This window comes from Candidatus Palauibacter scopulicola, from assembly GCF_947581915.1.
GTDB lineage: Bacteria > Gemmatimonadota > Gemmatimonadetes > Palauibacterales > Palauibacteraceae > Palauibacter > Palauibacter scopulicola.
The window spans coordinates 1-56,885 of the sequence record NZ_CANPWG010000014.1 but is presented as its reverse complement, the minus strand read 5'-3'; the positions used below and the strand labels follow the sequence as shown (position 1 = coordinate 56,885).

At 69.7% G+C, this 56,885-nt stretch carries 55 protein-coding genes and 1 tRNA gene (1 of these 56 running past the window's edge); 35 read left to right on the top strand and 21 right to left on the bottom strand.

The annotated features are described in order from the left end of the window. A protein-coding gene (locus RN743_RS03160) for a tryptophan 2,3-dioxygenase family protein (protein WP_310776184.1) crosses the window boundary here: on the top strand, positions 1 to 621 show its 3' portion. Its footprint begins 183 nt before the window's first position; only the last 621 of its 804 coding nucleotides appear in the window; its start codon lies off the left edge, out of view; the stop codon is at positions 619 to 621. Between the two features lie 10 nt (positions 622 to 631). Further along, on the top strand, positions 632 to 1,843 hold the full coding sequence (locus tag RN743_RS03155; RefSeq protein ID WP_310776182.1) for a hypothetical protein: 1,212 nt from the start codon (positions 632 to 634) through the stop codon (positions 1,841 to 1,843). Here RN743_RS03155 and RN743_RS03150 read toward each other — a convergent pair. From RN743_RS03150 to RN743_RS03140, 3 genes are read right to left on the bottom strand one after another with little or no spacing between them, the layout of a single operon-like run. Continuing rightward, positions 1,840 to 2,565, bottom strand: a complete 726-nt coding sequence (locus tag RN743_RS03150; protein ID WP_310776180.1) for a molybdenum cofactor guanylyltransferase — start codon at positions 2,563 to 2,565, stop codon at positions 1,840 to 1,842. The genes RN743_RS03155 and RN743_RS03150 overlap by 4 nt on opposite strands. Continuing rightward, positions 2,562 to 3,002: an arsenate reductase ArsC gene (locus RN743_RS03145; protein ID WP_310776178.1), complete on the bottom strand. Its 441-nt coding sequence runs from the start codon at positions 3,000 to 3,002 to the stop codon at positions 2,562 to 2,564. Before RN743_RS03145 ends, RN743_RS03150 begins: the two co-directional genes overlap by 4 nt. 40 nt (positions 3,003 to 3,042) lie before the next feature. After that, the gene (locus RN743_RS03140; RefSeq protein ID WP_310776176.1) at positions 3,043 to 5,355 is read right to left on the bottom strand and encodes a DUF5916 domain-containing protein; all 2,313 of its coding nucleotides are present in this window, start codon (positions 5,353 to 5,355) and stop codon (positions 3,043 to 3,045) included. A gap of 173 nt (positions 5,356 to 5,528) precedes the next feature. Here RN743_RS03140 and RN743_RS03135 point away from each other — a divergent pair, with 173 nt between their 5' ends. After that, positions 5,529 to 6,158, top strand: a complete 630-nt coding sequence (locus RN743_RS03135) for a hypothetical protein (RefSeq protein WP_310776174.1) — start codon at positions 5,529 to 5,531, stop codon at positions 6,156 to 6,158. A 144-nt stretch (positions 6,159 to 6,302) separates the two neighbouring features. After that, positions 6,303 to 8,471 (top strand): dehydrogenase E1 component subunit alpha/beta, encoded by a 2,169-nt coding sequence (locus tag RN743_RS03130; protein ID WP_310776172.1) that lies wholly within the window; start codon positions 6,303 to 6,305, stop codon positions 8,469 to 8,471. Positions 8,472 to 8,507: 36 nt separating this feature from the next. On the opposite strand, the gene RN743_RS03125 is transcribed toward RN743_RS03130, so the two are convergent. The 3 genes from RN743_RS03125 to RN743_RS03115 are packed head-to-tail and all read right to left on the bottom strand — an operon-like array spanning position 8,508 to position 10,898. Next, positions 8,508 to 9,449 (bottom strand): DNA-formamidopyrimidine glycosylase family protein, encoded by a 942-nt coding sequence (locus RN743_RS03125; protein ID WP_310776170.1) that lies wholly within the window; start codon positions 9,447 to 9,449, stop codon positions 8,508 to 8,510. 5 nt (positions 9,450 to 9,454) lie between these two features. Beyond that, positions 9,455 to 10,612, bottom strand: coding sequence for a hypothetical protein (locus RN743_RS03120; RefSeq protein WP_310776168.1), 1,158 nt, complete (start codon positions 10,610 to 10,612; stop codon positions 9,455 to 9,457). Positions 10,613 to 10,649: 37 nt separating this feature from the next. After that, complete coding sequence (locus tag RN743_RS03115) at positions 10,650 to 10,898, bottom strand: ferredoxin family protein (protein WP_310776166.1); 249 nt, start codon at positions 10,896 to 10,898, stop codon at positions 10,650 to 10,652. Between the two features lie 195 nt (positions 10,899 to 11,093). Between RN743_RS03115 and lipA the strand changes: the two genes are divergently transcribed. From lipA to RN743_RS03080, 7 genes are all read left to right on the top strand, one after another. Beyond that, the gene (gene lipA, locus RN743_RS03110; protein WP_310776164.1) at positions 11,094 to 12,023 is read left to right on the top strand and encodes a lipoyl synthase; all 930 of its coding nucleotides are present in this window, start codon (positions 11,094 to 11,096) and stop codon (positions 12,021 to 12,023) included. Next, positions 12,020 to 13,141, top strand: a complete 1,122-nt coding sequence (gene pdhA, locus RN743_RS03105; protein ID WP_310776162.1) for a pyruvate dehydrogenase (acetyl-transferring) E1 component subunit alpha — start codon at positions 12,020 to 12,022, stop codon at positions 13,139 to 13,141. The genes lipA and pdhA overlap by 4 nt, the downstream gene beginning before the upstream one ends. Continuing rightward, positions 13,141 to 14,124 carry a pyruvate dehydrogenase complex E1 component subunit beta gene (locus tag RN743_RS03100; RefSeq protein ID WP_310776160.1) on the top strand — a complete coding sequence of 328 codons (984 nt, stop codon included), beginning with the start codon at positions 13,141 to 13,143 and terminating at the stop codon, positions 14,122 to 14,124. Before pdhA ends, RN743_RS03100 begins: the two co-directional genes overlap by 1 nt. 38 nt (positions 14,125 to 14,162) lie before the next feature. Next, entirely contained in the window at positions 14,163 to 15,512 is a 1,350-nt protein-coding gene (locus RN743_RS03095) for a dihydrolipoamide acetyltransferase family protein (RefSeq protein WP_310776158.1), read from the top strand. Positions 15,513 to 15,563: 51 nt separating this feature from the next. Further along, the gene (lpdA, locus tag RN743_RS03090; RefSeq protein WP_310776156.1) at positions 15,564 to 16,976 is read left to right on the top strand and encodes a dihydrolipoyl dehydrogenase; all 1,413 of its coding nucleotides are present in this window, start codon (positions 15,564 to 15,566) and stop codon (positions 16,974 to 16,976) included. Continuing rightward, complete coding sequence (locus tag RN743_RS03085; protein ID WP_310776154.1) at positions 16,973 to 17,752, top strand: lipoyl(octanoyl) transferase; 780 nt, start codon at positions 16,973 to 16,975, stop codon at positions 17,750 to 17,752. Before lpdA ends, RN743_RS03085 begins: the two co-directional genes overlap by 4 nt. A 140-nt stretch (positions 17,753 to 17,892) precedes the next feature. After that, entirely contained in the window at positions 17,893 to 18,057 is a 165-nt protein-coding gene (locus RN743_RS03080; protein WP_310776152.1) for a hypothetical protein, read from the top strand. A gap of 48 nt (positions 18,058 to 18,105) precedes the next feature. Here RN743_RS03080 and RN743_RS03075 read toward each other — a convergent pair whose 3' ends face one another. Beyond that, a complete protein-coding gene (locus tag RN743_RS03075; protein ID WP_310776150.1) occupies positions 18,106 to 18,570 on the bottom strand; it encodes a hypothetical protein in 465 nt (154 codons plus the stop codon). A 49-nt stretch (positions 18,571 to 18,619) separates the two neighbouring features. On the opposite strand from RN743_RS03075, the gene RN743_RS03070 reads away from it, so the two are divergent. Continuing rightward, a tRNA-Glu gene (locus RN743_RS03070) sits at positions 18,620 to 18,692 on the top strand. A 79-nt stretch (positions 18,693 to 18,771) separates the two neighbouring features. On the opposite strand, the gene RN743_RS03065 is transcribed toward RN743_RS03070, so the two are convergent. From RN743_RS03065 to RN743_RS03050, 4 genes are read right to left on the bottom strand one after another with little or no spacing between them, the layout of a single operon-like run. Continuing rightward, positions 18,772 to 19,614, bottom strand: a complete 843-nt coding sequence (locus RN743_RS03065; RefSeq protein WP_310776148.1) for a DUF547 domain-containing protein — start codon at positions 19,612 to 19,614, stop codon at positions 18,772 to 18,774. After that, positions 19,611 to 20,366 carry a glycosyltransferase family 2 protein gene (locus RN743_RS03060; RefSeq protein WP_310776146.1) on the bottom strand — a complete coding sequence of 252 codons (756 nt, stop codon included), beginning with the start codon at positions 20,364 to 20,366 and terminating at the stop codon, positions 19,611 to 19,613. The genes RN743_RS03065 and RN743_RS03060 overlap by 4 nt, the downstream gene beginning before the upstream one ends. A 31-nt stretch (positions 20,367 to 20,397) precedes the next feature. After that, a complete protein-coding gene (locus RN743_RS03055; RefSeq protein ID WP_310776144.1) occupies positions 20,398 to 21,462 on the bottom strand; it encodes a porin in 1,065 nt (354 codons plus the stop codon). A 34-nt stretch (positions 21,463 to 21,496) separates the two neighbouring features. Further along, positions 21,497 to 22,213: a CPBP family intramembrane glutamic endopeptidase gene (locus RN743_RS03050; RefSeq protein WP_310776142.1), complete on the bottom strand. Its 717-nt coding sequence runs from the start codon at positions 22,211 to 22,213 to the stop codon at positions 21,497 to 21,499. Positions 22,214 to 22,369: 156 nt separating this feature from the next. Here RN743_RS03050 and RN743_RS03045 point away from each other — a divergent pair, with 156 nt between their 5' ends. Both RN743_RS03045 and RN743_RS03040 read left to right on the top strand, forming a co-directional pair. Beyond that, on the top strand, positions 22,370 to 23,263 hold the full coding sequence (locus RN743_RS03045) for a nitrilase-related carbon-nitrogen hydrolase (protein WP_310776139.1): 894 nt from the start codon (positions 22,370 to 22,372) through the stop codon (positions 23,261 to 23,263). Positions 23,264 to 23,270: 7 nt separating this feature from the next. Beyond that, positions 23,271 to 24,149, top strand: coding sequence for an NAD+ synthase (locus RN743_RS03040; RefSeq protein ID WP_310776137.1), 879 nt, complete (start codon positions 23,271 to 23,273; stop codon positions 24,147 to 24,149). Between the two features lie 34 nt (positions 24,150 to 24,183). Here the strand turns inward: RN743_RS03040 and RN743_RS03035 are convergent, their stop codons facing one another. From RN743_RS03035 to RN743_RS03025, 3 genes are read right to left on the bottom strand one after another with little or no spacing between them, the layout of a single operon-like run. Beyond that, positions 24,184 to 24,699, bottom strand: coding sequence for a hypothetical protein (locus RN743_RS03035; protein ID WP_310776135.1), 516 nt, complete (start codon positions 24,697 to 24,699; stop codon positions 24,184 to 24,186). Between the two features lie 38 nt (positions 24,700 to 24,737). Next, positions 24,738 to 26,042: a hypothetical protein gene (locus RN743_RS03030; RefSeq protein WP_310776133.1), complete on the bottom strand. Its 1,305-nt coding sequence runs from the start codon at positions 26,040 to 26,042 to the stop codon at positions 24,738 to 24,740. A gap of 18 nt (positions 26,043 to 26,060) precedes the next feature. Beyond that, positions 26,061 to 28,901, bottom strand: coding sequence for a TonB-dependent receptor (locus RN743_RS03025; RefSeq protein ID WP_310776131.1), 2,841 nt, complete (start codon positions 28,899 to 28,901; stop codon positions 26,061 to 26,063). A 280-nt stretch (positions 28,902 to 29,181) separates the two neighbouring features. On the opposite strand from RN743_RS03025, the gene RN743_RS03020 reads away from it, so the two are divergent. From RN743_RS03020 to phoU, 7 genes are read left to right on the top strand one after another with little or no spacing between them, the layout of a single operon-like run. Continuing rightward, positions 29,182 to 29,877 carry a response regulator transcription factor gene (locus RN743_RS03020; protein WP_310776129.1) on the top strand — a complete coding sequence of 232 codons (696 nt, stop codon included), beginning with the start codon at positions 29,182 to 29,184 and terminating at the stop codon, positions 29,875 to 29,877. A 39-nt stretch (positions 29,878 to 29,916) separates the two neighbouring features. Beyond that, positions 29,917 to 31,275, top strand: coding sequence for an ATP-binding protein (locus RN743_RS03015; protein WP_310776127.1), 1,359 nt, complete (start codon positions 29,917 to 29,919; stop codon positions 31,273 to 31,275). After that, the gene (locus RN743_RS03010; protein WP_310776126.1) at positions 31,262 to 32,209 is read left to right on the top strand and encodes a PstS family phosphate ABC transporter substrate-binding protein; all 948 of its coding nucleotides are present in this window, start codon (positions 31,262 to 31,264) and stop codon (positions 32,207 to 32,209) included. The genes RN743_RS03015 and RN743_RS03010 overlap by 14 nt, the downstream gene beginning before the upstream one ends. A 9-nt stretch (positions 32,210 to 32,218) precedes the next feature. Continuing rightward, entirely contained in the window at positions 32,219 to 33,106 is an 888-nt protein-coding gene (pstC, locus tag RN743_RS03005; RefSeq protein WP_310776124.1) for a phosphate ABC transporter permease subunit PstC, read from the top strand. Beyond that, a complete protein-coding gene (gene pstA / locus RN743_RS03000) occupies positions 33,103 to 33,987 on the top strand; it encodes a phosphate ABC transporter permease PstA (RefSeq protein WP_310776122.1) in 885 nt (294 codons plus the stop codon). The genes pstC and pstA overlap by 4 nt, the downstream gene beginning before the upstream one ends. Positions 33,988 to 33,989: 2 nt before the next feature. After that, entirely contained in the window at positions 33,990 to 34,745 is a 756-nt protein-coding gene (gene pstB, locus RN743_RS02995) for a phosphate ABC transporter ATP-binding protein PstB (protein WP_310776120.1), read from the top strand. A gap of 13 nt (positions 34,746 to 34,758) precedes the next feature. Beyond that, entirely contained in the window at positions 34,759 to 35,427 is a 669-nt protein-coding gene (gene phoU / locus RN743_RS02990; protein WP_310776118.1) for a phosphate signaling complex protein PhoU, read from the top strand. Between the two features lie 65 nt (positions 35,428 to 35,492). Here phoU and ppk1 read toward each other — a convergent pair whose 3' ends face one another. Beyond that, positions 35,493 to 37,814 (bottom strand): polyphosphate kinase 1, encoded by a 2,322-nt coding sequence (gene ppk1 / locus RN743_RS02985; protein ID WP_310776116.1) that lies wholly within the window; start codon positions 37,812 to 37,814, stop codon positions 35,493 to 35,495. Between the two features lie 285 nt (positions 37,815 to 38,099). Then, complete coding sequence (locus RN743_RS02980) at positions 38,100 to 39,683, bottom strand: Ppx/GppA phosphatase family protein (protein ID WP_310776114.1); 1,584 nt, start codon at positions 39,681 to 39,683, stop codon at positions 38,100 to 38,102. 98 nt (positions 39,684 to 39,781) lie between these two features. On the opposite strand from RN743_RS02980, the gene RN743_RS02975 reads away from it, so the two are divergent. Then, positions 39,782 to 41,098 carry an amidohydrolase family protein gene (locus tag RN743_RS02975; RefSeq protein WP_310776112.1) on the top strand — a complete coding sequence of 439 codons (1,317 nt, stop codon included), beginning with the start codon at positions 39,782 to 39,784 and terminating at the stop codon, positions 41,096 to 41,098. Further along, entirely contained in the window at positions 41,095 to 42,528 is a 1,434-nt protein-coding gene (locus RN743_RS02970; RefSeq protein WP_310776110.1) for a glycosyltransferase, read from the top strand. Before RN743_RS02975 ends, RN743_RS02970 begins: the two co-directional genes overlap by 4 nt. Here RN743_RS02970 and RN743_RS02965 read toward each other — a convergent pair. From RN743_RS02965 to RN743_RS02950, 4 genes are all read right to left on the bottom strand, one after another. Continuing rightward, a complete protein-coding gene (locus tag RN743_RS02965; RefSeq protein WP_310776108.1) occupies positions 42,427 to 43,713 on the bottom strand; it encodes a glycosyltransferase 87 family protein in 1,287 nt (428 codons plus the stop codon). The two genes, RN743_RS02970 and RN743_RS02965, sit on opposite strands and share 102 nt — an antisense overlap. A 59-nt stretch (positions 43,714 to 43,772) precedes the next feature. Next, positions 43,773 to 44,084, bottom strand: a complete 312-nt coding sequence (locus RN743_RS02960; RefSeq protein ID WP_310776106.1) for a hypothetical protein — start codon at positions 44,082 to 44,084, stop codon at positions 43,773 to 43,775. Between the two features lie 23 nt (positions 44,085 to 44,107). Next, positions 44,108 to 44,479, bottom strand: coding sequence for a hypothetical protein (locus tag RN743_RS02955; protein ID WP_310776104.1), 372 nt, complete (start codon positions 44,477 to 44,479; stop codon positions 44,108 to 44,110). Between the two features lie 165 nt (positions 44,480 to 44,644). Then, the gene (locus RN743_RS02950) at positions 44,645 to 44,827 is read right to left on the bottom strand and encodes a hypothetical protein (protein ID WP_310776102.1); all 183 of its coding nucleotides are present in this window, start codon (positions 44,825 to 44,827) and stop codon (positions 44,645 to 44,647) included. A gap of 626 nt (positions 44,828 to 45,453) precedes the next feature. Between RN743_RS02950 and RN743_RS02945 the strand changes: the two genes are divergently transcribed. Both RN743_RS02945 and RN743_RS02940 read left to right on the top strand, forming a co-directional pair. Next, positions 45,454 to 46,257: an SDR family oxidoreductase gene (locus tag RN743_RS02945; RefSeq protein WP_310776100.1), complete on the top strand. Its 804-nt coding sequence runs from the start codon at positions 45,454 to 45,456 to the stop codon at positions 46,255 to 46,257. A gap of 4 nt (positions 46,258 to 46,261) precedes the next feature. Then, on the top strand, positions 46,262 to 46,480 hold the full coding sequence (locus RN743_RS02940) for a hypothetical protein (protein ID WP_310776098.1): 219 nt from the start codon (positions 46,262 to 46,264) through the stop codon (positions 46,478 to 46,480). 27 nt (positions 46,481 to 46,507) lie between these two features. Here RN743_RS02940 and RN743_RS02935 read toward each other — a convergent pair whose 3' ends face one another. Further along, entirely contained in the window at positions 46,508 to 48,010 is a 1,503-nt protein-coding gene (locus RN743_RS02935; RefSeq protein ID WP_310776096.1) for an OmpA family protein, read from the bottom strand. Between the two features lie 151 nt (positions 48,011 to 48,161). Here RN743_RS02935 and pruA point away from each other — a divergent pair, with 151 nt between their 5' ends. The 10 genes from pruA to RN743_RS02885 all read left to right on the top strand — a co-directional run. Beyond that, entirely contained in the window at positions 48,162 to 49,817 is a 1,656-nt protein-coding gene (gene pruA, locus RN743_RS02930) for an L-glutamate gamma-semialdehyde dehydrogenase (RefSeq protein ID WP_310776094.1), read from the top strand. Next, complete coding sequence (locus tag RN743_RS02925) at positions 49,814 to 50,794, top strand: META domain-containing protein (protein ID WP_310776092.1); 981 nt, start codon at positions 49,814 to 49,816, stop codon at positions 50,792 to 50,794. The genes pruA and RN743_RS02925 overlap by 4 nt, the downstream gene beginning before the upstream one ends. A 59-nt stretch (positions 50,795 to 50,853) precedes the next feature. Further along, on the top strand, positions 50,854 to 51,792 hold the full coding sequence (locus RN743_RS02920; protein WP_310776090.1) for a Phenylacetic acid catabolic protein: 939 nt from the start codon (positions 50,854 to 50,856) through the stop codon (positions 51,790 to 51,792). After that, positions 51,789 to 52,286 carry a metal-sulfur cluster assembly factor gene (locus RN743_RS02915; protein ID WP_310776088.1) on the top strand — a complete coding sequence of 166 codons (498 nt, stop codon included), beginning with the start codon at positions 51,789 to 51,791 and terminating at the stop codon, positions 52,284 to 52,286. The genes RN743_RS02920 and RN743_RS02915 overlap by 4 nt, the downstream gene beginning before the upstream one ends. Then, on the top strand, positions 52,283 to 52,531 hold the full coding sequence (locus tag RN743_RS02910) for a hypothetical protein (RefSeq protein WP_310776086.1): 249 nt from the start codon (positions 52,283 to 52,285) through the stop codon (positions 52,529 to 52,531). Before RN743_RS02915 ends, RN743_RS02910 begins: the two co-directional genes overlap by 4 nt. Beyond that, a complete protein-coding gene (locus RN743_RS02905) occupies positions 52,528 to 53,352 on the top strand; it encodes a Phenylacetic acid catabolic protein (protein WP_310776084.1) in 825 nt (274 codons plus the stop codon). Before RN743_RS02910 ends, RN743_RS02905 begins: the two co-directional genes overlap by 4 nt. 5 nt (positions 53,353 to 53,357) lie before the next feature. Continuing rightward, on the top strand, positions 53,358 to 53,612 hold the full coding sequence (locus tag RN743_RS02900; protein WP_310776082.1) for a hypothetical protein: 255 nt from the start codon (positions 53,358 to 53,360) through the stop codon (positions 53,610 to 53,612). 178 nt (positions 53,613 to 53,790) lie between these two features. Continuing rightward, entirely contained in the window at positions 53,791 to 54,357 is a 567-nt protein-coding gene (locus RN743_RS02895; RefSeq protein WP_310776080.1) for a class I SAM-dependent methyltransferase, read from the top strand. A gap of 156 nt (positions 54,358 to 54,513) precedes the next feature. After that, positions 54,514 to 54,720: a hypothetical protein gene (locus tag RN743_RS02890; protein WP_310776078.1), complete on the top strand. Its 207-nt coding sequence runs from the start codon at positions 54,514 to 54,516 to the stop codon at positions 54,718 to 54,720. A gap of 80 nt (positions 54,721 to 54,800) precedes the next feature. After that, on the top strand, positions 54,801 to 56,885 hold a 2,085-nt coding region (locus tag RN743_RS02885), incomplete at its 3' end, for a glutamine--tRNA ligase/YqeY domain fusion protein (RefSeq protein WP_310776076.1).

Genomic DNA, 56,885 nt, shown 5'->3' with positions numbered 1-56,885 from the left:
GACCGGATGGGTGCCGACGACATGCCGCGGCTCCTGCACACGATGCAGCGCATCCTCACGATCCTGAAGGTGCAGGTCGCCCAGCTGGACATCCTGGAGACGATGCGACCGCTGGAGTTCCTCGCCTTTCGGCAACGGCTGGAGGAGGCGAGCGGCCTGCAGTCGTACCAGTTCCGCGAGCTCGAATTCATCCTCGGCCACAAGCGGACGAACGTCTTCGATCGATATCCGGAAGGAAGCGACGCGCGCCGGCGGCTCGACGCCCGCTACGCGGAACCGTCGCTGTGGGCCGCCTTCCTCCGGTTCCTCCACGCGCACGGGTACGCGATCCCGGCGGAGGACCTGGAGCGGGACGTCACGGCACCGACCGAGCCGTCCGCGGGCGTGCGGGACGCGCTCATCCGGCTGTACCGGGAGGATCCGCAACTCGTCCAGCTGTGCGAGCGGTTCGTGGATCTCGACGAGGGCCTCCAGGAATGGCGCTACCGGCATGTGAAGATGGTGGAGCGCACGATCGGAGCGCGGCCCGGGACCGGCCAGACGGGGGGCGCCGCCTACCTCAGGAAGTCGCTGAACCGCCCCGTGTTTCCCGACCTGTGGGCGATCCGCACCGACCTGTGACGAGCTTCCCGTGACGCGTTTCGCGCCGGAGGACCTGTACCGGGAGCCGAACGCGCTCGCCCCGTACTACTCCCGCTTCCGGGTCGCGGAGCGGCTGCTTCTCACGGGCCATTCGCACCAGGCGTGGCCCGACTGCGGCTTCGCGGGACAGCTCCGGGCATGGGAAGACGCCGCCCGCCTGGTGGACGGGAAGTGGGAGGAGGCGTTCGCCCGCGGGAACCGGGTCCGCGCCGGGTACGCCGAACTCCTCGGACGCCCGGGGCGCCCCGACGAAGGGGACGTCGCGCTGGGCTCCAACACGCACGAACTCGTGGTGCGCTTTCTCTCCGCCCTCGACCTGCGCGCGCGGCCCCGGATCGTGACGACGGCGGGGGAGTTCCACTCCATCCGGCGCCAGCTCGACCGCCTGGAGGAGGAGGGGCTGGCCATCGTCCGCGTGCCCGTGGACCCGATCGACTCGCTCTCCGAGCGACTCGGTCTCGCCACGGACGACGAGACGGCGGGCGTGCTCGTTTCCGCCGTCCTCTTCCGTGACGCCCGTATCGTCGGCGGGCTGGACCGCGTTGCGGACCGCTGCGAACAGGTGGGGTGCCACCTGCTCGTGGACGCCTATCACGCGCTGAACGCGATCCCCTTCGATCTCTCGAAGCTGGGGCTCGAAGGCGCGTTCGTGGTGGGGGGCGGGTACAAGTACTGCCAGCTCGGCGAGGGGAACTGCTTCCTGCGCGTACCTCCGGACTGCCGGCTGCGCCCCGCCGTCACGGGTTGGTTCGCCGAGTTCTCGGCGCTGCACGGGGCGGAGGACGCCGCGCGGGTGCCGTACGGAGCGGGAGCGGAACGGTTCGCGGGCAGCACGTACGATCCGACGAGCCACTACCGCGCCGCCGAGGTGTTCGACTTCTTCCGGGAGCGGGGACTCGCGCCGGAGTTCCTGCGTGCGGTGAGCCGGCACCAGATGGACCGTCTCACGCGAGGGTTCGACGGGCTCGACGCGGACCCGGCACTCGTGGACCGCGACCGGGAGACGCCGCCCGATGCGGTGGGCGGCTTCCTCGCGCTCCGGACGCCGCGGGCACGCGACTTCCACGAGGCGCTCGCGGCTCGCGGCGTGGCGACGGACTACCGCGACGACCTGCTGCGGCTGGGCCCGGCCCCCTACCTCAGCGACCGGCAACTGGACGACGCGGTCGCCGCCCTCGGAGAGGTGGCGGCCGGGTTCTAGCGTCGTGTCCCGGCCTGGTCGGATCGGGCGGCGCGCCGCACGGCCCACTCGAGGTCGGCCCGGCTGTCCACGCCGCGCACCATCGTCTCGAGATCGCCGATGCCGGCGGTCTGTTCGGCCGTGACGGTTCGCACTCGCAACCGCTCGAGGAAGCCCATCATCGAGGGGGACGGGGCGCCGGACGCGGCGGCGCGCGCCACGAGCCGGGCGGCCAGCCGGCCGACCTCCCGCCGATAGGCGGCGCACAGGGGCTGAGCCCGGCCGCGCGCGTTCGGCACGACGGCGTCCGCCTCCGCATCGCTCGCGAGTTCGCCGCTCAGGCGGTCGACGAGATCCGGCGTGACGAAGGGGAGGTCGCCCGCCAGCACAACGCAGATCGCGCCCCGTGCCGCGTCCAGCCCCGAGGCGAAGCCGGCGAGGGGACCCAGGTCGGGTACCGGGTCGGGCACAACAAGGAGACCGCGGCCCTCCGGGCTGCGGAACGTGGCCGAGCCGGGCGGGCCCGCGGTTTCGGCGACGGACTCCCAGCCTTCCCCGGCGAGCGCGCGCCGGAAGGGCGGAACTTCGCGCACCGCCAGGACGGTGTCCTTGAACTGCGACGTGGCTTCCAGGATCCGTGACAGCACGGTACGGCCGCCGATCTCGACCAGCGGCTTGTCGCGGCCGAGTCGGCGAGAACGCCCGCCGGCCACGATCACGAGCGACCGGTGCGGCCCGCTCACGCCGCGGGAGGCCGTCCGGGCCCCACCGCCGTCGCCCCGGGTGCCACGCCGAGATCCGCCAGCAATGCGGCCACGCGCCGGCGAATGTCATCCCGGACCGCGCGGAACTCCTCCGGGGGCAGGTCCTTCGGGTCCTTCACCTCCCAGTCCTCCCGCCGCCGCGCGGACACATGCGGACACGCGTCGCCGCACCCCATGGTGACGACCGCATCGAACGGCCCGGGCGGCACGTCGTCCAACCCCTCCGACCGGTGGCCGCCGAGATCGTAGCCCACCTCCGCCATGGATTCGATCGCCCGCGGGTTCACGACGCCCGAAGGCCGGGAGCCCCCGCTCGACGCCTGTACACCGTCACCCGCCAGCATGCGGGCGAAGGCCTCCGCCATCTGGCTCCGGCAGGAGTTCTCCACGCAGACGAAGAGGAGCCGCGGGCCCACGGGTTCTCCGCCGGCCCGGCCCGGATTCGGCGCCGTGGCCCTAGCCCCCGAGGACGTTGAACTGCCGGCTGAACTTGACGATCAGCGAGCGGCCCTGCGGCCCGTGCAGATCCTGGATCCCCTGGATGTCGTTGTAGACGATGAACAGGCCGGTCCCCGCCGTGTTGAGCCATCCGAACCGCACGTTGGCGGAGAAGGTGTCGAGCTGGGTCGAGTACTGAACGAGCGACTGCAGGTAGATCCGCGGCGTGAAGAAGTAGCCGAGGTTCACCCCGGCCAGCGTGGCGACGAAATCCCCTTCCTCCAACGTCACATTGTTGTAGTCGAGCCGCAGCGACGTACTGAACGAGGAGCCCGGCCGCACGGTCAACGTCCCGTTCAGGCTGCGGCGCGAACCCGACAGGAACTGGCCGATGTTCGCCCCGCTGCGGAAGGAGACCTTCGCCGATTCGTTCGTCCAGAAACGGAGCTGCGTCTCCCACCCGTCGTAGGTCCCCGCGGGCACGATGATGTCCGTTCCGGGCATCGGGAACGGCTCGTACAGCCCCTCCCGGTTCCAGTTCATGCCGGTGTGGGCCTCCATCCCGTCGTTGAACTCCCAGTGGTTGTCGATGTGGAGCCGGGCCGACTCCTCGAACCCCCGCGTCACCCCCGTCTTGTCGCTCCGGAAGGTGAAGTAGGAGATGTGCGGGCGGATCTCGCGGAAGGTCTCCTCCGGATGGATGTTGTACATGAGGAAGAGCTGGTAGTACTTGTGGCCCGTCCGCCGCAGGAAGCCCACTTCGGGGTTGAAGTTCTCGCCGAAGTGCTGATACTGGAGGTTCCCCCGCCACTTGCGGGTCGTGAGACCGAAGGTCGCGTCGAACGCCCCGTCCGCGTCCGTCAGGCCGGGAGTCGCCGTCCTCGCCCCCCACGCCGTCAACGTCCACGCCTCCCCCAGTCCCAGCTGTCCATCCACCGCGTAGGTCCGGTTGTAGTCGCCGGACGCGCTCCCGTCGCGGTTGATGAAGGCCCCGCCGATCCGCGACCGGTTCGGCAGTTCACGGGCCACGCGGGCGACCGAGTACGCGTTCGCCCCCTGGACGCCCTCGATCCCGTCCGTCCCGATGTGGAGCATCCCGACGTTGAACCCGGCCGCGCGCCCGGAGACGCGGGCGCCGCCGGTGATCGGGACCTGCCGTCCGTTGGCGATGCCGATTCGGCGGCTGAAGAAGAGATCCGCCCCGCCACCGCCGACTGCGAAGAAACCCGCGTTCTCGAGGAAGAAGGGGCGTTTTTCCGGGAATAGCAGGCTGAAGCGCGTCAGGTTGACCTGCTGGTCGTCGACCTCCACCTGCGCGAAGTCCGTGTTGTACGTCGCGTCGAGCGTCATTCCACGCGTAAGCTGGAGCTTGGCCTCGCCGCCGAAATCGTAGTCCTGGTCGAACGCCGTCTGCCCGCCCGCGTAGTCCCGCGCCGTCGCACCGAGCATGTACGGCGTGACCGAGCCGAGACGCCGGAATGGAAGCTCGAGCCCCGTCAGGTTCCCCGCGTAGTTGAGCCGGTAGAGGTTGAACTCGCGGGGGACCGCGGACCAGAAGGATTCCTCGTTCCGGCGCCGGATCTGACGGGCGACGTTGAAGCCCCAGGTCGGATCGGTCCCGTAACGGAGCGTGTTGAAGGGAATCCGGAACTCGGCGTACCAGCCCTCGCCGTCGCGGCTCGTCGCGACGTTCCAGGAGCCGTCCCAGTTCTTGTTGAAGCCTCCGCCGGCGCCCGACTGCATCCGCCGCTGGGTGTTGAAGCCGCCCCCCAGGAAGAAGCCGCCGCCGCGGCCTTCGTTGGCGACCTGTCCATCGTACTCGATGCCCGCCGGCGTCGTCCCGAACACGAACGCGTTCTGGAAGTCGTGGTAGGTATCGAACGCGAGCAGCACGTGGTCGGCCTCGGAGACCTCGGCGTCCCGGATCCGGTCCCCGGGGATGATCGCCGCCGGGTCCCCGTCGAGAGCCCAGACCCCGACGTAGATCGCCTCGTCGTCGAACACCATGCGCACTTCGGTGCGTTCGGACGCCGGCTGCCCGTCAAACGGTTCGCGCTGGATGAAGTCCGTCATCACCGGGGCCCCGTTCCAGGCCGCATCGTCCAGGACTCCGTCGATGGCCGGCGCCTCCGCCGTACGGACCGCAAGACCCTCGATCGGAAGGGGCGGCGCCTCTTCCGATCCGCCCTGCGCCGGACCGTCCTGCGCGCGCAACTCCGCCGCCGGCAGGAAGAGGGCGATGAGACAGGCGACCCCGAAGCTCAGCACCCCGCGCCCAAATCCAGCGTCGGCGCGGAAAGCGGTGAGACCGTGGTTTCTTCGGAAGCTCATATGACGGACACCTTTGAGGAACACCGTGAAGGATGGACCTGCGCGCGCCAAGTCGAGGAAGGTAACACGTACCGGCTCCGCGCGGTTGCAACGTGGAACCGTCAATCCTAATGTTCAGATATATGGACACCGTTCAATCGAGACTGCGATTCTTCCGTAAAGATCTTCAGGGCTTGTCGCTACGCGACTTCCGCGGCCGCGTGAACGCGGAGTTGCCCGAGCACGCCCGCGTGAGCCTCGGCACGCTCTCGAACTACGAGCGGGAGGCCGGTGGGTCCTCGAGGGCGGGGCCGCGGGCCGAATTCCTGGCGGCGCTGAAGCGCGCCTTCCCTCCCCTTCGCCTCGAATGGCTGATCCTGGGCGACGGAGAGCCGACGACCATCGCCGAGCGACTTGCCGCGCCCGAGGGCCTTGAGACCAAGGCGGGAGCCTCGACGGGCGAAGAACCCTCGTTCGCGGCGCGGGTGCTGGCGCGCTACCCCGACCTCGAGCTCCTCTCGCCGGAGGCGTCGGCCCTCTTCATGGGCGCGCTGACGCGGCTGGCCATGGGCGAACCGAAGCTGGCGCTGGATGAAGGGGACCTGACCCAGCTGGCGGGCGACCTGCGCTGGCTCCTCCTGCTTCCGCCGGGGGCGTGGGGGTTTCGCCACGCGCCGCCCTACCGGGCATTCTCCGACTACGCCGTCGCGATGCTGCACGCGCTGAGCCTGCTCATGCCCGAGAGTGGGGAGGGAGACCCGATCGCGGACCACGCCGCTTCGATCCTCCCCCGGCTGCGCCGCTTTCGGAAGGTCGGTTTCTAGACCGGGGAGGGACGATTAGATTCCCCGCCGGGTCTTCGTCGCGGTTCGGGCGGGGCGGTTGCGGAAGGCGAAGGCGGAGTCGTGGCGAGTCTCCGGAGCCCGGAGACCCGGCACTCGAATCTCTTCCTGATCAGCTGGACATACATGGCAACCCCTATCGACCAGACCGACGATCTGGAGCGCGCGCTCAGCGCCCTGGCCCGCCCCGAATGGCGGGATCTCCAGGCCGAGGACCTCCTCGCGATGTATCGCACGATGTACACGTCGAGGACGATCGACGACCGCGAAATCGCGATGAAGCGGCAGAACCGCATCTTCTTCCAGATCTCCGGCGCCGGGCACGAAGCGCTCCTCGTCGCGGCGGGACGCGCCCTCAGAGCAGGCCACGACTGGTTCTTCACCTACTACCGCGACCGCGCGCTCTGTCTCGAACTCGGCATGACTCCGTACGAGATGTTCCTCGGCGCGGTCGGCGCGGAGGAGGATCCATCGACCGGCGGACGGCAGATGCCGGCGCACTTCGGTTCTCCTGACCTGCACCTCGTCACGCCTTCGAGCCCGACGGGCACGCAGTTCAACCAGGCAGTGGGGTGCGCGGAGGGCATCGCCCGCGCCCGGGCCGCCGGCCTCGACGGACTCGATGCGGTCGCCCCCAACGTGGAAGCGGATGAGATCGTGCTCGTGTGCACGGGGGACGGCACGACCTCGGAAGGAGAGTTCTGGGAGGCGCTCAACACCGCCTCCAACCTGCAGCTTCCCATCCTCTTCCTCGTGGAGGACAACGGCTACGCGATCTCCGTGCCCGTCGAGGTCAACACGGCGGGGGGCAGCATCTCGAGTCTCGTGCGGAACTACCCGAACCTCCACATCGAGGAGGTCGACGGGACGGACCCGCTCGAGAGCTACGTCGTCATGCGGCGCGCCGCGCGATACGTGCGGTCCGGCCACGGTCCGGCGCTCGTTCACGCACATGTCACCCGGCCCTACAGCCACTCGATGTCCGACGATGAGCGGCTCTACAAGTCCGAAAGCGAACGGGAAGTCGAATCCGAGCGCGACCCGCTCGCCACCTTCGCCGACTACCTCGTTCGGGAAGGCGTGATCGAGGCCGGCGCACTCGAATCGCTCAAGGCGGAGATCAGGGCCGAAGTCGCCGACGCGGCGGACCGCGCCATGGCCCGCCCGCAACCGGACCCGGCAACCGTCTACACGCACGTGTACTCGCCCGACGTCGACCCCGCGTCGAACGCCTTCGAGACGGAGGCACGGCCCGACCCCGAGGGGAATCCGAAGACGATGGTCGACCTGCTCAACGCCTGCCTCCGCGACGAGATGCGGCGCGATCCGCAGATCGTGGTGTTCGGGCAGGACGTGGCGGACGCGAGCCGCGAGGAGATCCTCGATGAGGTCAAGGGCAAGGGCGGCGTCTTCAAGGTGACGTACGGCCTGCAGCGCGAGTTCGGGTCGCTGCGGGTGTACAACGCGCCCCTCGCCGAGGCGAACATCGTCGGACGCGCCGTGGGTCTCGCCGTGCGCGGGCTGAAGCCGGTCGCCGAGGTCCAGTTCTTCGACTACATCTGGCCAGCCTACCACCAGTTCCGGAACGAGGTCGCGACCTTCCGCTGGCGCTCCGCGGGACGCTGGAAGTGCCCGCTCGTCATTCGGACCACCTACGGGGGCTACATCTCGGGCGGCGCGATGTACCATTCGCAGACGGGCGCCTCGCTCTTCACGCACACGCCCGGCATGCACGTGATCTGCCCCTCGAACGCGGTGGACGCGAACGGGCTCCTGCGGACCGCGATCCGGTGCGACGATCCGGTGCTCTTCCTCGAGCACAAGCACCTGTACCGGCAGACGTACAACAAGGGCGTCTATCCGGGTCCCGAGTACATGATCCCCTTCGGCAAGGCCGCCCTCGTCACGGAGGGCGACGATCTCACGATCGTCACCTACGGCGCAATGGTGGAGCGCACGCGCAAGGCGCTCGCGAAGCTGGACCGCGCCGGAGAGCCGGTGGGCGCGGACCTCATCGACCTGCGGTCGCTGAACCCGGTCGACATGGACGCCATCCGCCGCTCCGTGATGAAGACGAACCGTGTGCTCGTGGCCTACGAGGACGCCAAGTCCTGGGGCTACGGGGCCGAGATCTCGGCCCGTCTGGCCGACGAACTGTTCGAGTGGCTCGACGCGCCGATCCGCCGGGTCACCTCGACGGACACCTTCATCGGCTACGCGCCCTCGCTCGAGAACGCGTCTCTGCCGCAGGTCGACGACATCGCCGAAGCGATCGTGGAACTCGCCACCTGGTAGTCGGCGGGGGCCGGCGTCGCGTGGCGGCGGCCGGCGTCACTCGGCAGTAGACTCGCCTCCTGACCGCAACGCCTCGAGCGCTTCCAGGCTGCGGGGCCAGTCCTTTCCCAGCAGCCGGGAGAGGGCCCGGTCCGCGACCACCTTTCCGCCGGTCTGGCAGGCGGCGCAGTAGTTCGTCTCGTTGTCCGCGTACCGGATCCGCTGCACCGGCGCCGCGCAGTCCGGACACGGCTCTCCGTATTTTCCGTGCACCGCCATCCCGGCGTGGAATGCGGTCACCTTCTCCGGAAACTCCCCCGCCAACTCGTCCCGCAGCCGGCGCGTCCACCGCGCGAGCGTTTGGCGCACGGCGTCCTGGAGCCGGTCGATCTCCTCGTCGCCGAGCCGGCTCGTCCACTTGATCGGCGACAGCTTCGCGCGGTGCAGGATCTCGTCCGAATACGCGTTGCCGATGCCCGAGAAGAGCCGCGGATCCGTGAGCGCGCGCTTGAGCGTGTGGTTGCGGGCCGTGAGCGTCTCGCGGAAGGCGGCCGGGTCCGCGGTGAGGGGATCGATGCCGCCGGGGTCGTGCCGGGCGAGCGCCTCGGCGCCCTTCACGACGTGGAGCGACGCCCGTTTCTTCGTCCCTGCCTCCGTGAGCAGGAGGCTCCCCTCGGCGAAGTCGAAGGCGGCGAGACCGAGTCGCCGCGGAATCTTCACGCCGGGATCCCGCCACCGGAGCCGGCCCGCGATCATGAGGTGGAGGACGAGCCACAGCTCCGGTTCGTCCTCCCGGTCCTCCGGGAGCGCGAGTCCGATCGCGATTCGCTTCCCCAGCCGACGGAGGGCCACGACCCGGCGGCCGTGCGCCTCGGTCAGGGGCGGATCGACGCTCCGGAGCAGGAAGGGACTGCCGAGCCGCACCCGCTCCAGCGTGCGCCCGAGGACGCGCGTCTCCAGCCCTTCCAGGTACACCGTGATGTCGGGCAGTTCGGGCACTGCGATTAGCCGCCGCCTTCCGAGCCGGATGCATGGCCGCGGGCGTGGGCGGACTCGTTCGGTTTCTCGAGGGTGTTGCGAAGATCCTGGACGTAGTCCGGGTGCTCGCGGCTGAACTCCGGCCAGTCCTCGGCCGCCGCGATGATGATGCCGCCGATGGCGCCCATCCCACCGTCCGGCGCCGGGTGACGCAGCGGGTTCGAGTACTGGACGGAGATGCGGTAGACGTGGTCTCTCCGGATCCGCACGCCCCCCCGCCACCAGAGCCGGCTCGTGGGCACGCCGACGGTGCGGCCTTCGCCGTCCACCTCGGGCCCCGTCTCCCAGATCACCCTGCCCGCCGTGACATCCTCGAGCCGAATCCAGTCCCCGTAGTCGTGCAGGTGCCCACCGACGGCGAGGATCCGCCCGTCCACGGCGGGGCTGCCCTCCCAGCTCCTGCCGTGAGTCCCGGGCGGAAGCGGAAACTCCTTCTCGCCGACCGGGCCCATCACGTCGAGATAGAACGGATACACGTCCACGGGCTCGACGAGGCCCGGATCATCGAACGGCGTATACGGAAGCCGGATGTGCAGGAAGGCTTCCTCGTGCGACGCGTCGGGGAGCGGGGCGAACATCGCGCTCACGAGGACCCGGCCGCCCGGCGCGAGGGGAACGCCCAGCACGCCCGGCAGCAACTCGTTCTTCGTCTCGCGGCCCGCGGCGAGAATGCGGCGCGGGACGGCGGAGAAGAGTTCGCGGCTGTCGGGGTCGATGACGTTGACGTGATGGAGAAGGCGGTCGGGGAGCGGGTTGCCCGCGCGGTCCCTCATCCGCCACGAGAAGCCGTGCATCCAGCCGGCGACGGGCAGCTCCGCGAGTTGCACCGGGGGCCGGAGGTGCGGACCGCCGGCCGGCAGCGACACGGGGCCGACGACGATCTCGAACTCGCGCTCGCCCGCGGGCACCCGCACGTCGATGAGCGGGCTCGCGGCAGGCAGGCGCGGCGGGCCCGGGTCGCCGGCGGGCATCGAGGCTCCGTGGGCGTGTTCCTGCGCGGCGGGGGTGTCCGGCGTCTGAACATGCGGCGCGGGCTCGCGCGACGAGAGCGGGTGCGGCAACAGCAGGAGGCCGAGGCTCATGATGCGCGGCGCCGACAGGCCGCGCGGACACCGGTTCCGCATCGCGGCGGATCGCCTCGGCGGTCGGCTCACGCCGGGTTCAGTCGGGCGGGGGAACGTCGAAGTAGGTGTAGTTCTTCGCGGTGAAGGCTTCATACTGCTCCGGCACCTCGTCGTCCGGATAGATGGCCTCCACGGGGCATTCGGGCACGCAGGCGCCGCAGTCGATGCACTCCTCGGGATGGATGTAGTACTGATCCTCTCCCTCGTAGATGCAGTCGACGGGGCACACATCCACGCAGGAGGCATCCTTCTCGCTCATGCATGGTTCGGTGATGATATAGGTCATGCGCGGGAAGATACCCGAGGCCCGAGGGCTGAGCAATTCCGCCATCCCCCCTGTACGGGTGGGGCGCAGCGGGTTGGTCCGTCGTGCAACAGCCGGTATCTTGGAGGGTTCCGGGCGGACGGCACGCGGACGCAGCGGCGCGGTGCGCAGGACACGGAAACGCAGTCCGGGTCACACAGCGAGAAGGCGGCAGTCTTGAAGCCACTCGAGGTCATACAGGGAGGTAGCACGGCCGATGCCTGGCCTTCGCGGAAGCCGCGATGGCTGAAGGTGCGGGCGCCCGGAGGGCCCAACTACATGCGCCTCAAGGAACTGATGCGGGGGCTCGAGCTCAGCTCGGTCTGCGAGGAGGCCCAGTGCCCCAACATCGGCGAGTGCTGGGAGGCGGGCACGGCGACGTTCCTCATCATGGGCGACGTGTGCACGCGCAACTGCCCCTACTGCGCGATCGCGCACGGCCGGCCGGAGGAACTCGACGAAGACGAGCCGCGGCGCGTCGCGGAGGCCATCGAGCGGTTGCAACTCAACCACTGCGTCATCACGTCCGTCGACCGCGACGACCTGCCCGATGGCGGCGCCTGGATCTTCGCCGAGATGATCCGCGAGATCCGGTCGCGCCGTCCCGAGTGTTCGATCGAGGTTCTGACACCGGACTTCCGGGGGAATCCCGAGGCGATCCGCACCGTGATCGCCGCGAGCCCTGAGATCTTCAACCACAACATGGAGACCGTGCGCCGGCTGCACCGGGTCGCCCGGCCGGGCGGCCGCTACGAGCGCTCCCTGAACGTCCTCAACACGGGCCGGCAGCTTGACGACCAGGTCCTCGTCAAGACGGGGATCATGCTCGGGCTCGGAGAGACGTCCGCCGACATCGACGAGTTCATGGGAGACGCGCTCGAAGCCGGCGTACAGATCCTCACGCTGGGGCAGTACCTGAGGCCATCGCCGGACCATCTTCCGATCGACCGCTACGTGTCCCCGGAGGAGTTCATGAACTGGAAGGAGATCGGGGAATCGCGAGGGTTCCTGCACGTCGAGAGCGGGCCGCTGGTTCGGTCCAGCTATCACGCGCGCGAGCAGGTCGTCGAACTGCGCCGGAGGGTCGCGGCGCTGGCGGCCGGATGAGCGCGGCGAACCCCGGCCGGTCCACGGCCACCGTATCCGACGCTCCGGCGGCGGGAGCCCCCGGCGGGGGATCGGGCGAAGACCCCGACGCGTTCCTCGGACTCTCGAAGGAGGAGTGCGTGGCACTCCTGCGGGAGATGATCATCGAGCGCCGGTTCGAGGAGAAAGCGGCGGAGGTCTACCAGGTCGGCAAGATCGGCGGTTTCTGCCATCTCTACATTGGGCAGGAGGCCGTCTCGGCGGGGTCGATTTCGCCGCTGCGGGACGACGACTACGTGATCACCGCGTATCGCGACCACACGCAGGCGATCGCGCGCGGCATGACGCCGAACGCCGTCATGGCCGAACTCTACGGACGCGTGGACGGCTGCTCGAAGGGCTTCGGCGGCTCGATGCACATGTTCGACAAGTCGCTCAACTTCATGGGCGGACACGGCATCGTCGGGAGCCACCTGCCGCTTGCGATCGGGGTCGGCTACGCGATCCGCTACCGGGGCGGAGACCAGGTCTGCCTCTGCTTCTTCGGCGACTCCGTGGTCAACATCGGCGCCTTCCACGAGTCGTTGAACATGGCCGCGCGCTGGAAGCTGCCAGTCATCTTCCTTCTCGAGAACAACCGCTACGGGATGGGGACCGACTACCGGCGGGTGGCGGCCGTGAAGGAACTCAAGGACCGGGGCCGGGCCTACGAGGGCCTCACCTCGCTGGACGTGGACGGCATGGATGTGCTCGCCGTCCGCCAGGCCATGGAGGAGGCGATCGAGCGGGGGCGGAACGAGAAGACGCCCAGCTTCATCGAGGCGCGCTGCTTCCGCTACATGGGCCACTCGATGGCGGACCCGATGCACGGGACGTACCGGACGCGCGAGGAAGTCGAGAAGTGGCGGTCGGATGACCCGATCCTCTCCTTCACCCGGAAGCTCATGGACGCGGGGCGGCTGACGGAGGAGGAGTACCAGGCGATCGACCGCGAGGCGAAGGAGATCGCCGAGGAGTCCGCGGCGTTTGCGGACCGGAGCCCCTTCCCCGATTCGGAAGCGCTCTATCGCTACGTGTATTCGGACGGGTACCCGGACGACATGCGGCGACGCGACGCGTGGCGGAAGGAGCTGCGCTGATGGCCGTCCTCACGTATCGGGAAGCGCTGAACGACGCCCTCCGCGAAGAGATGGAGCGCGACGACTCGACCTTCATCATCGGCGAAGAGGTGGGCGAGTACGACGGCGCCTACAAGGTCACGAAGGGCCTGCTCGACCAGTTCGGGGAGTGGCGCGTGCGGGACGCTCCGATCGCCGAGTTGGGGTTCGCGGGGCTCGGCGTGGGCGCGGCGATGGCGGGGCTGCGGCCGATCGTCGAGTTCATGACGTGGAACTTCGCCCTGCTCGCGATCGACGAGGTCGTGAACGCGGCGGCGAAGATGTTCCAGATGTCGGGCGGACAGTACAACGTCCCCATCGTCTTCCGGGGACCGGGCGGTGCGGCGCTCCAGCTCGCGGCGCAGCACTCGCAGTCGCCGGAGCCCTGGTACAGCTACGTGCCCGGGCTGAAGGTGATCGCGCCCGCCACGGCGAAGGACGCGAAGGGACTCCTCAAGAGCGCGATCCGCGACAACGACCCCGTGGTCTTCATCGAGAGCGAGATCATGTACAACCTCGTCCGGGATGAAGTGCCGGAGGAGGAGTACCTGACGCCGATCGGCAAGGCCGAGGTGAAGCGGGAGGGGTCGGACGTGACCGTCGTGTGCCACTCGAAGATGGTACACCAGGCGCTCGCGGCGGCCCGCACGCTGGAGAAGGAAGAGATCGACGTCGAGGTGCTGGACCTGCGCACGGTGCGTCCGCTGGACGTGGACGCGGTCGTGGCGTCGGTGAAGAAGACGAACCGGGCCGTGGTCGCGGAGGAGGGGTGGCCGATGTGCAACATCGGAGCCCAGGTCGTGGACGACATCCAGCGCGAGGCGTTCGACTCGCTGGACGCCCCGGTGGCGCGCGTGAACGGGCTGGACGTGCCCATGCCCTACGCGAAGAACCTGGAGAAGCTCGTAACCCCCAACGCGGACCACGTGGCGGCGGCGGTGCGCCACGTGTGCTACGCGGACTAGCAGACCGGACGCCGACCGATATGCCAACGAGAGTCGTGATGGCGCAGCTGAGCCCGACGATGGAGGAGGGCAAGCTCATCGAGTGGAAGGTCGCCGAGGGCGATGCCGTGGCGCAGGGCGATGTCGTCGCGGAGATCGAGACCGACAAGGCGAACATGGATGTCGAGGCGCTCGGCGGCGGCGTGCTGCGCAAGATCGTCGTGCAGGAGGGCGCCACGGTGCCGGTGGGCGCGCTCATCGGCGTGATCGCGGAGCCGGACGAGGCGATCGACGAACTGCTCGCCGAGGCGGCGGCGGTCGGCGACGGGGCGGCGGAAGGCCCCGCCGGCGAGCCCGCCGCGCCTGCCGTGGCGGCGGAAGCCGCGGTGGCGGAACCCGTGGCGCCGGAACCCGCGGCGCCCGAAGCCGCAGCGCCGGTCGAGGTCGCGGCGGGTGCGGCGCCCGGAGACCCGGCCGCGGCGGCCGGGGGGCGCATCAAGGCCTCGCCCGTCGCGCGGCGGATGGCCGCGGAGAGCGGGATCGCGCTGGCCGGCCTCGCCGGATCCGGGCCGGGCGGCCGGATCGTCAAGGCCGACATCGAGGCCGCGCTGGCCCGCGGCGCCCCAAGCGTCGCGCCGGTCCCGGGGCCCACGCCCACGGCCCCCGCGCCCACGCCGTCTCCGGCCGCCCCCGGCCAGCCCCCGCCCGCGCCGCTCCCTCCCGGGCTGGAAGACCGCGTCGAGGAGGCGAGCCAGATGCGGAAGGCGATCGCGCGCCGGCTCGGCCAGTCGATCGGGCCCGTCCCCCATTTCTTCCTCACGACCGAGGTCGACATGGGCCGCGCGCTCGAGCTGCGCGCGGACCTCAACGCGCGCTTCGCGGACGGCAAGATCGGGGTGACGGATCTGCTCCTGAAGGCGACGGCGGAGGCGCTGAATCGCCACCCGGCGGTCAACGCGTCGTGGGAGGAGAACGCGATCCGCTACCACGGCGCGGTCCACCTCGGCATCGCCGTGGCGCTCGACGAAGGCTTGATCACGCCGGTGCTGCGCGATGCGGGCCGGAAGGGGCTGCGGCAGATCTCGGCCGAGGCGCGGGACCTCATCGCCCGGGCGCGGGCGCGGAAGCTCGCGCCGGAGGAGTACCAGGGCGGGACGTTCTCCGTCAGCAACCTCGGCATGTTCGAGATCGACGAGTTCACGGCGATCATCAACCCACCGGAAGCCGGCATCCTCGCCATCGGCCAGACGGTCGAGAAGCCCGTCGCGGTGGACGGCCAGGTCGTCGTCCGCAAGCGCATGCGCGTGACCATGTCCTGCGACCACCGCGTCATCGACGGCGCCACGGGCGCGGCGTTCCTCGGCGCCTTCAAGGCGATGCTCGAGAACCCCCTCGAGATGATCCTCTAGCGCGGACCGTCGGACTTCCGGAGAACCGAAAACCAGAGAGTGAAGGGATAGATGTCGGAGACATACGACGTCGTCGTAGTCGGGGCCGGACCGGCCGGCTACGTATGTGCGATCCGGGCCGCGCAACTCGGCCTCCGGACCGCCTGCGTCGAGAGCGGGTCGTACGAGGGCGGCCTCGGCGGCACCTGCCTCAACTGGGGCTGCATCCCCGCCAAGGCGCTGCTCGAGAGCGCCGCGCTCGCGCACAACCTGCAGCACCACGGCGCCCGCATGGGCGTGAAGCCGGTCGAGGTGGAGTACGACTTCTCCGCGGCCGTGAAGCGGAGCCGCATCATCACCCGGAAACTCACGGCCGGCGTGAAATACCTCCTCGGGAAGAACAAGGTCGACATCGTGCAGGGCCGCGGCCGGCTGGCGGGGACGGGTCGCGTCGCGGTCGAAACGGAGGACGGCGACACGCGCGAGATCGCGACCCGGAACGTCGTGTTCGCAACGGGTTCCGTGATGAACACCTTCCCCGGCTTCGAACTCGACGGCGAGAAGGTGATCGGCAGCCGGGAAGCGCTCGGTCTCCAGGAACTCCCGGCGACGATGGCGATCGTCGGAGCCGGATTCGTGGGGGTCGAGTTCGCCGATGTCTTCAACGCCTTCGGCGTGGACGTCACGCTCATCGAGGCGCTCGACACGCTCGTGCCGCTCGAGGACCCGGAGATCGGAAACGCGCTCGAACGCTCGTTCAGGAAGCGGGGCATCCGCAATCTCACGAATACCCGCGTCAAGCACCTGGACCGCGACGCGAGCCCGATGGTCCTCACGGTCGTGAATCCGGACGGCAGCGAGACCGCCGAGGAGACGGATCTCGTGCTCATGGCCGTCGGTCGGCGGCCCGTGAGCGAGAACCTCGGCCTCGAGAAGAACGGGGTCGCCGTGGAGGACGGTTTCATCCGGATCGACGAGTGGTGCCGCACGAGCCAGCCCGGCGTCTACGCGATCGGGGACGTGGCCGGGCAGCCGATGCTGGCGCACGTCGGATCGCACGAAGGCATCGTCGCCGCCGAGCATATCGCGGGCGTGGCCCAGCACCCGATGGAGTACGGGAACATCCCCTCCGTCGGATACTGCCACCCCGAGGTCGCCTCGATCGGCATGTCCGCGGCGCAGGCCGAGGAGGCGGGCCACGAGGTCGTCACCGGCAAGTACCCGCTCGGCGCGCACGGGCGCGCGCTGACCGCCGAGTCCGCGGACGGCTTCGTGAAGATCGTGGCGGACGCCAAGTACGGCGAAGTGCTGGGCGTCCACATGATCGGACACAACGTGAGCGAGCTCGTGGCGGAGGTCGGCATGGCGCGCGAACTGGAAGCCACGCTGGACGAGCTCGTGCGTCACGCGCACGCACACCCCAGCATGGCCGAGGCCGTGATGGAGGCCGCGTTCGCCGCGCTCGGGCGCTCGATCCACATGTGAGCGGCGAGCGGCAACTCCGGGTGGTCGACCTCGGCCGCCGCGAGTACCGGGAGGTGCTCGAGCTTCAGCGCTCGATCGCGCGCTGGCGGCGGAACTCTCCGCCGGATCACGACCTCCTGCTCCTCGTCGAACACCTGCCGGTGATCACCTTCGGGCGGGGATCGAGGGACGACGTCACGCCCCCCGACCCGGCATGGCTCGCCGAGGCGGGGCTGGACCTGGTCGAGATCGAGCGCGGCGGCGACCTCACCTATCATGGCCCCGGCCAGCTCGTGGGCTACCCGATCCTGGACCTCCGGGCGCACCGGAAGGACCTCCACTGGTACCTGCGCCGCATCGAGGAGGTGCTGCTGCGCGTCCTCGCGGAGCGCGGCCTCCCCGCGTTCCGGGTCGAGTCGTACACCGGAGTGTGGACGGGTTCTCCACCCGCCGGGAGCCTCGACACGGGTGAGGACGACGGCTTCGGAACGGTCGTCGCCGGACGCGCGGACGCCCTCATCGGGGCCGGCGCGATTCGCAAGGTCGCTTCGATCGGCGTGCATGCGAGCCGCTGGATCACATCCCACGGCTTCGCGCTCAACGTGACGCCCGAGCCTCTCATGAACTTCCGCGGCATCGTGGCGTGCGGCATCCAGGGCGTCCGCATGACGAGCCTCGCCTCCGAGGGCGCCTCCCTCACCCTGGAAGAGGCCGGCGAAGCCGTCGTGCGCGCCTTCCCCGCCGCGTTCCCGAGCCTCGCGCTGTCACCGGTGCCGGCAGCCGGCCTGCGCATCTGACGTTCCCGCGGGAACGCGCCGGCGGCGAACGTTGCCGAAACGCGGCCTGGGGCCGACCTTGTGGCCCGTCTCCCACCCGATAAGGGTGACCCGATGTCCGTCGCTGAACCGCCGCACAAGGATGGCTTGCGAAGATGAGTATGATTCTGGGAATCCTGCTGCTCTGCACGGTCGTCGTCGCCCTGCTGCTCGGACAGCTCGCGCGGATGTCCCTCCGGGAACGCATCCTTCAGACCACCGCCATGCTGGCCGCGGCCTTCATCTTCTACGGTCTCGTCGTGCTCCTGGAGAACGCCACCCACTAGTCCGGCGTGACACGTCACTAGCCGGCCGGACGCTACGCGCGCGGACGGCTAACCGCCGTGAACGGTCGTGGCGGATACGCCCGCGGCGGCGGTTTCGTTCGGGCCGTGGACGATCTTCGAGCCCTGCCAGGCGGCGATGCCGATCATGAAGGTCGCGAACAGGCCCAGCAGGAGGACGAAGCGCCGCAGCCGGCGGTCGTCGCGCTCGTGCAGCGCGAAGGCGGCGAGCGCGCCGGCGGTGAAGGCGGGGACCGCCGCCCACGTGGCCCAGAAGCGGTGGGTCTGGACGATGCCGGGTCGCACGAAGGTGCGGTCCGCGACGACATCGGCGGCGGCGAGACCGGTCAGGTAGGCGGGCGCCACGAAGGCGCCGGCGATGACGAGGGCCACGAGCCCCCACAGCTCGAGCGGCTCGCGGTCGCGCGCCCACCCGTAGAGGCCGACGGCGCTCCCGCTCGCGGCGAGGACGATGGGGAAGGAGTGCATGATGATGTGCAGGTGTTCCCATCTCATAATCTTGACACGCCTTCCAGTCCGACTAGAATATCGCTTCCCAACTCCGGCCCCCTTCGTCTAGTGGCCCAGGATACCTGGTTCTCAGCCAGGAGACAGGGGTTCGATTCCCCTAGGGGGTATGAAACGCCGCGGCGGGTCCCGACCGGATCCCCGCGGCGTTTGTCATGGCTCGACGGGTTGGGCGGACCCGGGGTCGCGTCACGGAACGTCCGGCGCGTTCAGGCTCCAGTCGTAGTCGTGGTCGAGAGACCCGTCGAAATCCCGAAGCCGCTCCGCCAGATCCCCCTCGGCGTACTTCCGAAGGTGTTCGAGCACGCCCGCCTCGGAATCCCCGAAGTCCTCCTGATACCAGAAGTAGATGCTGGAGACGACAGCGGACGCCTGGTCGCGGAGCGTCACGCCTCTCGGGTGATTCACGTAGTCCCGCGCGGCCTGATCCAGGAGTCGCTCCAGGTTCTCCGCGGTGTAGGGCTCCGGGGCCAGATTCGGACAGCCGATGCTGGCGCAGTTCACGCCGTAGTGGATCCGGGCGTCCCGCCAGATGGGGCGCAGGATGTCGTGCTCGATGTTGTCCAGCGTGAGAGGGTGCCCGGCCACGCTCGCGTGGATGTCGCGCCACGGGCCCGTGCCGGGAATCAGGCCCTCGTGGATGTCCTTGATCGACGCGACGGGATACTCGTCCACGACGACCCGCAGGGTCACGGCGTTGTAGAGGTTGATCCAGTACGCCATCTGCACGTCCTTCGCGTACTGCCGCGGATCCAGTCCCTGCAGGTAGTCGATGTAGCCGGCCAGGCGCGCCCGGTCGGCGGTGTTCGCCCGCAGCTTCGCGTAGTCGACCAGGGTGACGCCGGACGGGTCGTCGGTGATCAGGTAGGCGTCGAGCAGCGCCTGCCACTCGCCGTGGTCGAGCCGCGCGGTATTGGCCGGGTCATGCTCGTCCCAGGCGACGTCGGTGGACGGCCCGGCGCACGAAATCCCGCCGAGCGCCAGGACACCGAGCAACGCCCACGGGGCGACCCGCGCCGAAATTCCTTTCATTCTCCTGCCTCCTGCGGCCGGGTGGAGCGGGCGGCGCGCCACTGCCGCCAGCGGAGCCGCGCGATCATCGAGAGGATGCCGGCGCTGGCGCCGACGACTCCCCGAACCGTGCCTCCCACCTTCGACCGGCCGAAACGGCGCCGCAAGGTGTCCACGGGCACTTCGACGACCCGCAGACCGTGCTGGATGGCCTTGACCTGCATCTCCACGGTCCAGCCGTACGTGCGGTCGCGCATGTCGATGCGGCGCAGCGCCTCGGCCCGCATGGCGCGGTAGGGACCGAGGTCGGTCACCGCCGCCCCCCACAGAAGACGTATGAGCAGCGCGGCCACCCGGTTCCCCGCGATCTGGGGCGCGGACAGGGCGCCCGGCTCCCTCCGGCCCAGCGCGCGCGACCCGATGGCCAGATCGGCCCCGGCGGCGACGGCTTCGAGCAGCCGGACTCCCTGCGCCGCCTCGAACGACCGGTCGCCATCCGTGAACAGCACGATGTCGACGGGGTGCAGGTGCGCGAGGGCGGTCAGGCAGGCCAGCCCGTAGCCCGGCGTGTCCTGCCGGACGGTCCGCGCCCCGGCCTCGCGCGCGCGGGTCGCGGTCGCGTCCGTCGACCCGTTGTCGCAGACCACAAAATCGTCGACCACGCGCTGGCCGGCATCATCGCGCAGCGCCAGCAGGTCGGCGACGACACCGCCGATATTCCGCTCCTCGTCCCTCGCCGGCACGACCGCGCCCACCGTCATTCCCGCGTACACGCCGCCCGGACCTCGCCTGCTCGCTACGGGTTCAGAAGTCGACCTGGGCGAGGAACTGAAACTGGCCATCGGACAGCGTCGGCGCGTGGGGGGAGTCGTCGAGGGCGCTTGCGTACTGCAGCCCGAACCTCGCGTAGCCGTCCGGATACAAGTTCAGTCCGAACACCATGAACTTCCGGTCGGCGCCCAGAGCCGGCCGGAATCCATCGTACCGCACGACGGCCTCGAGCAGTCCCCAGGGCCGATAGCCGAACTGCACCCAGCCGCCGTAGGCCTCCGTCTCGGCCGGCGCGCTCCCGCTGAGCGGCGCATCGAGATCGAAGTCCGCCCGCAGGTACTCGCCCGTCAGCGTCAGGCTGTGGTAGGAGACCTGAACGTCCGCGCCCCAGTACAGGCGGCTGCCCGCAAAATCGGACGTGATGCCGGGAGCGGCCGATCGGTCTCCGGTGACGATGCCCTTTCCGAGCGGCGCGGATGTGTCCTCCGAATAAGCGAGGGAAGCTCCCGCCTGCACGACGAGGTCGTCGTAGAAGGCGATCGTGCCGATCGAGTTGTACTGCACGCGCCCGGCGAACATGTAGTTGTCGCCGTCGTTCGTGACGGACCGGCCGTTGCCGTTGTAGAGGCCGGCCCCGTAGGTGAACCGGCCCTCGAGCGCCTGCCCGCCCGCCTGCACGCCGATCTGCCGGTCCGGCCTGAGGGCGGTTGCGGCCTGCGAACGCTCCACAAACGTGATGTCGCTGCGCGACACGGTGGCTTCATAGCCGAAGTAGGGCTTGAACATGCCGATGCTGAGTTCGAATTCCGGAATCACCGGCATCGTGACCACCGCGTCGTGGATCCGGTACGTGTCCCGCCCCGCGTCGTAGCGGACAACGAACTTGTAGTCGAAGACGAGCCCGACGGCGCCCTCCACCTTGAGGCGGGATTCGAAGAGCCGGAACCCCTGCCCGCCGAGGGTGGAGTCCGAATGCGCCCGGGCTCCGGCCCGCAGCAGCCCCCCGACCTCGATCGGGGAGGCCTCCTGCGCCGCCATTCCCGCCGGAATGGCCAGGCCAAGCACGACGACCGTTCGCGCGCACATTCTCGCGATCATTCGCTTCTCCTTGTCTTCCACCTGCCGGCGCCTGTCATTCCGGGGCCCCGGGTTCGGCGGCATCGGAGCCTGTGTGGAAGTAGCGCCAGCCTCCCAGCCCGATCGCCGCGTTGATCCAGAAGTGCCCGACAATGGCGGGGAACAGGCTCTCCGTCCAGATGACGCTCGCCGCGAGCACGATGCCGAGCGCGGTCGCCCGGATGACGCCGGCCAGCTTCTGGTATCCGTGTCCGAGACCGAACGAAACTGAAACGAGGGCGGCGGCCAACCAGGGGCTCCCGATCCACGCCGAGATGGCCCACAGGGCGAACCCCCGGTAGGCGTACTCCTCGCATACCGCGGCAATCGCCGAGAGCATGAGAAAGGCCCGCTTCTCCCCGGCGTCTCGCGGCATCAGCAGCAGCACGGCCTCGGTCTCCCGGAGCCCGGCCAGGCGGGCGGCGGCCGTGATGAACCAGGCGAGCGCCAGACCCGCGATGGCCACGCCGAGTCCCCGGAGCAGCGAGGCGGCCGGCGCATCGACCTTCCAGCCGAGCGCGGAAGCGGGCACGTCCTGCCACGCCGCGACGCCGAGCGTCACCAAGCCCAGGATGACAAGCGAGGCTCCGACCGACACATACAGCAGCCGGCGGTGTTTCGACGCCGCGGCGAGATCCGCCCCGCGACGGGCATCGAGGGCGGCGAGGGCCGGCATGCCGATCAGGAGCAGCACGGCATACGCCGCCGCGATCGGACTCGGAGCTTCGGGCATGGCCCGACGGATACGAGGAGAAGCCCCGAGGTGCAACAGGCGACCCCGCGGCGGCCGGGCCGTTGACACCGTCGCGAGGTTCCGGGACGTTCCCCCGGCGGCGGTATCGCGTGGCCGCCGGCCTCTCGGCACTTCACTCGAACGAGTGCGGAACGCATGCCGCTCGATATCACGATCGCCCAGTTCCGGCCCGCCAAGGGCGACCTCGACCGGACCCTCGACGCTTGTGCCGCGACGATCCTGCGTGCCGCACGGCAGCAACCCCGGCCGGGTTTGGTCGTGTTTCCGGAGACGGCGCTCACGGGGTATTTCCTCGAGGGCGGCGTGCGCGAGCAGGCGATCTCCAGCCGGGAGCTGTTGAGGGCTCTCAACTCGCGGACCGGCCCGGATGCGGCCGGCCTCGATGTCGCGATCGGGTTTTATGAGCGGGATGCGGGAGGCATCTACAACTCGGCGCTATACGCGACGCTGGGGCCCTCGGGAGGCATTCGCCACGTCCACCGAAAGGTGTTCCTCGCCACCTACGGCGTTTTTCAGGAGGAGCGGTTCGTCGAGGCGGGAGCCGGGATCCGGGCGTTCGACGGGCGGCTCGGGCGAACCGCTCTCCTGATCTGTGAAGACGGTTTTCATTCGATCTCGGGCACCCTCGCCGCCCTCGACAGGGCGGCGATCGTCCTCGTCCTCAGCGCCTCGCCCGCGCGCGGGGCAGCCCCGGGGGCCGGGGTGCCCGACAACCTCGTCCGCTGGGATGCCCTCGCGAGTGCGATCGCCGCGGAGCACGGGGTGTTCGTCGTCGTGTCCCAGCTGGTCGGATTCGAAGGCGGCAAGGGGTTCGCCGGCGGGTCCGCGGCCTACGATCCGCGCGGACACCGGCTGCTGGCGGGGCCGCTGTGGGAGGAAGCGCTGCTGCCCGTGCGGATCGACCTCGACGAGGCCACGCGCGCCCGCGCGGAGGAGCCCCTCTTCTCCGACCTGGAGCGATCCTGGACGCGTCTTCTCGTGAACAGTCCGGGGTCCGGCGTTCGAAGACCCGCCCCCGACATCGAATGAACATCGAATGAACGGAGCGTGGCCGCCGGCGGGGATCGCCGACAGCCGTCCGCCGCACCCCGCCGATCCGAGTCCGCTCGACATCGACACGAGCCTCGTGCGGAACTGGCTCGTTCAGTTCCTCCGCGAGGAGATCGAACGTCGACGCGGCTTTCGCAGGGTCGTGGTCGGGCTGTCGGGCGGCGTGGATTCCGCTCTCACCGCGGCGCTGTGCGCGGAAGCTCTCGGCCCGGAAGCGGTGCTCGCCCTACTCCTGCCCTACCGGACTTCGAGCCCCCGCAGCCGCGAGCACGCCCTGCTCGTGGCGGAGGAATTCGGGATCCCGACGCGCACGATCGACATCACGAGCGCGGTGGACGGCTATCTCGACGAGTTCGAGCCCGAGGCGGGCGAACACCGGCGGGGCAACGTGGCCGCGCGCCAGCGCATGATCGTCCTCTTCGACCAGGCCTTCAAGCTCTCTGCGCTCCCGGCCGGCACGGGAAACAAGTCGGAGCGCCTGCTCGGCTACTATACCTGGCACGCGGACGACTCCCCGCCGGTGAACCCGCTCGGGGATCTGTTCAAGAGCCAGGTATGGGCGCTCGCGCGGGCCGTCGGCGTGCCCGCCGAGGTCGTCGACAAGCCGGCGACGGCGGATCTGATCCAGGGACAGACGGACGAGGAGGACCTGGGCGTCACATACCCGGAGGCGGATCTCATCCTCCACCACCTCATCTCCGGACGCGGGCGGGAGGCGCTTGTCGAGGCGGGCTTCGAGAGAGGAAAGGTCGAACTCGTGGCCGGACGGCTCGAGAACACACACTGGAAACGCCACCTGCCGACGGTCGCGATGCTCTCGCCGACGGCGATCGGGGAGTGGTACCTGAGGCCGGTGGACTACTGAGTGGACTACTGAGAGGCCTCGCGCCGGGAGCGGTTCACGGCTCGTAGTAGCGGAAGATCTTCAGTCCGCCCTCCCGGTCGAGTACGTCCTTGAAGAGTTGTTGCGGCGGAAGCCGTTCTCCGTCGCGTTCGAGCGTGACCCAGCAGTCCGTGTGCACGACGAAGCTGTCGAAGGCCTCGGTGAACCCGCGGCACTCCGCGTGGACGAACTGCAGCTCCCGGTTCTCGTACACGGCGAAGAGATCGGAGAGCGCCGCGCGGTTCCGCGTCCGGATGTTCTTCCACGCGAGGTCCACGGGGTAGTTCACCTCCGGCGCCGAGGCCGGGAGTTCGGGCCACACCAGATCGTTGTGCTCGTCCTCGGTGAGGCGGACGGTTTCGAGGCTCACGGTATCCGCCGCGGCCAGCCCGACCAGGACCGTGGTCGCGAGTTCCTCGAGGGAGCCGGCGGATCCGGGCAGCCGCTCAGCTCCGTCGGGCGCCGCCCCTCCGCAGGATCCGACAAGGACCGGCAGCAGAGCCGATACAAGGACGAGGCCCGTGCGCGACACGCGAGAGTCTCCGCCTGGCGAATGCGAATCGACTTCGGCTATCCCTGCTCCGACGTGGTCCAGCCCTCGATCCACTGCGGCACGCCCGGCGCGAAGGCGCCGATGTAGTCGACCGCCTCGAAGAAACCGTCGTCCGCGGGCGGTTCGGCGTAACCCTTCGTCAGCGGCGAACCGCCGAACGGACGGAAATCGGGCATCATGAGGTTGAAGGGGTCGGCGAGCATCGGATCGACGTCCATCACGTTGTCCCAGCCCGCCGTCATCCAGAGGGCTTCTTCGTCGATGTCGGGCGTCTCGTTGTCTTCGGCGCCCTCGAAGGACCGGCTCTCCTGGCCGAAGACGTAGCTGTTCCGAATCTGAACCCGATCCGCCGTCTCTTCGTTGTCGACATCGAACCCCTTCTCGAATCCGAGGATCACGGCGTTGTAGAGCATCCCGGCCGTGCCGCGACGGAAGATGATCCCTCGCGAACTCTCGCCCGCGGAACCCGTCCCGGCCTCCTTGCCGACCAGGGTGACGTTGTAGATCGTCGGGTCGGTGAACGGCACGGCGTCGAAGTCCTCTTCGTTCCCGTCGACCTCGAAGCCGTTGTCCGCATCGTGCGGGTCCTGTTGCGCGGCCCAGAACTGCCCGCGGCCCTGCCAGCCCGTCGAATAGTCGAACGAGTCATCGGAGGCGCCGGTGACGTAGGCATATTTCAGGTCGACCGTACCGCCGAAGAACTCGATGCCGTCGTCCGAGCCGAAGTGCGACTGGATGTGGTGGAGCCGGGTGCCCGAACCCACGCCGTTCAGGGTGAGGCCGTTCAGTTCGTTGCCGAAACTCACCTCGTACCCGGCGTACTCGATCCGCACATAGCTGAGTTCGCCGCTGTCATCGTCCGTCTCGGTTCCGCCGTAGGGGCCCGAGTTGCCTTCGCCGACGCACTCGTCCGACGGGAAGTTGCAGTTCGAGCGGCCGTTGAGGACGACACCGCCCCAGTCGCCGCGGCGGCGGGTGCCCGCGGGGTTCGAACTCGTGAACACGATGGGTGCGTCCGCGGTCCCGCGCGCCACCAACCGACCGCCCTGCCGGACGATCAGCGCGGAACCGGAGTAGTCCACGTCGCCCAGCAGGAGCGTTCCGGCCGGGATCGTGAGCGTAGCCCCGTCCTCAACGATCGTCGTGCCCTGGATGCGGTAGGTGAGGGCAGGGTCGAGCGTCATCGACTGCGTGATCGTGCCGGACAGCGTCGCGACGCCGGCCGGCGGCGCCGGCGGCCTCGGCGAAAGCAGGTCCCCGTCGCCTCCGCACCCCAGATGGAGGCCCCCCAGGAGCAGGCCGGTCAGCGCGAGCTTTCTCATTCTTCTTTCTCCCGATCGTCAGCGGTCGCCCGCGGGCTGCCAGGTCAGCCCGGCGGAGAAGGCCCGCCCGGGCCGCCAGCCGCGGAGGAGGTCGCCGCCCTGCGTGAAGCGGTAGTCGGCGGCGAGCAGGTCGGTGGCGCTCAGCCTGGCCGACATCCGCGGCCCGACCGCCTGTTCGAAGACCAGGTCGAACTGGCTCCGGGCCTCCTCGAACACGCTTTCGAGGAACTGGCTGCCCACCTGGCTGATGCGCCGGCCGAAGCGGTTGAAGAGGAGCGACACCGATGTCCGGCCCGACGGGCTGGCCCAGTTCGCGCCCGCGTTGACGACGTAGGGCGACTGGCCCTGGAGGCGCCGCTTCTGCCCCACGATGTCGATTTCGAGCGGTCCCGAACCGGGGACGAAGATCTGGGCCACGCTTCCCGTCTCCACCTCGGAGTCGACGAGGGTGAGATTCAGATTCAGAGCGAAGTTCTCCAGCGATTCGGAGAGGAAGCCGAGGTTGGAACGCACCTCGAATTCGGTCCCGAGGTTGTTCGCCGTCCCGGCGTTGAGCCAGCTCTTGATGAACTCGCTGCTCGGGAACACGACCTCCTCGATAGGGTCCGTGAACTTCTTGTAGAAGCCGCTCACCGCGATGACCGCACCGGGCCGGGGGAACCACTCCCAGCGCAGATCGAAGTTCGTGATCCGCGAGCGCTGAAGCACCGGGTTCCCGACGACGAGATACCCGCCGGCGAAGTCGGCGAACGAGAACGGCGCCAACTCGCGGAACTCGGGCCGCGCCAGCGTGCGTGAAGCGGCGGCCCGGAGGTTGACCCGGTCGCCCGCCGCCCAGGTGAGGGTGGCGCCGGGCACGATGTCGGTATCGTCGAGTTCGGCGCCCGCGAGCGGTTCGACGCCCTTCGTGAAGACATCCACCGGCTCCACGACCTGCCTGCTGCGCTCGATGCGAGCCCCGCCGGCGAAGCGGACGCGCGGCAGCAGTTCGACGTCCGCCATCACGTAGGCGCCCGTCGTCATCTGATCCGCCACGTAGTTGTCGGGGCGGAAGGTGGCCTCCTGGATCTCGAACTGCCGCGGGCCGAGGCCGATGTTCTCCGGCGAGAAGATCCCGTCGGGCGACGCGGCCTTGACGTCATCCGGGATCGACCGGTTGGGGATGAACCGGAAGCGTCGGCTGAGCACGTCGCGGTCGCGCGCGAGGGTCGCGGCGCCGACCTCGATCGTCCCCGCCCGCCCGTTCACGCGGACCGGGAACTGCACATCGACGTTGAGGTTGATCGCGTCTTCCGTCAGGTCCTGATGGAAGATGCTGCCGCTCTGGATGAAGTTGTCCCACAGGAAGACGCCGCCCGACTCGCGGTACAGGACCTCGCGGGTGTTCGGTTCGTAGCGGCTTGCCCGCGAGTACGCGGCCTTCCACTCCGCCGTCGTGCCGCCGAAGGCGTTGAAGTAGTGCTTCCCGCTCAGGCGACCCTGGACGAGGGAGTTCTCGACGTACTGGATCCGCGTGTTCCGCTGGTCCGTGTTGGAGTCGAGGTTGAACCCCTGCAGGACGCGCGCCTGGTCCTCCGTGACGCGATTCAGGAGTCCGCTGAAGGAAATGCGGTGGCTCGGCGCGAGCGGGTAGTCGGCGTTCAGGAGGCCGCCGAGCGTGACGGTACGCGTGGACTGGTCGCCCGCGTAGTCCACTTCCGGGTCCGCGAGGCCGGAGGAGGCGAACACGCGTTCCACGTAACCGTCGCGCCGGTTCCACGAGTCGTCCCAGTGCGCCGTCGCGAGGATCCCCAGGTTCTTCGAGGCGAGCGGGAACTCGGTCGCGAAGGCGAGTTCGCCGCTCTGTCCGAAGGGGAGGTCGCGCGGCGTGCCGGCCCAGCCCGGAGAAAACGCTTCTCCGATCTCCTCCAGCTCGGTGCGGGTGAAGTTCGCGCGGTTGACCGCCCGGTCCGTCGGCACGATGTCGGGCAGCCCGCGGCGCCCGTCATCGATGCCGAGGAAGTCGAGCCCGGCGCCGGCGTAGTCGAGCCCCCCCTTGCCCGTCGTCGCCGACTCCGCTCCGCCGCCGATCCCGACCTTGAAGAAGTTCTCTCCCGGGACCCTGCGCGTCTCAATCTGGACCAGCCCGCCGGCATAGTCGGCCGGCTGCCGCGGCAGATAGCTCTTCGAGGTCGAGACGTTCTCGATAAAGCTGGCCGGGACGAGGTCGAGCGGGACCGCCTTGCGGTCCGCGATCGGGGACGGCATGACCGCGCCGTCGAGCGTCGTGTTGCCGTAGCGTTCGCCGAGGCCGCGCACGAAGACGAACTTCTTGTTCACGATGGAGACGCCCGGGACGCGCGCCATCGCCGCGGCCGCGTCGGAGTCGGGCGAGTCGGAGATCTGCTCGCGTCCGATCGCGTCCGTCACCGCCGCCGCGGTCCGCCGGTTCTGGAGGACCGCGGCGGCCGTGCCGCGTTGGTCCGCCACGGTGACCGATAGCTCGTTCAGCTCGATCGCCCGGGCCGGCAGCGAGATGTCGATGGTCGCGGCCTCTCCGGAAACGATCAGCACGCCGGTAATCGTCTTGCTCGCGTAGCCGATGAGGCGGGCGACGACTTCGTATTTCCCGGCCGGTATGGCCCGAAGCGTCCAGCGACCGTCGACGTCGCTCAGGGTTCCCAGGTTCAGCGACGGGATGGAGATCTGCGCCAGGCTCAGCGGCCTCGCCGTATCCTCATCCACGATTCGACCGGAGAGTCGGCCGGGCGACACCTCCTGGGCCGCGGACGCACCCGCGTGGCCGAGCAGGAGAAGGACGGAAAGGACGCCGAGACCGGCCCTGTGCCGGGGTTTGCGCTGTCGTCTTGTGAGTTTCATTGGCTCCGGGGGCTCCGGGATTCTTCGGGATCCTGCTGCACGGAACTGCTACCGGAGCGGAGGATAGGCGGGTTCGGTAACGTCTCCAGGCAAGGGAACGTCACATGTTCGTCACGGGTTCAAACACGCTGCGTCACGCGGAAGGAAGCACGCCGGAGCCCCCCGGGGCGGGCGGATGCGGCGGCTCCGAGGGGCGTTCACGAGATGGTTACGAAAGTGTTACGATACCGCCGGCAGACGAGGCTCAGGATTCCTGAGACCCCTTGACGCGGAACGTGAGATGCCGGACGCACAGATCCTGGTTGTGGATGATGAACCGGACATCCTGAGCGTGCTCGTCTATCACCTGAGCCGGGAAGGATACCGGGTCACCACGGCCGTGAACGGGCAGGGCGCGCTGACTACCGCGCAGGCCGAGCAGCCGGACCTCATCATCCTCGATCTCATGTTGCCGGGAATCGACGGATACGAGGTGCTGCAGCGCCTCCGGCGCGGCGAGCGCACAAGCTCGACGCCCGTCATTCTGCTCACGGCGCGGCGGGAGGAAGACGAGCGGGTCAAGGGCTTCGAGGTTGGTGCGGACGACTACATCACGAAGCCCTTCAGCGCGCGCGAACTCACGCTCCGCGTCGAGGCCCTCCTGCGCCGGTCGAAGGCGGAGCCCGTGTCCGCGTCGAGGAGAATCTCGGTCGGGCCGGTGGAACTCGACCGGGAGGCGCATCGGGTCTTCTCGGAGGGGGTCGAGGTCGACCTGACGCGACTCGAGTATCGTCTGCTCGAAGTCCTGCTGGAGAGACGGGGACGCGTCCAGACCCGCCGTCAACTGCTCCAGGCCGTCTGGGACACGAACGCCGCAATCGAAACGCGCACGGTGGACATGCACGTCGCACGGCTGCGGACCAAGCTCGGGGGCGCAGCGTCCCTGATCGAAACGGTTCGCGGGATCGGCTACCGATTCCGCGCGCTGGACAAGTAGTACGCGCGGCGGAGCCCGTTCGGTGACGGAGCCCGTTCGGTGAGGCTGGGAAACCGCTTCTTCCTCGCGTCGGCCGCCGTGCTCGCGGTGACGTACTTCGCCGCCTGGTTCATTTTCCGGCTGGACGCGACGGGGGTGGCGGTCGCATCCGCCGTTCTGGGTGGCATCCTGCTCCTGCTGTGGCCGGCCGCCCGCTTCGTGGCCGGAAGAGTCGAGATCGAACTCGGACAGGCGCGGGAAGCCGTCGACCGCATCGCTTCCGGCGACCTCCGTCCCCCGGTCGGTCCGGTCGGCTCCGACTCGGTCGGTTCCCTGGGTCGAGCGATCGACCGCATGGCCGGTCGGATACGCCATCGCCTGCAGGTATCCGAACGCGAGTCCGGCGACCTGAGGGTTCTGTTCGACGGGTTGGAGGATGGACTCGCGTTCATCGACCGGGAAGGGCTCGTGAGCCTCTGCAACCCGGCTTTCGAACGCTGGGCGGGACGTGAGGTGGCACCCGGGACTCGCATCGGCACGCTGTTCCGTTCTCCCAGGATCGCCGAAGCGGTGAGCGCATCGCGGCGCGGCGAATCCACGACGGCGGAGGTCGAACTCGGTGAGCACACGGTGTTGATGTCGGCCCGCCCTCACCGGTCGGGCGCGATCATCGTACTCCGCGATCTCACGGTCATGCGACGCCTCGAAGGGGTCCGCCGCGATTTCGTGGCGAACGTGTCGCACGAACTCAAGACACCGCTGACGAGTGTGGTCGGCTTCGCCGAGGCGCTGGTGGAGGGGGGCCTCGAAGTCGGCCAGGCACGTGATTTTGCGCGGCGCATCTTCGCCAACGCGACGCGCATGCGGTACCTGGTCGAGGATCTCCTGGATCTCTCGCTGCTGGAGTCCGGCAGCTGGAGCCCCGAGCCGGAGGCCGTCTCGGTCGGAGCTATCGCGGGAGAAGTGTGGGACACGCTGTCGCCGAGGGTTCGCGCCGCCGACCTCGACCTGCGCGTATCCGGAACGGAAGAGCCCGCGTGGGCGGATCCCGATGCGGTCCGTCAGATCATGCGCAACCTGCTCGACAACGCGGCACGCTACAGCGACGAAGACCCGGCGATCGCGGTCCGTATTCGACCGGCCGGCGGCTTGCAGCGCGTGGAAGTCTCCGACCGAGGCCCCGGGATCGCATCCGTTCACGTCGAACGCGTGTTCGAACGCTTCTACCGGGTGGATCCGGCGCGTTCGCGGGCACGTGGCGGGACCGGGCTCGGACTCGCGATCGTGAAACACTTCGTGGAGGCGCACGGGGGCGAGATCGGCATCGAGAGCGCCCTCGGCCGTGGAACGACGGTGTGGTTCACGCTCCCGAACGCGGCCCGGCTCTCGAAGCGGAAGAGCTTCCATGTCCCGGCGTGACCGGCCGCTGCACCCCGGAACGGCATGGGTCCACGGAACGGCATGGGCCGCGCTGGCGGCCGTTTCTCTTGCGGGTTGCGGCGCCGACTCGGACCGAAGCCTGTCGGGCCTGATCGAGATCGATGGCTCGAGCACGGTCTTTCCGATCAGTCAGGCGATGGCGGAGGAGTTTCAGATCGCCTACCGGCGCGCGGTGCGCGTATCGGTGGGAGTATCCGGAACCGGCGGCGGATTTCAGAGGTTCTGCAACGGCGAAACGGAGATCGCCAACGCATCGCGGCGCATCAACGATGCGGAGGCCGCGTCCTGCGCGGCACACGGCATCGAGCCGGTCGAACTGCAGGTCGCATGGGATGGGCTCACGGTCGTGGTGCACCCCTCCAACGACTGGGTCGACTGCGTCAGCGTGACCGAACTCCGGCGATTATGGACGCCGGGGTCGGATATCGTGAATTGGCGCCAGGTCCGCCCGGCCTGGCCGGATGAAGACCTCAGACTTTACGGACCCGATACCGACTCGGGCACGTTCGACTACTTCACGGCGGCCGTGGTGGGCGAGGAGGGAGCCAGCCGGCACGACTACGCGGCGAGCACGGACGATAACGTGCTGGTGGCGGGAGTGAGCGGCGATCCGGGTGCGCTGGGCTATTTCGGCTACGCCTACTTCGAGGACAACCGGGGACACCTCCGCGCCCTGGAAGTCGACGCGGGCGGAGGTTGCGTCGCGCCGACCCGTGAAACGATCCTCGACGGTACGTACACACCGCTGGCTCGTCCGATGTACATCTACGTTCGCCGCGATGCGCTCGTACGGCCCGAAGTGAACGCCTTCGTCAGCTTCTACATCGACCACGCGGCGACCCTGATCCCCGAAGCGGGATACATGCCGCTCGAACCGGAAGCGTATGCCACACTTCGAGCCCGCATCGGCTAGCAGGCCCGGATGAGCCTTCGGTCGAGAGTCGTCGAGCGCGTGATGGGAGCGCTCTTTCTTGGCTGCGGGGCGCTCTCCGTCCTCACGACCGTCGGCATCGTCGTCGTACTCGCCACGCAGTCGCTGGGGTTCTTCTCGGACGTGTCGCCCCTCGAGTTTCTCGCGGGCGCGCGCTGGTCTCCGGATCTGGCGCCGCGGTCTTTCGGCATCCTCCCGCTCCTGAACGGGACCCTCCTCATCGCCGCGGGGGCGCTGCTCGTTGCGCTCCCGGCCGGTCTGGCGACGGCGGTCTATCTCAGTGAGTACGCGTCGAGGCGGACGAAGCGGATCGTCAAACCCGCGCTCGAGATTCTGGCGGGCATCCCGACCGTGGTCTACGGCTATTTCGCCGTTGCCTTCGTGACTCCGATTCTCCGCGCGGTCTTCCCCGCCGCCGGAGTCTTCAATGCCGCAAGCGCGGCCCTCGTCGTGGGCATCATGATCCTTCCGATGGTGTCGTCCCTGTCCGAGGATGCGCTGAGCGCGGTCCCCCGCTCCCTGCGCGAGGCCGCGTACAGTCTCGGAGCCACGCGGTTCGAGGTCTCGACCCGGATCGTGGTGCCGGCGGGCCTGCCGGGAATCGCCGCCAGTTTCATTCTGGCGGTCTCGCGCGCCATCGCGGAAACTATGGTCGTGACGCTGGCCGCGGGCGCCACGCCGAGGATGACGCTCGACCTCCTCGAGAGCGTTCAGACGATGACGGCGTACATCGTGCAGGCGAGTCTGGGCGATGCCCCATCCGGGACGGTCGAGTACCGGACCCTGTTCGCGGTCGGCCTGTTCCTCTTCCTCATCACGCTGGCCCTGAACCTCCTGAGTCAGCGCCTGATCGGCCGTTTTCGGGAGATCCACCCGTGAATCCCGGGGCCGCTCCGCCTCGCAGCGGCCGCTTCGAACCGCGGGTCGCGGCCCGCCGTCGCGCGGGCGTCCGGTTCAAGTGGCTTTGCCGGTTCGCGGTCGCGTTCGCGGTCGCGTCGCTCCTCGTCCTGCTCGTCCATATCCTGGCGACCGGGCTGCCGACGCTATCACCCGACTTTCTGGTGACTTTTCCGTCGCGCTTCCCCGACCGGGCCGGGATTCGCTCCGCCATCCTCGGCAGCCTTTGGCTGCTGACGCTGGTGGCCGCGATGTCCTTCCCGCTGGGAGTGGGCGCCGCGGTGTACCTCGAGGAATACGCACCGAGGAACCGACTCACGAACCTGCTGCAGACGAACATCGCGAATCTGGCCGGAGTGCCGTCCATCGTCTACGGCCTTCTGGGTCTCGCCGTGTTCGTCCGGTTCCTGTCGCTGGAACGGAGCCTGCTCGCGGGTGCGGCGACGCTGTCGCTCCTCGTACTCCCGCTCGTGATTGTCGCGGCGCGCGAGGCGATCCGCGCGGTCCCCGACTCTCTGCGGGAAGCCGCGTACGCGCTCGGCGCCACGCGCTGGCAGGCCATCCGGCATCATGTGCTTCCGGCGGCCCTGCCCGGGATCCTCTCGGGGACGATTCTCGCGCTCTCGCGCGCGGGAGGGGAGACGGCGCCGCTCCTGATCATCGGGGCGCTGACGTTCATCGCCTTCGATCCGGTCTCGGTCATGGACCCCTTCACGGTCCTGCCGATCCAGATCTTCAACTGGACGGCCGACCCGCGGGAGGAGTTCCATGCGCTGGCGGCGGGAGCGATAGTGGTACTGCTGGGCGTGCTTCTGCTGATGAATGCCGCCGCGATTCTGATTCGTAACCGATACGAGAGGTGACGGTGTCGTCGAATACGGTCCTGGAGACCGTCGGACTCAGTGTCCGCTACGGTGAGACGCGCGTGATCGACGACGTCTCGCTCCGGATACCGGAAAACCGGGTGGTGGCCTTCATCGGGCCGTCGGGTTGCGGCAAGAGCACGCTCCTGCGCTGCTTCAATCGACTGAACGACTTCGTGCCGGCCGCCCGCATCACCGGGCAGGTGCTGTTCCGGGGGCGGGACCTGTACGGGGCCGAGGTCGACCCGGCGGATGTACGGCGCTCGATCGGGATGGTGTTCCAGAAGCCGAATCCCTTTCCGAAGTCGATCTTCGAGAACATCGCCTTCGGCCTGCGGATCAACGGCTTCCAGGACGACATCGGCGACCGCGTGGAAGCGTCGCTGCGAGCGGCCTCGCTGTGGGACGAGGTAAGCCACCGGCTCGATGCGGACGCCCTCGGGCTGTCGGCCGGCCAGCAGCAGCGCCTCTGCATCGCGCGGGCGCTGGCGGTGGAACCGGAAGTCCTCCTCATGGACGAACCCGCGAGCGCGCTCGACCCGATCGCGACCGGCCGCATCGAGGACCTCATCGGAGACCTGCGCGGTGACTACACGATCGTGGTCGTGACGCATAACATGCAGCAGGCCGCTCGCATCAGTGACGACACGGCCTTCCTCTACATGGGCGAACTGCTCGAATACAAGGAGACCCAGCGCTTGTTCACCAACCCCGAGGACGAGCGGACCGAGGCCTACATCACCGGCCGGCTGGGCTAGCGGGTCGCGGCGGATGGCCCTCAGGCAGTTCGACGACCGGCTGGACGACGTCACGCGGACCCTGCACCGGATGGCGCACGACATCGAGGAGTTGGTGCGTCGCGCGATGGCGCTCGTGGGCCAGCCCGCGGTGGATGCGGAACCGATCCGGGCGGCGGACGACGCCATCGACCGGGCCGAAGTGGAGGTCGAGGAATCCACGGTGGAGATCCTCGCGCTCCATCACCCGGTGGCGAGCGACCTGCGCGTGCTCGTCACGGTCCTCAAGATCAACAACGACCTCGAGCGGATCGGCGACCACGCGGTCAACATCGCCGAGGCGGCCGAACGGCTGGCGAAGGCGGAGAAGAAGGTTCCGGTTCCGCCCGAACTGGATGAGATGAGCCGCATGGCCCGGGCGATGCTGCGGGATGCGCTCGATGCCTTCGTCCACCGGAACGCGGACGACGCACGCTCCGTGATCGCGCGGGACGACCGGCTGGACCAGCTCCAGGATTCACTGAGCCGTGTGATGATCACCCATATGCCGGACTACAACCTGTCGGCGTGCCTGCAGGTCATCCTCATCGGCCGCAATCTCGAACGGATCGGCGACCTCGCGACGAACATCGGCGAGGACGTCGTCTACATGGTCCAGGGAATCACGATCCGGCACCAGGAGGGCTCACCGGACCCAGCCTAGACCCAGCCTGGACCCGGCCCTGGACCCGGCCTGGACCCGGCCCGGCAGCCTACGGGGGCCCCGCGTCAGTGCGAGGCGCTCCAGTGATCGTCCACCTTGCGGCGGCGCTTCCGGACCGCTTTCAGCATCCGGCTCTGGTAGTCGATGGGACGCGCGTCCGGCGCGGGCTCGCACAGCACGTACTCTCCCGTCGGCCGCAGTTCCCAGGCGCGCTGATTGTCGCGGAGGGCGAAGCGCAGGGTCTTGCGCAGGCGCTTCCGGATCCGCTTGTCGCGGACGGGCAGCAGCACCTCGACGCGGTTGTCGAGGTTTCGGCGGCGCCAGTCCGCGCTCCCGATCCACACCTCGGGGCTCCCGTCGTTCTCCCACCAGAAGATCCGGTCGTGCTCCAGGAACCGTCCGACGATGCTGCGCACCCGGATGTTCTCGCTGAAGCCGGGGATCCCGGGGCGGAGCCGGCACTGGCCCCGGATGATGAGGTCGATCTTCACGCCGGCGGCGGACGCGGCGTAGAGGGCGCGGATCATCTTCGGGTCGTCGAGACCGTTCATCTTCATGATCATGCGGCCCTTCCGGCCGGCCTCGACGTGCGAGATCTCGCGCTCGATCCGGGCGGTGATGGCCCGTCGCAGGTCGCGGGGAGCCACGATGAGTTCCTCGTACTGCTGGTCGGGGGCGTATCCGGTCAGGTAATGGAACAGGTTCACCGCGTCGCGGCCGATTTCCGGGCGCGCCGTGAGGATCCCGAGGTCCGCGTAGATCTGCGCGGTCTCGGAGTTGTAGTTGCCGGTGCCGATGTGGCAGTAGGTGCGGATCTCGTCCCCTTCCTCGCGGACCACGAGGGCAACCTTCGCGTGCGTCTTCAGCCCGACGAGCCCGTACGTGACGTTGACGCCGGCCTCCTCCAGCACGGACGCCCACTCCATGTTGTCGGCCTCGTCGAAGCGGGCCGTGACCTCCACGAGCACGGCGACCGCCTTGCCCGCCTCGGCCGCCCGCACCAGCGCGGCGATGATCCGCGAGTGCTCCGCCGTCCGGTAGAGCGTCTGCTTGATGGCCACGACCGCGGGGTCCGCGGCGGCCTCCTCGATGAACCGCTGCACCGTCGCGGTGAAGGACTCGTACGGGTGGTGCACCATGAGGTCGCCCGCCCGAATCACCGTGAAGATGTCGGGACGGTCCTCCGTCTCGCCTTCGCGGATCAGGCGGGGAGGGATCATCGGCTCCCAGGGTTCGTGCCGGTGCTCCCAGGGGCCCTCGGCCGCGATCTGCCAGAAACCCGACATCTCGAGCAGGCCCGGAATCTCGTACAGGTCTTCCTCATCCAGCTCGAGCTGGCGAACCAGGAATTGCCGCACGTCGTCGGGCATGCCCGGCTCCACCTCCAGGCGAACCACGCGCGCGAAGCGCCGCTCGCGGATCTCCTCGGAGATCATCTGCAGGAGGTCGTCCGCCACCTCTTCGTCCCGGGCCACGTCCGCGTTCCGGGTGACGCGGAAGAGCGAAGCGCTCTCGATCGTCATCCCCCGGAAGAGCTCGCCCGCGAAGTGCCGCACGACCTGCTCGACGGGGACTACGTGCCCGCTCTCCGGGAGTTCGACCCAGCGCAGCGCCGTGGGGATCTTCACCCGGGCGAAGTGGCGGGTCCGGCGTTCCGGGTGCTCGAGCATGAGGGCGAGCGAGAGGCTCATGTTGGACAGGAAGGGGAACGGGTGCCCCGGGTCCACGGCCAGCGGCGTGAGGACCGGATAGATCCGATCCGCGAACACGCGGCGCACATGCTCGCGTTCCTGGTCGTTCAGGTCCTCGAAGTCGCGCACGGCGATGTCGAGTTCCGCCGCGAGGCGCGGCCGGAGGTCGCCCTCCCACACCTCGGCCAGCCGGGTCCGCATGGTGCGGACGCCCTCGCGCACGAGGTCCAGCTGTTCCGCGGGCCCCAGGCCGTCCGGCGATGGCTTCACCACGCCCGCCCCCAGCACGCGCTTGAGGCCGCCGACCTGCTTCATCACGAATTCGTCGAGGTTGTTCTCCGTGATCGCGAGGAAGCGGAGCCGCTCCAGCAGCGGCGTCCGCTCGTCCATGGCCTGGTAGAGCACGCGCCAGTTGAAGTCCAGCCAACTGAGTTCCGCGTTGAAATAGAGCGACGGGTGGCTCGGCTTCGCGCCTTCGGGCACGGGCTTCGGCGCCACGGCGCGCGGGAGCACAGGGACGTCCTGCACGCGGTGGCCGACGCGCGGGGCGGACGGACGCGGCCCGGGGTCGGCACCGTTCTCCGGGGCCGGCGCGACCTCGACGGGCGCAGCGGCCTCGCGCGGCGGGGTCTCGGGTGTCTCGACCTCCCGTGTCGCGGCCCCCGGCGTCGGGGCCTCGTGCGGCGGGGGGTTCACGGCGGCGGAGCGGGACGACGCCGTCGGGGAAATCCCGGCGGGACGGCGGCTCCCGTGGTGAACCCACGGTCGACGCGATGTCTCGTTCGACGTCTCTTTCGACTCGGATGACATACGGCTCTCCGCCACTTTCTTCCGGCCACCTCGCGGGCCGTTTGCGAACACAGGGCCTGAATTATAAGCCCTGCACCCACCGTCCCGCTTGTTTCGGACGCCTCCGTTGGTCCAGAGGCCGGGGCGAATCGGTCGGAGGCCCGGTCGAGTCGGTCGCGGGGCCAGGTCCAATCAGTCGGAGGCCAAGTCGAAGGTGACGTAGGGTTCGAGGCCGAAGATGCGGGCGAAGAGCTTCCCCTTCTTGCGCAGCGCCCACTGCTCGAGGAGCACGCTTCCTCTCCGTTCGAGACGCAGTTCGAGCGTGTGCTCGTGCACGCGCGCCTCGACGCTCTTCACGCGCCGGAGGTGTTCGCGGTCGAGGGAGTCCGCGATGCGAAGGAGGGCGGCGAGCCGCTCCACCCGTTCGCGGTCGGGAGGATCCAGGTCGCGGTACAGGTAGTGGCCGCGCCGCGGTTCGGCCCGCCGGTGGTAGCGCGCCACCAGCGCGACGAGCGGGAGCTCGTTCGGCGCGATGCCCGGGATCTCGCTGTGAAGGATCAGGTAGAGCGAGTGCTTGTGGTGTCTCGCGTAAGAGATGTGCTGCCCGATGTCGTGCAGCATCGCCCCCGCCAGCAGGATCCGCCGGTCGCGCGGTTCGAGGCCGTGGACCTCGGTGAGCTGGTCGAACAGGGAGAGGGCCAGCGACGCGACGTGTCGCCCGTGATCCTCGTCGAAGAGGTACCGGCGCCCGAGCGTGAGCGCTCCTTCGTGGACGATCCGCTCCAGCCGCCCGAAACCGGCGCCGCTCGTCAACTCGTCGACGAGGTCGAACAGCACGCCCTCCTTCACGCCGACGCCGGGGACGAGAATCTCTTCGGCGCCCGCGAGTTCGGCGACGCGGTCGTACACGATCGCGGCGGGGAGAATCACGTCGGCCCGATCCTCGCGCAGGCCGAGTCGGCCGATGCGCTGGCTGTAGGAGAGGCGGGAGAACTCCTCGATCGCCATGGCGAGTTCGGCCCGCGCGATGCGGCGGGTGCCGTCGGCGGCGCTGTGGCCCGCGAGGCGCGCGAGTTCCTCGATATTGCCGCCGGTGGCGATCAGCTGCACCGGCGTCCAGTGCTTGCTCGCGTGCGGAATGCGGAGCGTGGCGGCGTATTCCGCGAGCAGGCTCGCGAAGTGCGCGGGCGCATCGTCCGACCCCGTGAGCTCCTCGAGCAGCCGGACCGATCCCATCCGGTGCGACTCGCTCCACATGATCCCGGACCGATCCGCCAGCGAGACCTCGACGCTTCCGCCGCCGAGGTCCACGAGCATCCACTTGGCGTCGCCGAAATCGAACCGCTGCTTCACGGACATCCACACGAGCCGCGCCTCATCCGTGCCGGAGATCAGATCGAGCCGGATTCCCGCGTCCTCCTCGACGCGGCGGACGAGATCGGCGCCGTTGCGGCTCTCCCGGACCGCGCTGGTCGCCACGGCGCGCACATGCTCGATGCCCAGGCGATCGATTTCCGCCCGGAAGCGCCGGAATCCCTCGACGGTCCGGTCGATGGCGGAGGACGAAAGTTCGCCGGTGAGGAAGGCCGAATGTCCCAGCCGGACGGGAACCCGCTCCGAGGCCAGCTCCACGTAATGGTCGGGGTCGCTGAACTCGGCCGCGACGAAGCGAAACGCGTTCGACCCCACGTCGATGGCGGCGACGCGCAGCGGGAACGGGAGCGGCTCCCGGCCGGCGGCGGTCCCGCGTGGCAGTGGTGTCGTCGTTTGCCGCATCGGGGGCAAGCTAGCCGAATCGATGGCGGCGCGCTCCTGTCCCCGGCCCGCGGTCGGAGGCATCTTGGTGCCTTACGGTCCAGATCCCGGAGGTTCCGATGTCCGTCATCGCTTCAGCGGCCACCGCGTCCCGACGCTTCCGACTCGCCCGCTGCGTGGGCGCCCTGTTCATCTGCCTGGCTTCCCCGGCGGCGGCCGGCCAGAGCGAGCCGATCGCCTTCACCGGCGCCTCGGTGATCGATCCGGCGACGGGCGGCGTCCTCTCGAACGCGACGGTCGTCGTGCGGGAGGGGGTCATCGTTTCCGTGGCGGAAGGGGGAGAGGCGCCTGCCGAGGTGCGCACGATCGACCTCGGCGGCCGCTTCCTCGTTCCCGGCCTGATCGACGCCCATGTCCACATCGGGACGCTCGAGGCGGCTCGCCGAGCGCTGCTCTCCGGCGTCACTACGGCGCGCAGCATGGGGGCGGGGTTCTTCGCCGACGTCGGCCTGCGGGAACTGTTCCTGGGCGGCGGGCTTCCCGGCCCGGAGATCCTCGCCGCGGGCTACCACGTGCGGCCCCGGCCGGCCGAGGGACTCTTCCTCGATGAGCCGGGGCTCGGCGATCTCCTCGGGCGCGACGTGCGAGGCCCCGAGGCGATGGGGCGGATGGCGCGCGCGATGCTCGATCGCGGCGTGGATTTCATCAAGGTGAACGCGACTGAACGAGCCGGTCTGCCGGAAACGGACCCCCGCAAGCCGTTCTTCACGGAGGCCGAACTGTCGGCGCTGGTGGCGGAGGCCTCGCGCGACGGCGTCCCCGTCGCCGCGCACGCGCACGGAGACCGCGGCGGCCGGGCCGCGGTCGCGGCCGGCGTGCGAAGCATCGAGCATGGGACGTATCTCCGCGACGAAACGCTCCGCCTCATGCGGGAGCGGGGCACCTACCTGGTGCCGACGATCGCGGTCGTGTCCGACCTCACGGTGCCCGGCGGCGACTACGACGACCCGGTGCTCCAGGTGCGCGGACGGCACATGCTCCCGCGCGTCCGGGAGACGGCGGCGGCGGCGCATGCACTCGGGGTGCCGCTCGTCGCCGCCACGGACACCGGGTACGGGTCCGGGAGCGTCCTCCGCATGAGCCACGAACTGATGGAGTTCGTGGGCATCGGGCTGAGCGAACTCGATGCGATCCGGTCCGCGACCACGGTCGCGGCGGAGTTGCTCGGCATCGCGGACCGGACGGGCCGGGTCGCGGCGGGGTTCGAGGCGGATCTTCTCGTCCTCGACCGCAACCCGCTCGATGACATCGGCCAGTATCAGGACGTGCTGTTCGTGATGAGCGACGGCACGATCGCGCTCGACCGGCTCGACTTCCGCGCGGATGAGATCGGGACGGGTCGGATCGGGACGGAAGAGATCGAACCCCGCCCATGAGCGAAATCGGACCGCTGGCGTACCTGGCGCTTCTCGCCCTCCTCGCCCCCTTCGGGGCGCACCGGCTGCGCCTGCTGTGGTTGCGGATGCGCCGGCCCGCCCGGGTGGAGGCGCGCACCTGGCCCGGCCCGCTCCCGGTCGTCACGGTACAGCTACCGGTCTTCAACGAAGCGAACGTCGTCGAACGGCTCATCGACGCGGCCTGCCGCCTGCGCTATCCCGCGGACCGCCTCGAAATCCAACTGCTCGACGACTCGGACGACGAGACGGTGGCGATCGCGGCGAGGCGGGTGCGCGAGTGGCGGGCGCGCGGGATCGACATCCGGCACGTGCGGCGGGGATCCCGCGAGGGGTTCAAGGCCGGCGCGCTCGCCCACGGCGTATCCCTCGCCCGCGGCGACTTCCTGCTCGTACTCGACGCGGATTTCGTTCCGCCCCCGGAGTTGATCCGGGAGTTGCTCCCCCCCTTCGCGGACCCGGGCGTGGGGGCGGTGCAGGCGGCCTGGGACCACCTCTCGCCCGACGCGAGCTGGCTGACGCGAGCCCAGGCCCTCTTCCTCGACGCGCACTTCGCGATCGAGCACGAAGCGCGATACCGGGCCGGCCTCTTCTTCAACTTCAACGGCTCCGGCGGAATGTGGCGCAAGGCGTGTGTGCGGGCGGCGGGGGGGTGGCAGAGCGACACCCTGACCGAGGACGTCGATCTCAGCTACCGCGCCCAGCTCGCGGGCTGGCGTTTCGTGTACCGGGACGACGTCCGGGTCCCCGCCGAGCTGCCGGCGAATCTGCGCGCGGTGGAGATCCAGCAGAGCCGGTGGACGCAGGGCGGCATCCAGAGCGCACGGAAGCTGCTGCCGCGGATCTGGCGCGCCCCCGTGCCGGCGGCGATCAAGTTCGAGGCGACGGCCCATCTCGTGGGACACGTCGTCCATCCGCTGACGCTCACGATGGCGGCGGCGCTCGCGGGGGCCGGGTGGGCGTCCGCGACCGGCTTCGGCCTCCCGGCCGCCGTCCATGTGGCCGCCGTGCTCCTCGCCACCGTCCCGTTCGTGCTCTTCTACGGATCCGCCGGGTGGATCCGCGGGCGCGGACGCCTCGGGCGCCGCATCTCCGAAGCGCTGCTCCTCGGGCTGGGGCTCGGCGTGCCGCTCACCTTCGCCGTCGCGCGGGCCTGCCGCGGAACCCGCACCCCCTTCGTCCGCACGCCGAAGCGCGGCTTCCAGCCCGTCGTGGCGTATCGGGTCCGGCTCTCGAGCGGGCCCGCGCTCCTGCGCCTGACGCTCGCCGCGGCGCTCGCCGGCGCCGTCGTGAACACGGCGCTCGCCGGGTCACCCGCCGTGCTGCCCTTCACGGCCCTCTTCGCCGCGGGCTACGCCCTCACGGCGCGCGAGTCCCTGAGAGCCCCGCCCGCGCCAGCCATCCCACGCTAGGAGGGCCAACGGCGTCCCGTGGATCAGCCACGTCAGCCAGGCGGGTTCCGGCCACGCCCCCGTGGCGAGGTAGGCGTCCCTCCCGGCGTACGCGAGGAACACGGTCCCGCTGAACAGGAGCCAGCCCCGATTCGCCGAGAGACAGGCGAAGGGGAGCACCCACAGCAGATACCACGGATGGAGGGTCGGAGAGAGGAGGAGCGCGGCTCCGACCGTCCACAGGAGGGCGCGTTCCAGCGGCCAGCGGCGGAGCGCGGCGCGCAGGGCGATGGCGCCGACGACCGACGCGCCGATCCACTTCGCGAGGTCGGGGTGCCCCGGCAGCCGTTCGAGGGCCCGGTAGAGGCCGCCGTTGAACGCCCAGACGTCCGCGTACGTCCGCAGACCGTCGAAGAGGGCCGGCCCCGCGCCGACGTAGGGCAGATAGAGAAGGAGGGGCACGAGGACGGCGGCGGCGAGCGCCCCGGGGCCGCGCAGCCGGAAGAGAGCCGGGAGCGCGGCGAGGGGGGCGAACTTCACCGCGGCGCCGAGGCCCAGCAGGGCGCCCGAGCGCCAGGCCGGGACCGCCGCGCTGCCGGCCAGCGCCACGGCGCCCAGCATGGGCGCGACCCCGAGCGGATCCAGGTGCCCGCTCCAGGCGACTTCGACGACGACGAGCGGAGACCAGAGATAGAGCAGCAGCGGAAGCGCGCCGCGGCCGGATGACAGCCGGTCGATGAGCCGCGCAACCAGCAGGTCGGCCGCGAGCCACCCCAGCTTGAAGATCCACCACGCGGGGCCGGCCGAGGCCAGGAGCGCGAAGACGATCTGCGCCCCCGGCGGATAGATCGTCGAGACGTCCGCGTGATTGATGAGCGGCCACCACGCGGTGCGCAGCTCCTCGAGCGCCGACGCCGAGGGGGGATGGGCGTAGGGGTTCACGCCGTTGGCCTGAACCCAGCCGTCCCAGATGTACCGGTAGATGTCCTCGGAAAGGGCGGGCGCCGCGGGGAAGACGCCCACCCGGAGGACGATCCCGGCGGTCCACACGTGCCGGCGGATCGAACCCGCCCGGTGCGGCGCGGCGGCGTAGCGGGCCGCACCCAGGTAGGCCGCGAACGCCGCGACCCACAGCGGCATCGCCGGCCACGGCGTGCCCGATCCACCCCAGGCCATACCCCAGAGCGCGGCCGCCTCGACGGCCACGAGGAGCCACAGCCAGCCTGGCCGGCCTGCGCCTGTGTCAGCGGGTGACCCCGCCGACGTCACCGCCGAGCCGAACTGAAGAGTTGTCGCAGCATGGGTTCGGGGAGTTCAACGGCCCGCTCGACGACGCGCGCCACGGTTTCCTCCATGATCACCGGAGCCGTGTCGTACCGCTCGTCGTCGAGTCGAAAGGAGAGCCAGCCCCGGACGAGGTCTTCGGCGACCGGTTCGGCGATGACGAGGATCTTCCACCGGCGTTCCCCGTCGTCGAGGCTGCCGATGGCGGTCTCCTGGCCCGCTTCGTCCCACATCCGCAGTTGGGGGCGTCCTTCCTCGGCGCTGTCGGCTCCGTCGTGCTGGTCTTCAGGCATCCCCCCTCCGATTCCACCGCGACTCAATCGGTCTCCGGGGCCTCCTCCTCCGAACGCTGCCGCCACAGGCCCATCAGGTATGCTTCATACTCTTCAGGGGCAGCTTCGTAGTCGCGGCGCCACGTCTCGAAATCGGGCAGCGGCACGCTCTCCCGGAGTCGCTTGGTCGCGAGTCGGACCATCGTCTGAAACCCCAGGCGCTCCTGGCCGAACTCCTGCGCGCGGGCTTCCTCTTCCACGATCTCGTAGATGCGCTCTTCGGACAGGGAGAGGAATACTTCGGTGAGTTGAGCCGAGCAGTAGTCGGCGTATTTGGCCCGCAGTACGGCTTCGTCGGACTCCGATCCCCTCTCGGCATCCCGACCGGGCGCTGGACGCTCCGTATCGGAGGACACGGCTATACTCGGCTCGCAATCGCTGGCCAACCCCTCACCTCCCCGCTCACCACTCCCTGCGCGATGTAGCCCCGGGGGGGACGGGCGTCAACGGTTGGCGAGTCGCGGCCGGAACCGCGATCCACAAAGAAATCTTCGCCGACGCGGGCTCGCCGGCCTTCTCCTTCAGCGGTGTCTCGAGGCGGGGGGCTTGAGTTCTTCGAAGATGATGCGGCGGGCCAGCACATACTGAATGGCACGCTCGAGGAACTCGGGATCTCGCTGGCGCACGGCCTCCACATCCGCGGCAAGCTCCTTGGGGAGATCCACGACGACGTTGACGAGGCTACAGTCGGATGATGCCATCATTGTCAGGGGCACACTCGCAAGAAAATTCGAGGGTTTCGCTCTCTGTATCCGAACGGATCCCGGAGGTCCGCGGCAATCAGGGGCCGTGCATTTCCCATCGCGCCTTGAGGATAGGATCGACGTTCCCGCGCCTGCAAGCGGACGATCCATCCCCCCGGGTATTGGGGGGGTCGTGCAGCTACGTCGTAATGATTTGTGAAACAGTACGTTACGTGACTGTTGAATGATCGTCCAAAACTCCCGATCATGTGTGGATTGTGCCGCTGGTCCACGGCGTGGCGGCAGCGCTCGCATGCAGCGTTCATGCATGTCACACGCGGCGATGAACGAGCTGTGACGGCGACTCGAAAGGACCGGGGCGTGCATGATTTTTTTCAAAAAATATGGATTGCCGCCGATCCGCGGCCCGCTCGCCGGATGCGTCGCCGTTGGGGGTCCGGCAGCGGTGGGAAGCCCCGCTGCGTCGGCGTTCGAGCGGCGTCGACGCCGGGTTTTTGCGCCCGCGGCTGGAGGGCGCCGGACCGTGCAGCCGGGGGGGCGGGCGGCTATGCTGTGCGCTCCGGCTCGCGCGGGGTGGCCGAGACCGGGGGATGGCCCTTTAGCGGACGACGAACGGAGGGGTGCGAGTGACGGATTCTGCGCCTGGCGCGTTGATTCTCGGAGCCTCGAGCGGCTTTGGCGAAGCGGCGGCACTCGCGTTCGCCGAAGCCGGTTACGACATCTACGGGGTACACCTGGACCGGAGAGCGGGGCTCGCCCACGTCGGAGAGATTCGGGCGCTGATCGAGTCGCGCGGACGGCGCGCGATGTTCTTCAACGTGAACGCGGCTTCGGCGAAGAAGCGCGACCGGGTGCTGGACGAAATCGCCGCAGGCGCCGGGCCGGGATCCGTCCGCGTGCTGATGCACTCCCTGGCCTTCGGAACCCTGCGCCCCTACGTGCCGGACGATGCGCCCGGGATGAGCCCCGAGCAGATGAACATGACGCTGGACGTCATGGCCCACACGCTGGTCTACTGGACCCAGGGGCTGCTCGAGCGCGGGCTGCTGGGCGAAGGCGGCCGGATCTTCGCCATGACCTCCTCCGGCGGCGACCGCGTGATCCCCTCCTACGGCGCCGTCTCCGCGGCCAAGGCGGCGCTCGAATCGCACTGCCGCCAACTCGCGCTCGAACTCGCGACGAAGGGCATCACCGTCAACTCGATCCGCGCCGGCGTGACCGATACGCCCGCGCTTCGCAAGATTCCCGGCGCGGAACACATGATCGCCGAAGCCGCGGCCCAGAACCCCCACGGGCGACTCGGAACCCCGGAAGACGTGGCCCGGTGCATGGTCGCGCTCGCCGCGCCCGAAACGGGATGGATGACGGGAAACACGATCCGCGTGGACGGAGGCGAGGACTTCGTCGGCTCCAGGCCACCGGGGGACTGAGCGCATGGATGCCCGGCGGCTGGCCGGACCGGTGGCGGAAGTGGCCCGGGAGATCGTCACCGACGAGGTGGAGTACTGGCGGAGCGAGATCACCCGACCCTGGCGGAGCGGACGGCCCGGCCGCTGGGCGGAGGTCGGCCGCTGGATCGGGACCGGCCTCGCGGTGGGAGCGGCGGTGTGGGGCGTGATCGCCGCGGTGCAGGCGGAGCGCCTCCGGGACTAGGGTCGTGTCGCCTCGCCGGGGCTCTTGTCAGTTCCCGGGCAGGGTGAGGACGATCTCGATCCGGCGGTTCCGCGCGCGTCCCTCCTCCGTCTCGTTGCTCGCGATCGGGCGTTCCTCGCCGAGGCCGGTGGCCTCCACCCGGGAGGACGGGATGGGCACCCGGGCGAGCAGGTGCTCGCGCACGGCGATGGCCCGCTGCTGGCTCAGCGCCTGGTTCCCGCGCGTCCCGCCCTGCGCGTCGGTATGCCCCTCGATCCGCAGGGTGGCCCCCGGAAAGGTCGTGATCACACGCTGCACCTTGGTGAGCAGGGGGTACAGCGCCTCGTCGATCTCGGCCTGCGCGGGTTCGAAGGTGAGGCCGAACAGCCGGAGCACGAGCCGGTCCCCGGTGAGCAGGACCTCCCCTTCCGACGGAGTGAAGAGACCCTGGACTTCGCGCAGCCGCGCCTCCCGCTCGCGGACCGCGAGCAACTCGTCCCGGGCTCCCGTGAACCGCCGTTCGAAGTCGGCCAGGCGGTCCTCCAGCGAGGCCAGCCGGCTGCCGAGTTCCGACGTCCGCGCGCGTTCGTCCGCCAACTCGGCGCCCAGCCGCTCGTTGTCCGCCCGGAGGCGGGAGATGGCCCCCTCGATGCGCGCGGTCGTTTCGCCGGCGTCGCTCCGGAGGGGCTCCACCTCCGCGGCGCCGGCGAGGCGGGCCAGATCCGCCTCATGCCCGTCGAGCAGCCGTTCGACCGTCACCTGGCGCCGGCGCACGCTGTCGAACAGGGCGGCGATGCGGTGCGCCCGGGAGAAAGCGGCGAACGCGGCTTCTCCGGCCCGCGCCGGCCCCTCCACAGGCGCGAGGTCCTCGATCTCCGCTTCCGCGCTCGCCAGGTGCGCCTCACCCGCCGCGAACGCGTTCGGGGCCAACTCGCTCGCGCCCGCGTTCATGGCGGCGGCTCGCGCCTGGACCGCCGCTCCCAGAAACTCGTCGCGCCGCGCGGCCCGGGTCGCCCGCCTGTAGAGCACGGTCGCGCGGCCCGTTCGCACGGCGACGTCTTCCAGGTCCTCGCGTTCGAGACGGCGGCCGGCCGTCTCCAGTTCGGACTCCGCCCTCCCCCACCCTTCGACCGCACGCGTCTCGGCTCCGGAAGCGCGGGCTTCGTCCCGGGCCGCGAGCGCCTCCCGGAAGTGCGGACGGCCCGCGGCCGCGATTCCCTCCGCCGCGGCCAGCCAGCGCCCGGCTTCGCCCAGCAGTTCCTCGAACCGGGCGTCCCGCCGTCCGTCCCGCAGACGGCGCGCCGCGTCTTCAAGCCGATCCTCGGCCTCCCTGAACGAAGACGGGGCGAGCAGGTGGATCGCGTTCTCGCGCGCCTGGCCGAGGCGAGCCTCGAGGGCCTGCAGCGAACCCGCGCCCTCCTGGGCGGCGGCCGGACCCGGACACAGGACGAGGAGCGTGACGAGGACGGCCCGGGCGAGTCCTCCGAACCGCCGCCGGCCCTTCCGCCGCGGGCGCGGCCGGGCCGGGAGCCTGTGCCTGACAAAAGCCATGTTTTCCGTGCTCTTCCCCGTCGGCAAGCAAACGAATCCGGCGCGCGTCCACTGCACGATACGTAGTGCACCGTGCACCTTTCAATCTCACTCCCGCGCCGCCAGATTGCGCCTCCCTTCGCGAAACATGTTCACCCAGGGGGATCCCTTCATGAAACCACCTGTCGACGAGGTTCAGCCGGGCGCGGATCCCGGAATCCCACGTCCCGGCAACGAACCTGTCAACGAGTATGCCCCGGGCAGCCCCGAACGAGCCGCTCTCAAGGAAGAGTTGCTCCGCCAGCGGGGCGAGGTCGTCGAGATCCCGCTGATCATCGGCGGACGCGAGGTGCGGACATCCCGGACGTTCGACGTGACGATGCCGCACGACCACGGCCACGTGCTGGCCCGCTGCCACATCGCGGGGGCCGCCGAGGCGCAGGCCGCCATCGCCGCGTCGCGGGCGGCCTGGGGGGAATGGTCGAACCGGGCCTGGGAGGACCGCGCGGAGATTCTCCTCCGTGCCGCCGAACTCCTCGCGGGTCCCTGGAGGATGAAGCTCAACGCGGCGACCATGCTCGGGCAGAGCAAGACGGCGATCCAGGCCGAGATCGACTCCGCGTGCGAGATCGTCGATTTCTGGCGTTTCAACTCCTTCTTCGCGGGGCGCGTGCACGCGGAGCAACCGATCTCCGGGCCCGGCGTTCGGAACCGCATGGACCACCGCCCGCTCGAGGGGTTCGTCTACGCCATCAGCCCGTTCAACTTCACGGCCATCGGGGCCAACCTGACGACGTCCCCCGCGCTCATGGGGAACGTCGCGGTCTGGAAGCCCTCGACCACCGGCGTGCTCGGGTCCTTCTACGTGATGAAGCTCCTCGAAGCGGCGGGACTCCCGCCGGGCGTGATCAACTTCATCCCGGGCGTCGCCTCGGAGATCAGCGATGTCCTCCTTTCGAGCCCGGAACTCGGCGGCATCCACTTCACCGGTTCGACCGGCACCTTCCAGCACCTCTGGAAGTCCGTCGCGCAGAACGTGGAGAACTACCGCGCCTATCCGAGACTCGTCGGGGAGACGGGCGGGAAGGACTTCATCGTCGCGCACGAGAGCGCGGACCCGCAGGCGCTCGCGGTCGCGATCGTGCAGGGCGGCTTCGAGTACCAGGGACAGAAGTGCTCGGCGACCTCGCGCGTGTACGTGCCCGACACGATGTGGGAGGACGTGCGGGACCGGGTCGTCGCGATGACCGGGGAGCTTCTCATGGGCGACCCGGCGGACTTCCGGAACTTCCTCGGCGCCGTGATCGACCGGCCGGCGTTCGACCGCATCAAGTCGTACATCGACTACGCGCGCGAATCCGACGATGCGCGCATCCTCGCCGGCGGCGGCTGCGACGACAGCCGGGGCTACTTCATCGAGCCCACCGTCGTCGAAGCGGACGACCCCGGGCACAAGCTGATGTGCGAGGAGATCTTCGGCCCGGTCGTCACCCTGCATTCGTACCGCGCGTCGGAGTGGGAATCCACGCTCGCCCTGGTCGACGGGACCTCGCCGTACGCCCTCACGGGCGCGGTGTTCGCGCGCGACCCGGAGGCCCTCCGGAGCGCCGGCGCGGCGCTTCGGAACGCGGCGGGGAACTACTACATCAACGACAAGCCCTCCGGTGCGGTGGTCGGCCAACAGCCCTTCGGCGGCGGCCGCGCGAGCGGCACGAACGACAAGGCCGGATCCGTGCTGAACCTCGTGCGCTGGGTCTCCCCCCGGACGATCAAGGAGACGTTCGATCCGCCCACCGACTACCGGTATCCCTTCATGGAGGCGGAGTGAAGAGGGCCGTTTGGCTGCTGGTGGCCGCGGGCGCGGCCGCCGGGTGCGGCGACGAGCCCGAAGTCGACAGCCGGGAGGTGTTGGAGAACGCGACGTTCCTCACGTTGGACGGCGGCGAGATCACGCTCACGCAGGGAGCGACGACCGGCCCGGACAACGTGCGGTACGAACTCCTCCTCACGGCGGACGGCGACCTCGATTTCGACTCGGACGTCGACGCGGTCGCGGTGCTCTCGGCGGATCACGGGCGGGAACGGTTCCTGACCCTGCACGCCGTGCTGAGCGACGGCGAGGAGATGCGGGACGTGTCCGCGCGCCTCATTGGAGACCGGATCGAAGTCCACCGGGCGGAGGTCCTCAGCGGCATGATCCGGCTGAACGTCCGGATTCGCAGGCCGGGCGACCCCGTCACCGTCCGCCCGTCCGTCGATCGGACCCCGTACTTCGCGCTCACGAACCGGGGGCTGACCTCCGTCACCCTCATCGACGCCGCCGACGGGGAGGGCGCGCGGGCCGGCGGCGCCGAAGCCGGGAACGGGACGCCCGCGCCCGCGCTGCATACGCACGAATGGGAGCTTGAGTCGTTCGACAGCGGGGACTGGAGCGCGAACCTCCGCGCGCTGCGTGAACCCGTGACACTCAGATTCCGGGCGCAGCCGCGGGACCCCGCGGACGTCACCGGGGATTTGGCGGGATACGCGGGCTGCAACCGGATCTTCGGGAGTTTCCGCATGCGCGAGGCGGAGGCCCTGCGATTCTACGGCGTGACGGCCATGCGAAGGCTGTGCCGGGATCGGGAGGCGGACTTCGAGCAGCGCTTTCTCGAGGCGCTTCGTTCCGTGAGGGCGCTCCACCTCGAAGGCGACCGGATGACGCTCGCGCTCGGCGGGGGCGCGATTCGTTTCCGGGCCGGACGGCCGCTGGCCTCGCGCGCGCCCGTCACCGCCCCGGACCCGCCCGGGGCGGGTTCAATGTAGATTTACGGTTCGCCCCTCCGGGTGGAAGGCCCGGTTCGGGGCGGGAGAGGCGCGACGGTATGGCACGTTTCACAGACGAGGAACTGCAGCGGAAGGTGCAGGAAGGGTTCATCGTCGAGTCCGAAGAGGACATGACGGAGACCTACAAGCGGGCGCTGATCACGCAGCTCACCGTCCAGGGCGACACGGAACTGATCAGCGCGCCGGCCTACTTCATGGCCGCCCGCGACGCGCCGTCCACGAACACGATGGTCTCGGCCACGGCGATCATCCAGGACGAACTGGGGCACGCGAACATCGCCTACCGCCTGCTCGAGGATCTCGGCGTGGACCGCCACTGGCTGCTCTACGAGCGCGAACCCGCGCACTTCAAGCACCCCTACGGCTTCGATCAGCCGCTCATGAACTGGGCCGAGCTGGTCTCGGCGAACGCGCTCTACGACCGGGCCGGGATCACGCTGCTGGGCGACGTCCACCGCAACACGAGCTACGGGCCGCTCAAGCGCGGCCTCGTCAAGGTGAGCATGGAGGAAAACTTCCACCTGCGGCACGGCGAGGTCTGGATCCGCCGCTTCGCCGAGGCGGGGGGCGCCGCGAAGGAAGCGGTGCAGCGGACGCTCGACTGGATGTTCCCGATGGGCGTGGAGTGGTTCGGGATGCCCGACGACCGGAAGCACCACAACGCGCAGCTCGACTTCCGCCTCAAGGGGATGACGAACGACCAGCTCCGCCGGACCTGGCTCAAGGCCGTCGTGCCGCTGTGCGAGGAGCTGGGGTACGACCTCCCGGCGCAGTACGACCCCGACACGGACGAGGTGGAGCTGACCTACGAGCTTCCCTGCCAGTACGACCCGGAGGCGCGGCGCTGGCTCTTCAACGAGACGATCACCTGGAAGCAGGTGTTCGAGCGGTGGAAGGCGCGCGGCCCGATGAACGAGCAGTACGTCGATTCGCTGCGGCGAAGCCGGTTCGCGGTCGAGCGGCTGCTCGCGGCATGAACGCCGACGGCCCGGCAGGCGGCGTGGCGGTCCCGCGACCCGTCGCGCGATCCGTTCCGCAGTCCCGCCCGCGGTCCCTCCCGCGCTACGAGGCGGGCATGGATTTCGGCGCCGTCCTCCGGGAGACGCGGGGCGGACGGGAACTGCCGCCCCCTCCCGCGTTCGCCGAGCCCGCCGCGGACCTCGCGGAACGGGCGCGCCGGGCGCTCTACGAGGTCGCGGACCCGGAGTTCCCGATCTCGATCGTCGACCTCGGGCTCGTGCGCGGGATCGAGGGGGACGAGGAGGCCGGGGCCGTCACCGTCCACCTCACCTTCACGGCCACCGCCTGCCCCTGCATGGATTTCATCCAGTGGGACGTGCGGGAGCGCCTGCTGGAGATGGACGGCATCCGGCAGGTCGAGATCGTGACCGGGTGGGATCCCCCGTGGACGACGGCCGCCATCTCCGCGCGCGGACGGAAGCTGCTGCGCTCCGTCGGAGTCGTCACGTGAGCCGCAACGGACGGGTGTACGAGGTCTTCGCCCGCAAGAAGAGGGCGGACCGCTTCGAGCACGTGGGCGCGGTGTCCGCCCCCAACGAGCAGTTGGCGCGCGTGTACGCGTGGCAGACGTACGACGAGGCCAAGTGGTTCGAGATGACGGTGGCGCCCCGCGATGCGTTCGCGGCGGTGAACCGGCCGCAGGCCCCGTTCACGCTCGGCGATCCGGGCGGCCCGGCGCCGGCGGATTCGCGATGACGGAGAGCGGCTTCCGGTCGGCGGAGGACCTTCCCGAGGGAGTGTCCGGGCACCTCGCCAACCTCATCCTCGCCCTCGCCGACAACAAGCGGCTGCTCGGCATCCGCTACTCCGACTGGATCCTCGGGGCGCCCTCGGTCGAGGCCGGCATCGCCTGCTCCGCCATGGCGCAGGATGAGTGGGGGCACGCCCGCATCCTCTATGCGATGCTGCGCGACTTCGGCCACGACCCGTCCGCCCTCGAGCACGAACGCGCCTCCGACGAGTACCACAGCTCCGAACTGCTGGACCGGGACGTCGCGTCGTGGGAAGCGTTCCTCGCCCTCAACTTCCTGTGGGACACGGCGCTTTCGGTCCAGTTCGAGATGCTCGTGGAGAGCCGCTACGAGCCGATCCGCTACAAGGTGCGCAAACTGCTCGAGGAAGAGCGCTTCCATTTCGATCACGGACAGGGGTGGACCCGCCGCCTGCTGAGCGCCGAGGGCGGGCGGGCGGCGCTGGCCGAAGCCTTCGGAGCGGCCTGGAACGCGTGTCTGCGCGGGTTCGGCCCCGACGACGACCCGCTCAGCGGGACGCTCGCCGCGCACGGAATCGTGCGGCGCGATGCCGCCGGGGCACGCGCGCGCTGGCTGGAACGGGTGGGGCCGGTCGCCGCGGAGACCGGCCTGGCGCGCGACGCCGGATCGGAGTGGGTCAGCACGCGCGAACCCGTCTGGGAGGACCGCTGGCTCCTGCGCCGGCGGGCGGTGGAGGGCGGCCCCGATGACGATTCCCTCGCGCGGGTCCGGGGCGACCGTAACCGAGAACTCCTGATGGACTGAAGTCCATGGCCGACGGCACGAAGCACGACAGCGTGAAGCACGACGGCGTGAAGCACGACGGCGCGAGCGGCGGTGCCCCGCCGCAGCGGTTGCCGCTCGACGACCCCGTCGAATCGTCCGGCATGCCGGCGTCAGTGCCCTGCCCCTTCTGCGACTCGGACGACTCCGATCCGTTCGCGACGTTCGGGGGGCAGGCCTCGACGGCCCAGTACTACTGCAACGCCTGCCGAACCGTGTTCGAGGCCGTGAGGTGGCGCTGAACTGGTAGCCCCCGAGCCCGGACGCCATCGCGGGCGAGTCGCGCCGCTCGCCCCCTTCGCCGGCGCGCTGGCCGCGTACGCGGCGGGGGAATCCGGTCCCGGACTTCGCCTCCGCAGCAGCCTCGGGGACGATGCATCGCTGCCGGCCGGGTTCTTCTTCCGGACGCCGGATCAATGGATGGACTTCGAGTGCCAGGCCGTCGAGTTGTGCCGCGGCCGGGTGCTCGACCTCGGAGCCGGGGCGGGACCGCACACGCTCGCGCTCGAGGCGCTGGGGTTTTCCGTCGTCGCGGTGGAAGGCTCCGCCGAGGTCGCCCGCCTGCTGCGGGAGCGCGGGGCGGCGGCGGTCGTGCACGCCGACTTCCGGCACTGGTGGCGACCGGGCTTCGACACGGTGCTCATGCTCATGAACGGGCTCGGGCCGGTCGGAACGCTGGCAGGCCTCGACCGCTTCCTCGCGCACGCCCACCGGTTCCTTTCCCCGGGCGGACAGATCCTGGTCGACGGCGCGGAAGCCGTCATTCGTGGACCCTCGGCGACGGCGGGCTGGCCGCCTGTCGGCGGGTATCCCGGCCAGGCCTGGATCGAACTCTCGCACGCGGGCCGGGTCGGCCGGCCCTTTCGCGAGTTGTACATCGATCCCGAGACGCTCACGCACCACGCCGCGCGGGCCGGCTGGCGGCTGGAGGTCGCGTTCGAGGGCGGGGACGGAGTCTATCTGGCCCGTCTCACCAGACCGTCCTGACCTTCCGGGACATCGGCGGGACGGCGGGGCGCCTGCCAACCATTTGTGCGATTCCGGAGTCGAACGTTCAGGAGCCGGGAGAAACTTTCTCTCATTTTTCCCGTACCAAAGAGGGTACAGATCGCAACCGCCGATTCCGGGGAAGGGACAGATCAAATGGACAGGTTGTCGAAATGGGCGACCACGGGCTCGCTGGCCTGGCTGGCGATGGCGGTTGGACTGATTCTGGGCACGCACGGCGGGTCCGTGCAGGGCGCGCAGGCGGCCGGGACCGAGGCCGCTCCGGAAGCCGTCACATGCCCGGAAACCCCCGTCGCGGCGGCCCCGGCGTCCGCGGATTTCAGCGACCACAAGAGGTCCTGAGCGGAGCCACAGCGCAGGCGACGCCGCCCCGCCGGGCCGGGTCCGTACCGGGACCCGGCCTTTTTTTTTAGGTTCCCCCCATGCCGCAACGAGAGCGTCCGGATTTCATCCGTCAGATCGTCGCCGAAGATGTCCTGAGCGGGCGTCACGGGGGGCGTGTGCTCACGCGCTTTCCGCCCGAACCCAACGGCTTCCTTCACGTGGGGCACGCCTCCGCCATCTGCCTCGACTTCGAGGTGGCGCGGGAACACGGCGGCCGGACGACGCTGCGCATGGACGACACGAACCCGACGACGGAGGACCCGTCCTACGTCGAGGCGATCGCGCGGGACATCCGCTGGCTGGGGTTCGAGTGGGACGGAGAGATCCGCTACGCGTCGGACTATTTCGGGGCGCTGTACCGCATGGCGCTGCGGATGATCGAGGACGGCTTCGCCTACGTCGACAGCCTGTCCGAGGAGGAGATCCGCGCGCACCGCGGGTCGGTGCGCGAGCCCAGCCGGCCGAGCCCCTACCGGGACCGCTCGACGGAGGAGAACCTCGATCTCTTCCGGCGCATGCGCGCGGGGGAGTTCGAAGATGGAGAGCACGTGCTCCGCGCGCGGATCGACCTCGCCTCGTCGAACATGAAGCTGCGCGACCCGCTGATGTACCGAATCCGGCACGCGCACCACTACCGGACCGGCGATGCGTGGCCGATCTACCCCTTCTACGACTGGGCGCACGGCCAGTCCGACGCGATCGAGGGGATCACGCACTCCTTCTGCACGCTCGAGTTTCAGGACAACCGCGCGCTCTACGACTGGTTCATCGAGCACACGCGTCCCGCTTCCGCCCGCATCGACCGCGTGCCGGGGGCGGAGGGCGGCGGCGGAGAGGCGCTCGGTTCCTGGGATCCGCGGCCCCGCCAGTACGAGTTCGCGCGCCGGAATCTCGACTACACGATCGTGAGCAAGCGGAAACTCCTCCGCCTCGTCGATGAGGAACACGTCTCGGGCTGGGACGACCCGCGCATGCCCACGCTGGCCGGCATGCGGCGCCGCGGCATTCCCCCCGACGCGATACGCGCCTTCTGCCGGCAGGTCGGGATCGGGAAGGCCGACAACCGGGTGGAGATCGCCACGCTGGAATGGGCGGTGCGGGAGGCGCTGAACCGGCGTGCGCCGCGCGCGCTCGCGGTGCTGCGTCCGCTCGAGGTCGTCATCGAGAACTGCCCGGACGGCGAGGTGGACTGGATCGACGCCCCGTACTTTCCGCGCGGCGCCGATGCCCCGCCGGAGGGATGGCCCGAAACGCGGAAGGTCCCGTTCACCCGGGTCCTCTACATCGAACGGGACGATTTCGCGGAGGAGCCGGCCCCGGGCTTCCGCCGGCTCGCTCCCGGACGCGAGGTGCGCCTGCGGCACGGCTATTTCATCACGTGCCGCGGAGTGGAGAAGGACGAGGCGGGCGAAATCGTGCGCCTGCGCTGCACGTACGATCCGGAAACGCGAAGCGGATCGGCGCCCGACGGGCGCCGGCCGGCGGGCACGATCCACTGGGTGTCGGCCACGGAGTCGGTGCCGCTCGAGGTCCGCCTCTACGACCGCCTGTTCCGCGTCTCGGATCCGGGCGGCGGCGAAGGCCTCCGCGAGAGCCTCAACCCGGAATCGCTGCAGGTCCTGACGCACGCGCGCGGCGAGCCGAGCCTGGCCGGCGATCCGAGCCTGGCCGGCGATCCCGGTCCGGCCGGCGATACGCCCGGGTCCGCCTGGCAGTTCGAGCGGCTGGGCTACTTCGTCCCGGACCAGGCCACGCGAGCCGGGACGACGGGGGCGACGGCGGACGCAACGGCGGGCGCGACGGCGGACGGCGGCGGCGAAGCGCCGGCCGCGGGCCCGCTCGTCTTCAACCGGACGGTGACGCTTCGCGATGCCTGGAGCCGGCGCGCGAAGGCCGACGCCTCCCGCGACACCGACGCCGGGGAGGCGCGGACCCCGGCGGAAGACCGGTCGGCGGGGCCGGCGGTCCCCGGCATCGACTCGGCGCGGGAAGCCCGCGATGCGGCGAGGCGCGCCGACCCCGCGCTCCGGGCGGCCTTCGACCGCTTCCGGGATCCGCTGGGTCTGCCGGACGAACTCGCCGACCTGCTCAGTGGTTCCGCCGAATCGGTACAGTACTATGAG

Coding starts and splice junctions, on each gene's coding strand:
- RN743_RS03140 (WP_310776176.1), bottom strand. CDS start 5,355: ATGAGCTTCCGAAGAAACCACGGTCTCACCGCTTTCCGCGCCGACGCT.
- RN743_RS03130 (WP_310776172.1), top strand. CDS start 6,303: ATGGCAACCCCTATCGACCAGACCGACGATCTGGAGCGCGCGCTCAGC.
- RN743_RS03120 (WP_310776168.1), bottom strand. CDS start 10,612: ATGCGGAACCGGTGTCCGCGCGGCCTGTCGGCGCCGCGCATCATGAGC.
- RN743_RS03115 (WP_310776166.1), bottom strand. CDS start 10,898: ATGACCTATATCATCACCGAACCATGCATGAGCGAGAAGGATGCCTCC.
- pdhA (WP_310776162.1), top strand. CDS start 12,020: ATGAGCGCGGCGAACCCCGGCCGGTCCACGGCCACCGTATCCGACGCT.
- RN743_RS03100 (WP_310776160.1), top strand. CDS start 13,141: ATGGCCGTCCTCACGTATCGGGAAGCGCTGAACGACGCCCTCCGCGAA.
- RN743_RS03095 (WP_310776158.1), top strand. CDS start 14,163: ATGGCGCAGCTGAGCCCGACGATGGAGGAGGGCAAGCTCATCGAGTGG.
- lpdA (WP_310776156.1), top strand. CDS start 15,564: ATGTCGGAGACATACGACGTCGTCGTAGTCGGGGCCGGACCGGCCGGC.
- RN743_RS03080 (WP_310776152.1), top strand. CDS start 17,893: ATGATTCTGGGAATCCTGCTGCTCTGCACGGTCGTCGTCGCCCTGCTG.
- RN743_RS03075 (WP_310776150.1), bottom strand. CDS start 18,570: ATGAGATGGGAACACCTGCACATCATCATGCACTCCTTCCCCATCGTC.
- RN743_RS03065 (WP_310776148.1), bottom strand. CDS start 19,614: ATGAAAGGAATTTCGGCGCGGGTCGCCCCGTGGGCGTTGCTCGGTGTC.
- RN743_RS03055 (WP_310776144.1), bottom strand. CDS start 21,462: ATGATCGCGAGAATGTGCGCGCGAACGGTCGTCGTGCTTGGCCTGGCC.
- RN743_RS03050 (WP_310776142.1), bottom strand. CDS start 22,213: ATGCCCGAAGCTCCGAGTCCGATCGCGGCGGCGTATGCCGTGCTGCTC.
- RN743_RS03045 (WP_310776139.1), top strand. CDS start 22,370: ATGCCGCTCGATATCACGATCGCCCAGTTCCGGCCCGCCAAGGGCGAC.
- RN743_RS03040 (WP_310776137.1), top strand. CDS start 23,271: ATGAACGGAGCGTGGCCGCCGGCGGGGATCGCCGACAGCCGTCCGCCG.
- RN743_RS03030 (WP_310776133.1), bottom strand. CDS start 26,042: ATGAGAAAGCTCGCGCTGACCGGCCTGCTCCTGGGGGGCCTCCATCTG.
- RN743_RS03025 (WP_310776131.1), bottom strand. CDS start 28,901: ATGAAACTCACAAGACGACAGCGCAAACCCCGGCACAGGGCCGGTCTC.
- RN743_RS03020 (WP_310776129.1), top strand. CDS start 29,182: ATGCCGGACGCACAGATCCTGGTTGTGGATGATGAACCGGACATCCTG.
- RN743_RS03010 (WP_310776126.1), top strand. CDS start 31,262: ATGTCCCGGCGTGACCGGCCGCTGCACCCCGGAACGGCATGGGTCCAC.
- pstC (WP_310776124.1), top strand. CDS start 32,219: ATGAGCCTTCGGTCGAGAGTCGTCGAGCGCGTGATGGGAGCGCTCTTT.
- phoU (WP_310776118.1), top strand. CDS start 34,759: ATGGCCCTCAGGCAGTTCGACGACCGGCTGGACGACGTCACGCGGACC.
- RN743_RS02980 (WP_310776114.1), bottom strand. CDS start 39,683: ATGCGGCAAACGACGACACCACTGCCACGCGGGACCGCCGCCGGCCGG.
- RN743_RS02975 (WP_310776112.1), top strand. CDS start 39,782: ATGTCCGTCATCGCTTCAGCGGCCACCGCGTCCCGACGCTTCCGACTC.
- RN743_RS02970 (WP_310776110.1), top strand. CDS start 41,095: ATGAGCGAAATCGGACCGCTGGCGTACCTGGCGCTTCTCGCCCTCCTC.
- RN743_RS02960 (WP_310776106.1), bottom strand. CDS start 44,084: ATGCCTGAAGACCAGCACGACGGAGCCGACAGCGCCGAGGAAGGACGC.
- RN743_RS02950 (WP_310776102.1), bottom strand. CDS start 44,827: ATGATGGCATCATCCGACTGTAGCCTCGTCAACGTCGTCGTGGATCTC.
- RN743_RS02940 (WP_310776098.1), top strand. CDS start 46,262: ATGGATGCCCGGCGGCTGGCCGGACCGGTGGCGGAAGTGGCCCGGGAG.
- RN743_RS02935 (WP_310776096.1), bottom strand. CDS start 48,010: ATGGCTTTTGTCAGGCACAGGCTCCCGGCCCGGCCGCGCCCGCGGCGG.
- pruA (WP_310776094.1), top strand. CDS start 48,162: ATGAAACCACCTGTCGACGAGGTTCAGCCGGGCGCGGATCCCGGAATC.
- RN743_RS02920 (WP_310776090.1), top strand. CDS start 50,854: ATGGCACGTTTCACAGACGAGGAACTGCAGCGGAAGGTGCAGGAAGGG.
- RN743_RS02915 (WP_310776088.1), top strand. CDS start 51,789: ATGAACGCCGACGGCCCGGCAGGCGGCGTGGCGGTCCCGCGACCCGTC.
- RN743_RS02905 (WP_310776084.1), top strand. CDS start 52,528: ATGACGGAGAGCGGCTTCCGGTCGGCGGAGGACCTTCCCGAGGGAGTG.
- RN743_RS02900 (WP_310776082.1), top strand. CDS start 53,358: ATGGCCGACGGCACGAAGCACGACAGCGTGAAGCACGACGGCGTGAAG.
- RN743_RS02895 (WP_310776080.1), top strand. CDS start 53,791: ATGGACTTCGAGTGCCAGGCCGTCGAGTTGTGCCGCGGCCGGGTGCTC.
- RN743_RS02890 (WP_310776078.1), top strand. CDS start 54,514: ATGGACAGGTTGTCGAAATGGGCGACCACGGGCTCGCTGGCCTGGCTG.